This is a genomic window from Clavibacter sp. GW821-FHT01D01 (genome assembly GCF_059422605.1).
On record NZ_JBWKXC010000006.1, the window covers coordinates 113404 to 169931 of the forward strand.

The following is a 56528-nucleotide window of genomic DNA, read 5'->3' on the forward strand; positions in this document are numbered from 1 at the left end:
GGCGGCGCTGCAGAACATCCCCGACCAGCAGTACGAGGCGGCGGCCCTCGACGGCGCCGGCAAGTGGCGGCAGCTGTTCTCCATCACGATCCCGCAGCTCGCCCCGACCACCGCGCTCCTCGCGATCCTGCAGGTGCTCGCCAGCCTCAAGGTCTTCGACCAGATCTACCAGATGACCGCGGGCGGCCCCGGCGGCGCGACCCGGCCCATCGTGCAGTACGTCTTCGAGACCGGGTTCACCGGCTTCCGCTTCGGCTACTCGGCCGCCATCTCCTACATCTTCTTCGCCCTGATCGTGGTCATCTCGGTCATCCAGTTCACCGCGACCCGGAGGAAGTCATGACCACCACCACCCGACCCGCCTTCTCCTCCGGCACGTTGGCGCGGAAGCCCGCCACCAGCGCCACCGCCCGCCAGGGCCGCACCGGCACGCCCCGGTTCGCGCCGTCGCGCGTCGCGGCGCTCCTGATCCTCATCGTCCTCGCCGCCGCGTGGCTGCTGCCGTTCCTCTGGGCGGTGCTGACCTCGTTCAAGTCGGAGACCGACGCGGCCGCGTTCCCCGTGACGCTGTTCCCCGCGGGCGGCTTCACGCTCGACGCGTACGCCTCCGTGCTGAACGGCGGCACGATCCCGCTCTGGACCTGGAACAGCCTGCTCACCAGCACTGTGATCACGGTCGTCGCGGTCGTGTTCTCGGCGCTCGCCGGCTACGCGCTCAGCCGCATCGACTTCCGCGGCCGCAAGGTGCTGATGGGAGCGATCATCGCGTCGATCATCATCCCGCCGCAGATCCTCATCGTCCCGCTCTTCTACCAGATGCTGTCCTTCGACCTGGTGGACACCCTCTGGGCCGTGATCCTGCCGCAGATCGTGCAGCCGGCCATGGTGTTCATCCTGAAGGCCTTCTTCGACCAGATCCCGATCGAGCTGGAGGACGCCGCGCGCGTCGACGGGGCCGGACGCGTGCGCGTGTTCCTGCAGATCGTGATGCCGCTGTCGCGGCCCATCCTCTCCGCGGTCGCGATCTTCGTCTTCATCGGCGCGTGGAACAACTTCCTCTGGCCCTTCATCGCCACGAACGACGCGACGCTCATGACCCTGCCCGTGGGGCTGCAGACCGTGAAGAACGCCTACGGGATCCAGTACGCGCAGAACATGGCCTCGGCCGTGCTGGCCGCGCTGCCGCTGATCCTCGTGTTCCTCTTCTTCCAGCGCCAGATCATCAAGGGCATCTCGACCACCGGGTTCGGCGGGCAGTGATCCACCGTCCCGCGCCCACCACCGGTCCACCCATCCCGTCCGGGACGCACGCTCCCGGGCCCGACGTCCAGGAGGACGCCCCATGACCCGCGCCCGCATCACCATCGACCGCGACTTCACCATCGGCGACGTGCCCCGCCGGCTCTTCGGCTCGTTCGTCGAGCACATGGGACGCTGCGTCTACACCGGCATCTACGAGCCGGGCCACCCGACCGCCACGCCCGAGGGCTACCGCCAGGACGTGCTCGACCTCACCAAGGAGCTCGGCGCGACCGTCGTGCGCTACCCGGGCGGCAACTTCGTCTCCGGCTACGACTGGGAGGACGGCGTCGGGCCCGTCGAGGACCGGCCCCGCCGCCTCGACGGCGCCTGGCATACCGTCGAGACGAACGCCTTCGGCCTGCACGAGTTCATGGGCTGGTCGAAGGCCGCGGGCGTCGAGGTGATGGAGGCCATCAACCTCGGCACGCGCGGCGTCGACGCCGCCCGCTCGCTCGTCGAGTACGCGAACCACCCCGGCGGATCCAAGTACTCCGACATGCGCCGCCGCAACGGCGCCGAGGAGCCGTTCGACATCAAGCTCTGGTGCCTCGGCAACGAGCTCGACGGCCCGTGGCAGATCGGGCACAAGACGCCCGACGAGTACGGCCGCCTCGCGCAGGAGGCCGGCAAGGCCATGCGCCTCGTGGACCCGAGCATCGAGCTCGTCGCGTGCGGCAGCTCCAACTCGGGCATGCCGACCTTCGGGCAGTGGGAGCAGACCGTGCTCGGCCACACGTACGACGTCGTCGACTACATCTCGCTGCACGCCTACTACCAGGAGCACGAGGGCGACGTCCGCAGCTTCCTCGCCTCCTCGGTCGACATGGACTTCTTCATCGAGTCGGTCGTGGCCACGGCCGACGCCACCGGCGCGCGCCTGAAGAACCGCAAGCGGATCGACCTCTCGTTCGACGAGTGGAACGTCTGGTACCAGCGCGGCCTCGACACCGAGGACCAGCCGCACCGCATCGAGAAGTCCGGCTGGCGCGAGCACCCCCGCGTCATCGAGGACGAGTACAACGTGACCGACGCGGTCGTCGTCGGCACGCTGCTCAACTCGCTGCTGCGCCACGGCGACCGCGTGAAGATCGCCAACCAGGCGCAGCTCGTCAACGTGATCGCGCCGATCCGCAGCGAGGAGGCGGGACCCGCCTGGCGCCAGTCGATCTTCTGGCCGTTCGCGCGGATGGCGCAGCTCGCGACGGGCCGCATCCTCCAGGTGGAGGTCGACAGCGACCGCTACGACAACGACCGCTTCGGCACCGCCGACGTGGTCGACGTGAGCGCGACCTGGGACGACGAGGCGGGGACCGTGTCCCTGTTCCTCGCGAACCGCGACCTGGAGGAGTCGGCGGCGACCGAGGTGGCGCTCCGCGGGCTCGACGCCGGCCGGATCCTCCGCGCCGAGGTGCTGCGCGTCCCCGAGGGCGGGGACCGCTTCACGAGCAACACCGAGGAGTCGGGCGAGCAGGTCGGCCTCGTGCCGCTCGAGGGCGTGCACGCCGAGGGCGGGCGCCTGACGCTGACGCTGCCCGCGCTCTCGTGGGCGGTCGTGGTGCTGGACGTGACCCGGAGCTGATCCCGGACGCACGACGACGACGGCCCGCCCTGCATCGCGCAGGGCGGGCCGTCGTCATGGGGATGCGCGTCAGCTGGCGGGGCCCTCGGTGAGGGTCACGGTGCCGGTCTGCGTGGCACCGGCCGCGGTGGTCCAGCCGAGGGCCACCTGGTCGCCGGGCTCGTGCGCCGCGATGGCGGCGCTGAGCTCGGCGGCCGACGCCACGGCCTTGCCGTCGACCGAGGTCACGACGTCGCCCTGCGCGAGGCCGGCCTGGGCGGCGCCGGACCCCTCGACGACGCCCTGGACGGGAGCGCCCGCGACCGTGCCCGCGCCGTTCGCGAGCAGCACGCCGAGGAAGGCCGGGTAGCCGATCTGCACGGTGCCGGACTCGACGCCGCTCTCGATCTGCTTCGCGATGCTCAGGGCCGTGTCGATCGGGATGGCGAAGCCGGCGATCTGCGCGGACCCGGAGGAGGCGGCCGTGTCGATGCCCACGACCTCGTTCTCGGCGTCCACGAGGGGGCCGCCGGAGTCGCCGGAGACGATGGGCGCGTCCGTCTGGATGAGGTCGGTCAGCGTCTCGCCGGCCGCCGTGCCCTCGGACTGCGTGGTGATGGTCTGGCCGAGGGCGGTGACCTGGCCGTCCGCCGCCGTGAGCGTGCCCGTGCCGCCCGCGTTGCCGACGCCCGTGACGGCCTCGCCGACCGTGACGCCGTCGGTGTCGATCACGGCAGGGGTGAGGCCCGACGCACCCTCGAGCTGCAGCACCGCCACGTCGTTCGTGGCGTCGGTGCCCACCACCTCGGCGACGTAGGCCTTGCCGGTCGACTCGACCGTGACGCGGATGCTGGTGGCGCCGCTGACGACGTGGTTGTTGGTGAGGATCGTGCCGTCGGACGACAGGATGATGCCGGTGCCGGCACCGGCCGCGTTCTCGTACGTGAGCGCCGAGTCGATGGTGACGACGCCCGCCGTCTGCGCCGCGTCGGCGGCCGGGGAGGTGGCGGAGGTGCCGGTGCCGGTGCCGGTGCCCGACTGCTGGCCGGAGCCGGAGCCGGAGCCCTGCCCCGGCAGCGTCGTCGTGCCGCGGCCGAAGCCCTGGCCCGGGGTGAAGGCGCCGGGATCCTGGATGCGCGTGTCACCCGCGGTGGCGGTCGAGCGGCCGAGGTCGGCCATGTAGCCGAACGCGGTGCCGCCGCCGAAGGAGAGCAGGAGGGCGAGCGCGGACGCTCCCGCGATCAGGCCCGTGCGGACGCCCTTGCCCATGCGCTTGGGGGTCACGGGGTTCCCCGCCGCGTCGAACGTCAGGGAGCGGCCGAAGGCGTCGGTGGCGGGGGCGGGCCACGGGGAGCCGGCGACGGGACGGCCGTCGGCGGGCATCGCGGTCGCGTACGCGGCAGTCGGCTGCGGCGCGGTGGCCGCGGAAGGGACGGGGGCGCCGGCGCCGATGGGGACCGCCGGGCCGTCGATCGCGGGGCCCGCCGGGGCGGGCCAGGCGGCGGCCTCCGGTGCGGGCGCGGCGGATGCGGCAGGCGCGTCGGACGCGGCGGGCACGGCCTCGCGCGGCGCGTCGGCGGCGGGCGAGCGGGTGGGGTCGACGGGGGCCTCGTCCGGACGTCCGGTCGGCTCCTGGGGTGTCTCGTTCATGACGGGTCCTTCGTGTCTCGGGTGGCCAGGTGGGGGGCCATGGGGAGATCACACCGCGCGACCCTATGAGCACCCCATGACGCGCACGAGCGTTGCCCATGGATCCTGGGCCTCGCCCGGGCGTACCCTGAGCGGCATGACGCGGAGGTCGGACGACGAGGGCGCGGCGCCCGTGGATCCGCGGTTCGACCCGGCGTTCCAGCGCGCCGCCGCCCCCGCGCCGCACGCGCCGCACGCGACCGCCGCGGGGCGGGACGCCGCCGACCCCTCGCCCGCGGCCGACGCGGCACGCCGCGATGCGTCGACGCCGGGCGCCGCAGCGACGGGGGACCCCGTGCCCGTCCCTCCGTCCCGGCCGCTCGTGGCCGGCTGGCTGGCGCCCGCGCTCTGGGTCCTCGCGGTCGCCTTCCCGGCGGCGGGCCTCGGCCTCCGCGCGCTCGGCGCCTCGATCGCGAGCTCCATGCCGTACTCCAGCTTCGGGGATCCGCTCGGGCCGGCGTGGCTCCTCGATGCCGTGCCCCTGCTCGTGACCCTGGCGCCGGGCGTCGTGGCGGGCGGTCCCATGGCCGTCATCGCGGCGCTGGCCGTCCACGCGGTCCGGCGCCGACCCGCCTGACGCGCACCGGGCGGACACCGGGACGCCCGGACCCGGGGCCGGCCCGCCCCGCCCGCGTAGGCTCGACGCATGGAGCAGAGAAGCCTCGGCAGGACCCATCGGAACGTCTCGGTCATCGGACTCGGGACATGGCAGCTCGGCGGGGACTGGGGTGACGTCGCCGAGGACGACGCGCTCGCCGTGCTCGACGCGGCGGCCGACGCGGGCATCACCTTCTTCGACACCGCCGACGTCTACGGCGACGGGCGGAGCGAGACCATCATCGGCTCGTGGCTCCGCGCCCACCCGGACGCCGGCGTGACCGTCGCCACCAAGATGGGCCGCCGCGACGCGCAGGACCCCGCGAACTTCACGCTCGACCGCTTCCGCGAGTGGACCGACCGCTCGCGCCGGAACCTCGGCGTCGACACGCTCGACCTCGTGCAGCTGCACTGCCCGCCGACGCCCGTGTTCTCCAGCGACCGGGTCTACGACGCCCTCGACGAGCTCGTCGCCGACGGGGCCATCGCCTCCTACGGCGTGAGCGTGGAGACGACGGACGAGGCGCTCCTCGCCATCGCGCGCCCCGGCGTCGCGAGCGTGCAGATCATCCTCAACGCGTTCCGGCTGAAGCCGCTGGACCGCGTGCTGCCGGCCGCTCGGGAGGCCGGCGTCGGCATCATCGCGCGCGTGCCCCTCGCGTCGGGCCTGCTCAGCGGCCGCTACACGGCGGACACGACGTTCGCCGAGACCGACCACCGGAACTACAACCGGTCGGGCGAGGCGTTCGACGTGGGCGAGACCTTCTCGGGCGTCGACTACGAGAAGGGCGTGGCCGCCGCCCGGGAGTTCGCGGCCGCTGCGCACGAGGCCGCTCCCGATCTCACGCCCGCGCAGGTCGCGCTCGCGTGGATCGTGCAGCGCGACGGCGTGTCCACAGTGATCCCCGGTGCCCGGAACGCGGAGCAGGCGCAGGCGAACGCGCGGGCCGGCGACGCTCCCGCGCTGGGCGAGGTGTTCGAGCGGCAGGTGGCCGACATCTACGACCGCTCCTTCCGCGCGGCCGTGCACCCGCGCTGGTAGCCGCCCCCGGACGGACGACGGCCCCGGTCAGCGATGCTGACCGGGGCCGTCCCGCGTGCGGATCCGCTACTGGAGCGAGTCGCAGGCGCTCGACATCTGCGTCTTCAGCTCGTCGCTGATGGGCTGGCCGACGCCGGGCGCGATCTGGTCGGCGAGGGCGGTGATCTGCTGGCCGGCGGCCGCCGCGCCGCTCTCGGTGGAGGCGGAGATCTCGGTGCCGAGGTCGCGGAACGCCTGCACGTCCGACTCCTCGAGGGTGGACTTGTCCTTGAGGCCGCACGCGATGTCGCGGGTCTTGGCGGCGATCGCCTCGCGCGATCCGGTGGCGGCGGCGTCGCCGGAGCCGGCGTCGCCCTCGGTGGTCGCCTCGGGCGTGGGGCTCGCGGCCTCGGCGGAGGCGGACGCGGACGGGGTGGGGGTCGCGGAGTCGTCGGCGGCGGGGGAGCTGCACCCGGCGAGCGTGAGGCCGAGGACGAGCCCCAGTCCGGCGATGCCGGCGCGGAGGCGGCGCGTGGGAAGCGGGCGGATCGGAGAGGTCATGCCCTCACACTATCCAGCCGGACGGCGTCGGTTTCCGCGGGGGCGGGAACACGGGGGCGCGCTCCCCGGGCGCCGTCGTCGGCGGTGGGCGGGGCGTCGTGGCGGCCGGGCGGCCGGTGCGGGTCCGCGGGCGGACCCGCCGGTCACGTCATTACGGGGACGGGCTCCGTGTCCGGGATGGGGCCGGCGTCGCGGCCGCGGAGGTCCGGGCTGTGCCGGTGGAAGACGGCGGCGATGGCCGCGCCCACCGCGAGCAGCGCCGCCGCCACGACGAAGGCGCCCTGCGCGCCCTGCGCGTCGATGACGAAGCCGGCGGCGGCCGAGCCGAGCGCCGCGCCGATGAGCTGCCCGGTGCCGACCCAGCCGTAGGCCTCGGCCGTGTCGCTGAAGCGGACCGACGAGGAGACGACGGCGAACAGCACCGCCAGCGCGGGCGCGATGCCGACGCCCGCCAGGAAGAGGAAGACGGAGAGCCACGCGAACTGCATCCACACCGCGGCCAGCGCCGTGCCGACCAGGATGATGGTCATGCGGCGGGCCATGGCCCACGGGCTGATGGGGATGTGGCCGAGCGCGAGGCCGCCGATGAGCGAGCCGACCGCGAAGATCGCGAGGACGAAGCCGGCCTCCGGGCCGCCGTGGCCGTACACCGCCACGACGCCGGCCTCGATGGCGGCGCAGGCGGCGATGAGCAGGAAGCCGACCACGGTGCTGAGGAGCACGGGCGGGCGGCCGAGGACCACGCCGAAGCGGCGCTTGCTGCGCGGGATGCGGACGCGGCCGAGCTCGGGGGAGGAGATGAACCACGCGCCGCCGCCGACGAGGAACGCGGCCGCGACGAGGATGCCGGCGCTCGTGTCGACCTGGATGGCGAGGAACGTGGCGATGACGGGGCCGAGCACCCAGATGATCTCCTGCGCCGACGCGTCGAGGGAGAAGAGGGGCGTGAGCTGCTTGGAGTTGACCATCTTGGGGTAGATGGTGCGGACGGCCGGCTGCACGGGCGGGTTCGCGAGCCCCGCGAGGAGGCCGAGCCCCATGAAGGCGGGGACGGAGGTGCCCGCGTCGCCGAGCGCCACGGCGACGACGGCGACCGTGCACACCGCGGAGGTGAGGATGAGGACGGGGCGCATGCCCCACACGCCCATCCACCGGCTCGTGAGCGGGCCGGCGACGGCCTGGCCGATGCTCGTCGCGGCGAGCACGAGGCCGGCGGCGCCGTACGACTCGTGGATGCGCTCGACGTGCATGAGGAACGCCAGCGAGAGCATGCCGCCCGGGAAGCGCGCGACCAGCTGGGCGGTGATGATCCGGCCCACGCCGCGGGTCTTGAGGAGGCTTCCGTACGTGCTCACGAGGGTCAGATCCTACCGGCCGTGCGGGGTCCGCCCGTAGCCCGGGAGCCGGCGGGAGGCGATGTCAGGAGGTCTCCGTAGCCTGTGGAACATGTGCATAAGTCCGCGGAGTTGTCCACACCTGTGGACGACACGCCCACTACATATGGGGTTGGGCGTGGCCGGGTGCCCGCATATATAGTGATGGGGACGGCGACGGCCCCGGTTCATCCCCACTCCACGGAGCGGGGGACGCGGGCTGGCCGAGCATTTCCCCTGGTGAGGACCAGTGCTGCTGCAGCACGGGGCGCGGCGGGCACCACCCGCACCGCGTCCCCATCGACCGGAGGACCGTCCGCGCCCACCCGGGCGGACGACGAAGACGACAAGGAGCGAAGTGTCCATCACCGTAGTGAAGCGCGACGGCACGCGGGAGCCGTACGACGCGAACCGCATCAACCTGGCCATCGAGGACGCCACGCAGGGCCTCGACGAGAACATCGGCTGGGTCACGCAGATCGCGTCGGAGCTGGAGATCACCCTCTTCGACGGGATCACCACGCAGCAGCTGGATGAGGCCGTCATCCAGGTCGCGCTCCAGAACGTGAAGGACGACCCGGCGTTCGACACCGTCGCCGCGCGCCTGCTCCTCAAGACCATCTACAAGCGCGTGCTCGGCGACTACTCCTCGCCCGAGGAGCTCAAGCGCCTCCACGCGGAGCACTTCGCCCGCAACATCCAGCGCGGCGTCGACGAGATGCTCCTCGACTCCCGCCTCGTGCAGCTGTTCGACCTGGAGCGCCTCGCCCAGGCCCTCGAGCCGGCGCACGACGAGCTCCTGAAGTACATCGGCGTCGTGACGCTGAACAACCGCTACGGCATCAAGGGCCGCAACGGCGACGCCCTCGAGGTGCCCCAGTACTTCTGGATGCGCATCGCGATGGGCCTCACGCTCAACGAGCAGGACCCGACCTCCACCGCCATCGCCTTCTACGAGAAGATGTCGAAGCTCGAGTACCTCGCGGCCGGCTCCACCCTCGTCAACGCGGGCACCATCTACCCCCAGCTCGCGAACTGCTTCGTCATGGAGATGCAGGACGACATCGAGCACATCGCGAAGACCACGCGCGACGTCATGTGGCTCACCAAGGGCACGGGCGGCATCGGCCTCTCCGTCTCCAAGCTCCGTGCGCAGGGCTCGCCCATCCGCTCGAACAACACCACCTCCACGGGCCCGATCCCGTTCATGCACACCATCGACTCGGTGCTCCGCGCCGTCAGCCGCGGCGGCAAGAAGTTCGGCGCCCTGTGCTTCTACATGGAGAACTGGCACCTCGACTTCCCCGAGTTCCTCGACCTCCGCCAGAACTCGGGCGACCCGTACCGCCGCACCCGCACCGCCAACACGGCCGTGTGGATCAGCGACGAGTTCATGAAGCGCGTGCAGAACGACGAGGACTGGTTCCTCTTCGACCCGCTGGAGGTCTCCGACCTCAACGAGCTCTACGGCAAGGCCTTCTCGGAGCGCTACGCGTTCTACGTCGGCGAGGCCGAGGCCGGGCGCATCCGCATGTTCAAGCGCATCAAGGCGCGCGAGCAGTTCAAGTCGATCCTCATCTCGCTCCAGACCACCAGCCACCCGTGGCTGACCTGGAAGGACACGATCAACAACCGCGCCCTGAACAACAACACGGGCACCATCCACCTCTCGAACCTCTGCACCGAGATCACGCTGCCGCAGGACGAGGACAACGTCTCCGTCTGCAACCTGGCGTCGATCAACCTGTCGCAGCACCTGAAGGACGGCAAGGTCGACTTCGCCAAGATCGAGCAGAGCGCGCGCCTCGCGGTGCGCCAGCTCGACAACCTCATCGACATCACGCGCTCCAGCGTGAAGGAGGCGGACTTCTCCAACCAGCAGAACCGCGCGGTGGGCCTCGGCGTCATGGGCTTCACCGACATCGTCGAGAAGCTCGGCTTCTCGTACGAGTCGGAGGAGTCGTACGACCTCATCGACGAGATCATGGAGCACGTGTCCTACGCGGCCATCGACGAGTCGGCCGACCTCGCGCAGGTGCGCGGCGCCTACCCGAACTTCCAGGGCTCCCGCTGGTCGGAGGGCCTCGTGCCGCTCGACTCGATCGCGCTCATGGAGGCCGACCGCGGCGTCCCCGTGAAGGTCAACCGCACCACGCGCCTCGACTGGGACGCGCTGCGCGCCAAGGTCAAGGGCGGCATGCGCAACGCGACGCTCATGGCGATCGCGCCCACCGCGTCCATCGGCCTCGTCGCCGGCACGACGCCCGGCCTCGACCCGCAGTTCTCGCAGATCTTCAGCCGCTCCACGTCCTCGGGCAAGTTCCTCGAGGTCAACCGGAACCTGGTGAAGGACCTCCAGGAGCTCGGCCTCTGGGAGACGGTGCGCGAGAGCATCCTCCGCAGCCAGGGCGACATCCAGGGCATCGCGGCCATCCCGGACTCGGTCAAGGCCACGTACCGCACGAGCTTCCAGCTCTCGCCGTACGCGTTCCTCGAGGTCGCGGCCCGCGCGCAGAAGTGGATCGACCAGGCCATCAGCCGCAACATGTACCTCGAGACGCGCGACCTCGGCGACATGATGGACATCTACTTCGCCGGCTGGGAGCGCGGGGTCAAGACCACGTACTACCTGCACATGAAGCCGCGCCACACGGCCGAGCAGTCCACCGTGAAGGTCGACAAGTCGCAGGACGCCGACGGCACCAAGCGCAAGGGCTTCGGCGGCTTCGGCGGCGGCGCCCCCGCGTCCGCGCCCGCGTCGGCCCCCGCATCCACCGCGACCGCGGAGGCCCCGGCCCCGCAGGCCGCTCCCGCGCCCCGCAAGGGCTTCGGCTTCGGCGGAGTGGGAGGTGCACGCTGATGAACGACGACACGTTCGGCGACTACGTCGTCCCCATGGACCCCATGGACGAGCTCCAGTGCGACTCCTGCCAGTAGGCGGGACCCCCTAGCAGCATCGTCGCGGCGCACTCGGCCGCTCCCACCCGCACCACCACGCACGTCACCCGGAGAGAAGAAGCACATGTCGAAGATCCTCGGCACGGGAATCCAGGAGGGCCTCCTCCTCAAGCCCGTCAACTACCAGTGGGCCATGGACCTGTACGACCAGGCCGTCGCGAACACGTGGTTCCCCAACGAGATCCAGCTCGGTGAGGACATCGCGGACTTCAAGAAGATGACGGACGAGGAGCGCCACGCGATCACGTTCCTCATGAGCTACTTCAACCCGAACGAGCTCCTCGTCAACAAGGCGCTCGCGTTCGGCGTGTACCCGTACATCAATGCGCCGGAGTGCCACCTCTACCTGGCGAAGCAGATGTGGGAGGAGGCGAACCACTGCATGTCGTTCGAGTACGTCCTCGAGACGTTCCCGATCGACCGCGAGGCCGCCTACAACTCCCACGTCGACATCCCGTCGATGGCGCGCAAGGAGGAGTTCGAGGTCAAGTTCATCAAGCGCATGACCGAGCAGACCCTCGACATCACCACCACCGAGGGCAAGAAGGACTTCGTCCGGAACCTCGTCGCGTACAACGTCATCCTCGAGGGCATCTGGTTCTACTCGGGCTTCATGGTGTCGCTGTCGTTCCGCCAGCGGAACCTGCTGCGCAACTTCGGCTCGCTCATGGACTGGATCGTCCGCGACGAGTCGCTGCACCTCAAGTTCGGCATCAACCTCATCCTCACCGTGCTGGAGGAGAACCCCGACCTGCAGACGGAGGAGTTCGCCGCCGAGATCAAGCAGATGATCCTCGACGCCGTCGAGATGGAGGAGCAGTACAACCGCGACCTCCTGCCCAACGGCATCCTCGGCCTCAACGCGAACTACATCAACCAGTACGTGAAGTACCTGGCCGACCGCCGCCTGGAGGAGCTCGGCTTCGAGGCCGAGTACAAGGTCTCCAACCCGGCGAAGTGGATGGCGACGGCGAACGACACGCTGCAGCTCGTCAACTTCTTCGAGTCGACCAACACGTCGTACGAGTCGAACGCCTCGGCCACCGTCGGCGCCAAGTAGGGCCGACCGCCGCTGCGTCGCCGCAGCACCGCACGACCCGCCGCCGCCCGCCGGACGGCGGGGCCGCACGACGGCACCACGGCACCACGCACCAGCGCACGACCGCACCATCGAGAGGGCCCATGGACCAGCCGCACGACACAGCGAGCCGACACGTCGCCCGCGACGGACGCGCCTACGTCACCCGGGTCGTGGGGTGGGACGACGCGCGCGGCGCCCGCATCCGCCGCGCCATGGAGGACGAGATGGACGTCCGCTACGAGGGCCGGCACGCGGACGACCCGGACTGGCCGGCGAAGGCCGCCGTCGCGTTCGCGCTCGACCCGGCGGACGTCGAGGCGGTCGTGCTGCTCGTGCTCGAGGGCGACGACCGGGAGGCGGCGGCCCACGGCGTGATCCGGCGGCTCGGCGGCGAGCTGGAGCTGAAGAAGGTCGTCGTGGATCCGGCGCACCGCGGCACGGGCCTGGCGCGCGTCCTCATGGCGGAGCTGGAGCGCGTCGCCCGGGAGCGCGGCGCGCGGCGGCTGATCCTGCAGACGGGCGACCGGCAGCCCGACGCCGTGCGGCTCTACGAGACGGCCGGCTGGCTGCCGATCGACGTGTACCCGCCGTACCTGCCGGTCACGAACTCGATCTGCTTCGAGAAGCCGCTGGCCTAGCGGGGGAGCGCCCCTCGGAGCCGCCGCGGGCAGCCGGGAGGGCCTGGCGTCGGGACGGCCGCGCGCGCATGCTGGGGGAGGGCTCCCGGACGGCCCTGCCGGGAGGAGCGCGATGACCGCCGAGTGCACCTGGGACGTCCTCTCCACCGTGGACGGCTTCGGGTCGTACGCCCCCGGCGCCGACTGGGGCGCGTACTGGGGGAGGCAGGGTGCCGAGCTGCTGGCTCGACGGATCGACGTCCACGCGGTCGAGCAGCGCCTCGTCTTCGGCGCCACCACGTTCCGCGAGAACGCGCGGCTCCTCGCCGCCGCCCAGGCCGCCGGCGAGCTCGACGAGTGGAACGTCCTGTCGATGCGCATGCCCACGACGGTGATCTCCTCCACCCTCCGCGACACCCTCGCGTGGGCCGACGCCACCATCGTCGCGGGCGACGGGGTCGAGATCGTCCGGCGCCTCAAGGAGGAGTCCGAGCTGCCCCTCCGGTCGCCGGGCAGCCTCTCGCTCAACCGGGCGCTCGTCGCGGCCGGCCTCGTGGACCGGCTGCACCTCACGGTCTTCCCCGTGGTCTCGGGGCGCACGGGCACCAGTCCGATCCTCCGCGGCGTCGAGGACCTCCAGCTCGAGCTGAGGGAGAGCCGCGTGCTGGACGGCGGCACGCTCGACCTCGTCTACCGGCCCCGCCTCCGCTGACAGCCGCGGGCGGCGGGCGGCGGTGCGGCCGTGGCACGGGGAGCGCGGCCTGCGAGCATGGGCGGATGGACATCCTCATCACGCCCGCCGAGCTGGACCACGCCCTCCGCACCCGCGACGACGTCCGGGTGCTCGACGTGCGCTGGTCGCTCGGCGGCCCTCCCGGCTCGCCGCTGCACGAGGCCGGGCACATCCCGGGCGCGGTCTACGTCGACCTCGGCGCCGAGCTGTCCCGGCACGGAGCGCCCGAGGAGGGGCGCCACCCGCTGCCGGGCACCGCGGACCTGCAGGAGGCGGCCCGGCGCTGGGGCATCCGGACGGGTGACGTCGTCGTCGCGTACGACGGCGGCGGCGGACTCGCGGCGGCGCGGGCATGGTGGGTGCTGCGCGACGCGGGCATCGCGGACGTGCGGATCCTCGACGGTGCGCTGCCCGCCTGGACCGCCGCCGGCCTGCCGCTCGAGACCGGACCGGTGCTGCCCGCGCCCGGCGACGTGACGCTCTCGAGCGGGCTGCTCGCCGTCGTCGACGAGGCCGGCGCCGCCCGCGTCGCGGCGCACGGCGTCCTCCTCGACGCCCGCGCGGGGGAGCGGTACCGGGGCGAGGTCGAGCCGTGGGACCCGCGTCCCGGCCACATCCCGGGTGCCCGCAGCGCGCCGTCCTCGGACGCCCTCACGGAGGATGGCGCGTTCCGGTCGGCGGAGGAGCTGCGGGCGCGGTACGCGCGGCTCGGCGCGGGGGACGCCGAGGAGGTCGCCGTCTACTGCGGGTCCGGCGTCAGCGCGGCCCTCGAGGTCGCGGCGCTCCGCATCGCGGGGATCGACGCGGCGCTCTACCCCGGATCCTGGTCGGCCTGGTCGAACCGCCCCGAGCTGCCCGCGGCGACCGGCCCGGAGCCGGACGGCGGCCGCTGATCAGGCGGAGCGCCGCACCGCGATCACGGTGCAGTCGTCGGGCTGGCCCGACGGCGTGAGCTTCACGAGGGCGTCCACGAAGCGCTGCGCGTCGCCGTGCCGATCCATGAGGCCCGTGAGGTAGGTGTACGCGGCCTCCTCGTCGTCGAAGAAGTCGAGGAGGCCGTCGCTGAAGACGACGAGGGAGTCGCCCGGGTCCAGCCGCACGGTCTCCTCCTGCCAGGCGTCCTCCGCCTCGAGCCCGAGGGGGAGGTGCCGCCCGCGGAGGCGCTGCATGCCGCCGTCCGCGCGGATCACGAGCGAGAGCCCGTGCCCGGCGTCGACGTAGGTGAGGACCCCGGTCGCGAGGGCGAGCCGCGCGTGGAACATCGTCGAGAAGGAGCCCGCCGTCGAGAGGTCGTCCACGAGCGCCGCGGCGGTGCGCACCATGGTGCTGCGGACGCCGTGCGTGCGCGAGGCGAGCCGCACGGTGGCGCGGACGCCTGCCGCGAGGATCGCCGCGCCCACGCCCTTGCCCATCACGTCGGCCAGCGTGAGCCGCAGGTCGCCGCCCTCGAGGAACCAGTCGTGCACGTCGCCGCCGACGACCTGCGCGGGGATGCTCGTGCCGGCGACCTGGTAGCCCTCGAGGTGCGGCGCCGCCACCGGGGAGAGCGCGCGCGCCACCTCCACCGCCCGCTGGCTGTCGGTCTCCCGGGCGAGCTCCTCGGAGAAGAAGTCGCCGATGAGCGCGAGGCGGGCGCGGTCGACGGCGCCGAACTCCCGCGGTGCGGTGTCGGCGATGAGGAACACCCCGATCACATTGCCGTCGGGCGCGCGCAGGTGCTGCGCGGCGTAGAAGCGGACCCCGAGCGGCCCGGTGACGCTGGGGGAGTCGGCGAGCCGGGCATCGCGCAGGGCGTCCTCCACGACCAGCATGCCGCCCTCGGCCGCGAGCGCCGCGTCCGTGAAGGTGCCGTGGCGGGCCCAGCGCGCGGAGGGCAGGCCGACGCTCGACTTCATCCAGATGGACTGCGCGCCGATGACGCCGACCGCGGCCATCGGCACGCGGTAGAACTCGGCGATCATGACCGTGATGCGGTCGAACCGGGTCTCCGGCGCGGTGCCGAAGACGTGCAGGGACTCCAGCGACTCGAGCCGCTGCTGCTCCCGGAGGTCGGTGTCCACGCGGTCCCCCTGTGCCGTCACCCGCGGATCCCCCGATCCGCGCATCGCGCACGCGGCCGGTGCGTCCGGTCGTGCGGGATGGGTCGATCCTACGCGTCCGAGGAAATGCGGACCGGCGGGTCAGCTCGCGAGCACCTTGCGGATCCGCTGCAGCGACACCGGCTCCGCCGTCGGCAGGTGCTGCGCGAAGAGGCTGAGGCGCAGCTCCTCCAGCATCCACCGGGCGTGCACGAGCGACTCGGGCGCGTGCGGCGCCGACGGGATGACGCCGCCGGCCTCGCGGTAGAGGTCGGTGGCCTTCTGCACCTCGGTCATCCAGGCGCGGTCGCGGGCGGGCTGGTCGGGGAGGCGCTGGACGCGGTGCGTGAGACCCGACAGGTAGGCGGGCAGGCGCTGCAGCCGGGCGAGCCCGGTCGCCGAGACGAAGCCCGGGTGCACGAGGCCCGCGAGCTGCTCGCGCGCGTCGGTGAGCGCGCCGATGAGCTGCATGCTCGTCGCCTGCTTGATGGCGCGCTCGGCGTCCCGGTACCCCGTGAGGATCCGGTTCACGAGCGCCACCGTGTCGAACATCGAGTCCATGACGACCCCGGAGACGCGGTCGCGGGCCGTCTCGAACAGCTCCTTCGAGTAGATCGCGCCGCCGGGCGCGACGCGCTCGAGGACCTGGTCGATGCAGGCCAGCAGGCAGTCGTCGAACAGCGCCTGCACGTTCGCGTAGGGGCTCGTCGCGAGCATCAGCTTCTCCTGGCTCGTGAGGTGCTGCTTCACGTAGGCGCTGGGGTTCGCGATGGCGAGGACGAGGAGGCGCCGCACGCCGCCCGGCATCGCGCGGGCCTGGTCCTCCGCGGTTGCCATGAGGCGGATCGCGACGGTGGCGCCCTCGTCGACGAGCGCGGGGTAGGCGCGGATGACGTGCCGGCTGTCGCCCGTGCCGCCCTGCGCCGTGTCGACGAAGCGCGGCAGCTCGTCGAGGTCCCATGTGGTGAGGCCGGTGCGCTCCATGCCGCGCGCGGGGCCCTTCGCGCCCGCCACCCGCTCGACGGGTCGCGCGGTCGCGCGGGCCACGCTGTCGCGGGCGCGGCTGGACAGGCGCGCCTGCAGCTCGGTGAGGTCGCGGCCCGCGGCCACCTCGCGGCCGCGCTCGTCGACCACGCGGAAGGCCATGCGGAGGTGGGCGGGGATGCGGTCGAGGTCGAAGTCGTCGTCGGCGACGCGGACGTGCGCCTTCCGCATGATGAGGGACGCGATGGTGGTGGTGAAGGCGACCGGGTGCTGCGGATCGGGCTCCGGCAGCCCCTCGAGGAGCCGGTCGGCCCAGTCGGCGGCGGGCACGACGTTCTTCCGCAGCGCCTTGGGGAGCGCCTTGATCATAGCGGTCACGAGGTCGCGCCGCATGCCCGGGACCTGCCAGTCGAAGCCGGCGGGGCTCAGGCGCGCGAGGAGCGCGAGCGGGACCTGCACGGTCACGCCGTCGTCGGGCGCGCCCGGCTCGAAGCGGTAGGTGAGGGACAGGCGCTGGTCGCCCTGCTGCCAGGTCGGCGGGAACGCGGCCTCGTCGACGTCCACCGCGTCCTCGGCGAGGAGCTCCTCGGCGGTCATGGTGAGGAGGTCGGGCGTCTCCTGGCGCTGCTTCCTCCACCAGCCCTCGAAGGCGCGCGTGGAGGCGACGTCGCGGGGGATCCGCTTGTCGTAGAACTCGAAGACGGCCTCGTCGTCGTTGAGGATGTCGCGGCGGCGGGTGCGCTCCTCCACCTCGGCGAGCTCCTCGCGGAGCCTCCGGTTGGCGCGGTCGAACGCCTGCTGCGACTCCCAGTCGCCCTCGACGAGCGCGTGCCGGATGAAGAGCTCCCGCGCGTACGCCGGGTCGATGCGGGAGAACTGCACGCGGCGCTTGAGGACGATCGGCACGCCGTAGAGCGTCACGCGCTCCCAGGCGACGGTCGCGCCCTGCTTCTTCTCCCAGTGCGGCTCGGAGTGCGTGCGCTTCACGAGGCCGGCCGCGATGGGCTCGGCCCACGCCGGGTCGATGGCGGCGTTGGTGCGCGCGAACAGGCGGCTGGTCTCCACGAGCTCAGTGCTCATGATCGCGTCGGGCTGCTTCTTGGCGAGCGCGGATCCGGGGAACACGACGAACCGCGACTGCCGGGCGCCCACGTAGTCCTTCTTCTGCGCGTCCTTCAGCCCGATGTGGGAGAGGAGGCCCGCGAGGAGGGACTTGTGGATCCCGTCGGGATCCGCCTTCGGCTCGTTCATGGCGAGGTCGAGGGGCCGGGCGAGCTGGCGGAGCTGCCGGAACACGTCCTTCCACTCGCGGACCCGCACGTAGTTGAGGAACTCGGCCTTGCACATGCGCCGGAACGCGCTCGAGGAGAGCTCGTCCTCCTTGGCCTCGAGGTGGTTCCAGAGGTTGAGGAGCGTGATGAAGTCGCTGGTCGGGTCGACGAACCGCGCGTGCTGCTGGTCGGCCTGCGGGCGCTTCTCCAGGGGCCGCTCGCGGACGTCCTGGATGGTGAGGCCGGCCACGATGATCATGACCTCGCGGCTGACGCCGTGCTTGCGCGACTCGACGACCATGCGCGCGAACCGCGGGTCGATGGGCAGGCGCGACAGGTCGCGGCCCACCTTCGTGAGCGCGGGGGTGCCGTCGGGGGAGCGGACGACCGCGCCCAGCTCCGTGAGGAGGTCGACGCCGTCCTTGATGCCGCGCGAGTCCGGCGGCTGGAGGAACGGGAACGCGGCGATGTCGCCGAGGCCGAGCGACACCATCTGCAGGATCACCGCCGCGAGGTTCGTGCGGAGGATCTCGGGCTCGGTGAACTCGGGCCGGCGGAGGAAGTCCTCCTCCGAGTAGAGGCGGATCGCGATGCCGTCGCTCGTGCGACCCGAGCGGCCCGAGCGCTGGTTCGCGGACGCCTGCGACACGGCCTCGATGGGCAGGCGCTGCACCTTCGACCGCACGCTGTAGCGGGAGATGCGCGCGGTGCCGGCGTCGATCACGTACTTGATGCCGGGCACGGTGAGGCTCGTCTCGGCGACGTTGGTCGCGAGCACGATGCGGCGGCGCACGCCCGCCTGCGTCGACGGCTGGAAGACGCGGTGCTGGTCGGCGGAGGAGAGCCGCCCGTAGAGCGGCAGCACCTCGGTGTGCGGCAGGTTCCGGCTGCGGATCGCGTCCTCGGCGTCGCGGATCTCGTTCTCCCCGCTGAGGAACACGAGCACGTCGCCGGAGGACTCGCCGGCGAGCTCGTCGAGGGCCGCGTTGATGCCCTCCAGGTAGTCGCGGTCGTCGGCCGGGCGCTCCATCGGCGCGTCGGCGAGGTCGTCGTCCTCGCCCGCGACCGCCGCCTCCGCGACCAGCGGGCGGTAGCGGATCTCCACCGGGTACGTGCGCCCCGAGACCTCGACGATCGGCGCGTCGCCGAAGTGCCGCGAGAAGCTCTGCGGGTCGATGGTCGCCGACGTGATGATGAGCTTGAGGTCCGGACGGCGGGGGAGCAGCTGCTTGAGGTAGCCGAGCAGGAAGTCGATGTTGAGGCTGCGCTCGTGCGCCTCGTCGATGATGATCGTGTCGTACTTCCGGAGCAGCCGGTCGCGCTGCAGCTCGTTGAGGAGGATGCCGTCCGTCATGAGCTTGATCCGGGTGTCGGCGGAGACCTTGTCGGTGAAGCGCACCTGGTAGCCCACGAGCTGGCCGACCTCGCCGCCGAGCTCCTCCGCGATGCGCTCCGAGATGGTGCGCGCGGCCAGGCGCCGGGGCTGCGTGTGGCCGATGCTCTCCCGGCCGAGCTCGAGGCAGATCTTCGGCAGCTGGGTGGTCTTGCCGGAGCCCGTGGCGCCCGCGACGATGACCACCTGGTTGTCGCGGATCGCCTCGGCGATCTCGTCCCGCATCCGGCTGACGGGGAGCTCCGGCGGGTACGCGATGCTGAATTCCATGCTGGTCCCATCCTATCCGCGGGCCGTCGGGACCCCGGCGGGCCGGTCGCGGTGGCTATCGTCGGGGGAAGGCGCCGATCCGCTCGGCGCGCGGGGGGCTGTGCCGCCCGAGTCGACGACGACCGACGGGATCCGCCATGACCTCCGACACGCCCCTCCTCCCCGAGCACGACCGCGGTGACGCGGACACCGGGTTCGCCTCCGTGTCCGTCGCCGCGATCCTCGCCGAGTCCGCCGAACGGCACGCCGACCGGGTCGCCGTCGTCGTCGGCGACGTGTCGACCACCTACCGCGAGCTGTGGGACGAGACGCGCGCCTACGCCGGGGCGCTCGCCGAGCGGGGCGTGGGGGAGGGCACGCGCGTGGCCATGCTCATCCCGAACGTGGCCGACTTCCCGAGGGTCTACTACGCGGTCCTCGCGCTCGGCGGCGTGGTGGTGCCCGTGCACGCGCTGCTGAAGGCGGAGGAGATCGCCTACGTGCTGCGTGACTCCGGATCCGCCCTCCTCGTGTGCGCCGGACCCCTGCTCGAGCAGGGCGGGAAGGGCGCGGCGCTCGCCGGGGTGCCCGTCATCAGCGTGCTCGTGCCGGCGTCGACCGAGGGCGGACCCGACCGGCTCGAGGAGCTCGCGCAGGCCGCGACGCCCATCCGCACCTACGTGCCGCGCCGTCCGTCCGACACCGCGACGATCCTCTACACCTCGGGCACCACGGGCCAGCCGAAGGGCGCCGAGGGCTGCCACCTGGCGCTCGTCATGCAGGTCGACGTGCTGCTGCTCGACACGTTCGACCTCCGCACGGGGGACCGGATCCTCGGCTGCCTGCCGCTGTTCCACACGTTCGGGCAGACCTGCACCATGAACGCGTCGTTCCGCACGGGCGCCACCATCGTGATGGTGCCGCGCTTCGACGGCGACACCGCGCTCGCGCTCATGGTCGAGCACGACACGCAGGTGTTCATGGGCGTGCCGACGATGTACTTCGCGCTCCTCGCCGCCGCCGGCCGGAACCCCGCCCGCCCGTCGCTCCGGTACGCCATCTCGGGCGGCGCCGCCATCCCCGTCGCCGTCATCGACGCGTTCCGCGAGCAGTTCCAGGCCGAGATCCACGAGGGCTACGGCCTCACGGAGACCTCGCCCGTCGCGTCGTTCAACCACGTGGGCGTGACCGCGCGGCCGGGCACGGTCGGGAAGCCGATCTGGGGCGTGCAGGTCGAGATCGCCGACCCCGAGCACGAGGACCGCGTGGAGCTCCTCGAGCGCGGCACCCTGGGCGAGATCGTCATCCGCGGCCACAACCTCATGAACGGCTACCTGAACCGCCCGGAGGACACGGCGCGCGCGGTCGTGGACGGGTGGTTCCGCACGGGCGACCTCGGGACCATCGACGACGACGGGTACATCCGCGTCGTCGACCGGACGAAGGACATGATCCTGCGCAACGGCTACAACGTGTACCCGCGCGAGGTCGAGGAGGTCCTCGCCCGCCATCCCGCCGTGGCGCAGTGCGCGGTGTTCGGGGTGCCCCACGCGGAGCACGGTCAGGAGATCGTCGCCGCGGTCGTGGCGCAGGCGGACGTCGCGGTGGACGCCGAGGAGGTCGTCGCCTACGTGCGGGAGCGCATCGCGTCGTACAAGTACCCGCGCCGGGTCGAGGTGGTCGAGGCGCTGCCGCTCGGGCCGAGCGGGAAGGTCCTCAAGCGGGCGCTCGTCGACCGGTTCGGCGCGTGAGCGACGGGCACGGCGCTCCGGGCGCCGCCGTCCTCCGCACGCCGATCCCGTCGGTGCCGATGGGCGACGGCGTCCCCATCCCGCAGTTCGGCGTGGGCACCTACAAGGTCCCGGCGGACGACGCCGAGCGGGTCGTGTCGGAGGCGCTCGAGGTCGGGTACCGGCACATCGACACGGCCGCGATGTACGGCAACGAGGAGGGCGTCGGGCGGGCGATCCGCGCCTCCGGCATCGCCCGCGACGAGCTGTTCGTGACCACCAAGGTCTGGAACGACGACCACGGGCGGGAGCGCGCGCGCGACGCGATCCGCCGGAGCCTCGACCGGCTGGGCCTCGCCGCGGTGGACCTCCACCTCATCCACTGGCCGGCCGCCGAGCGCGGCCTCTACGTGGAGACCTGGGAGGCGCTCGCCGCCGCGCGCGACGCGGGGCTGACCCGCTCCATCGGCGTGTCCAACTTCCTCGTGCCGCACCTCGAGGCGCTCGCCGCGGCGGGCCTCCCGCTGCCGGCCGTCGACCAGATCGAGCTGCACCCGCGGCACCAGCAGCGCGCGACGACGGGCTACCTCGCGGAGCACGGCATCGCGGTGCAGGCGTGGAGCCCGCTGGCGCGCGGGGCCGTCGCCGACGCGCCCGTCGTGCGGGACGCCGCCCGTGCGCACGGGCGGACGGACGCGCAGGTCGTGCTGCGCTGGCACGTGCAGCGGGGCACGATCGTGTTCCCCAAGACCACGCGCCGCGCGCGGCTCGTGGAGAACGCCGACGTCTTCGACTTCGCGCTCACGGACGACGAGATGGACGGGATCACCGCCCTCGAGGCGGCCGGACGCGTCGGCAGCCACCCGGACGCGGTGTCCTAGGGGCGGACGCTCGCGTCCGGTCGGGGGGCGCCGCGGTCGCCGCGCAGCTCCCGGGCGATGGCGCCGAGGCCGGTGCGCAGCGCCTGCAGCTCTGCGAGCGTCAGGCGCGCGAGCACGTCCTCGCCCAGCTCGGGGCGGGCGGCCATGAGCTCGCGGACGACCGCGCGGCCGAGGTCGGTGGCGTGGATCCGGCGCACCCGCTGATCGACCGGATCCGGCGCGCGGGTCACCAGGCCCGACGCCGCCAGGCGGTCGACGAGCCTCGAGGTCGACGCCATCGACACCCCGAAGGACTGGGCGAGGGACGCGCCGGTCGCGCCCTCCTCGGTCGTCACGATCACGGTGAGGGACTTCAGCTGCGGGATGGTCAGGTCGGTGGTGAGCAGCGGCGCGAGCACGCGGGGGATGGAGCGGACCGTGATGGCGATGGTCAGGGCCTCGATGCCGGCGAGGGCGTCGGCGCGGGGATCCATGGCCCCACCGTAGGTCCCAGCCGATCCCCAGCGCAGATGCTTAGCTCCGGGCTAACCTTCTGACCCAGCACGTGAACCGATCCGCAGTCGTGTCGGCGCCCGCGGTCCGCCGCCGTCGCCCCACCCGGGTCGCCGTCCCGCGCCGGCCCACCCGACGAGAGCGAGACGCCATGACCGACACCATCCCCGCCGCCGACGCACGGCGCCTCGAGGCCGCGCGCGCCCGGTACCGCCACGAGCGCGACCGCCGCATCCGCCCCGACGGCGCGACGCAGTACCGGGGCGCCCGGGGCGAGTACGGCTACTACGCGAAGGACCCGTACACGCCGCGCGCGGAGCGGGAGCCCGTGACCGACCGGGTCGAGGCGCTCGTGATCGGCGCCGGCTTCGGCGGCCTGCTCACCGCCGCGCGCCTGCGCGAGGCGGGCGTGGAGTCGCTGCGCCTCATGGACGAGGCGGGCGACGTGGGCGGCACCTGGTACTGGAACCGCTACCCGGGCGTCCGCTGCGACATCGAGGCCTCCGTGTACCTGCCCCTGCTCGAGGAGGTCGGCGGGATGCCCCGCGAGCGGTACGCCCCCGGCGAGGAGATCCGGCAGCACGCCATCGCGATCGCCCGGCGCTTCGACCTGTACCGCGACGCGCTCCTGCAGACCCGGGCCACCGGACTCGCCTGGGACGAGGGGGCCGAGGAGTGGATCGTCGACACCGACCGCGGCGACCGCTTCCGGTCCCGGTTCGTGGTCACCTCCTCGGGCACCCTCACCCAGCCGAAGCTGCCCGGGATCCCCGGGATGGAGGACTTCCGCGGCCACACGTTCCACACCAGCCGCTGGGACTACGGCTACACCGGCGGCACCCCCGACGGCGGGCTCACCGGGCTCGCCGACAAGCGCGTCGCGGTCGTCGGCACCGGCGCCACGGGCCTGCAGGTCATCCCGCACGTCGGCGCGGACGCGCGCGAGCTCATCGTCTTCCAGCGCACGCCCTCCACGGTCGACGTGCGGGACAACCGGCCGACCGATCCCGCGTGGGTCGCGTCGCTCCGCCCCGGCTGGCAGCGCGAGCGGATGGACGACTTCCTCGCCGTGCTCGCCGGCGAGCCGACGGCGAGGGGCCTCGTGCAGGACGGCTGGACGAGGACCGTCGCGCTGCAGCGCCAGATCCTCTCCGGCGCCGTCGACACGAGCGTGCCGCCCGCGGAGCGCGAGCTGCGCGACGAGCTCGCCGACCTCGACACCATGGACCGCATCCGGGCCCGGGTCGACGAGGTCGTGGAGGACGCGGCGACGGCCGCGGCGCTGAAGCCCTGGTACCGCTACATGTGCAAGCGCCCGGGCTTCAGCGACACGTACCTCCCCACGTTCAACCGGCCGAACGTGCGGCTCGTGGACACGGCCGACACGGGCGGCATCACGCGCATGACCGAGACCGCGGTCGTGGTCGGCGACACGGCCCATGAGGTCGACTGCGTCATCTTCGCGACCGGCTTCGAGGTCGGGATCTCGGGCGTCCTCTCCGGCACGCTGCCCGTCGTCGGGCGGGGCGGCCGCACGCTCCTCGAGGCCTGGGCCCAGGGACCGCGCACGCTGCACGGCCTCTCGTCGCACGGCTTCCCGAACCTGTTCCACCTGAGCGGCATCCAGAACGCCAACTCGGTCAACTTCGTGCACGTCCTGCTGGAGCAGGCGGAGCACATCGCCGCGATGATCGCCCGGGGCCGCGAGGTCGGCGCGCGCCGCATCGAGCCCTCCGTGGAGGCGGAGGACGCGTGGGTGCGCACCATCCGGGAGACGGCCGCCGACCCCCGCGCGTTCCAGGAGGCCTGCACGCCCGGGTACTACAACGGCGAGGGCACGCGCTCCATCGGCGGCGCCTCCTACAGCCCCGGTCCGGTCGCGTTCCACCGCCTGCTGCGCGCGTGGCGCGAGGAGGGCATGGCCGACGTGCTCGTGGGCGCGGAGGAGGGCGCGGGCGCCGTGGCGGCGTCGCGCTAGCCCCGGGAACGCGACACCTCCGCCCGGTACGGTGTGGCCCATGTCCCCGCACCGCATCCGCACGCGCCTCAAGTCCGTGGTCTCCCGAGGCGTCGCGCCCCTCGGCGGCCTCGCGGGCGGCGGTGCGTCGCGGGCGCGGGCCGAGCGGGATCCCGAGCGCCGCGAGCCCGAGGACGGCCCGCGCCGCCCGAGCCTCGTCGACAACGGGGTCTACGTCGACGGGTGCCGCGTGGCGAGCCCCGCCACGCTCGCCGACACCTTCCGCGAGCTCGACGAGCGTCCCGAGGCGATGGCGTGGATCGGACTCTACCGCCCGACCGTCGAGGAGCTGCAGGCGCTCGCCGAGGAGTTCGACCTGCACGAGCTGGCCGTCGAGGACGCGGTGCAGGCGCACCAGCGCCCGAAGACCGAGCGCTACAGCTCCACCCTCTTCACGGTGCTGCGCGCCGCGCGCTACGTGGACGACCGCGAGGAGGTGGAGTTCGGCGAGCTGCACGTCTTCCTCGGCCGGAACTTCGTCATCACCGTCCGGCACGCCGAGTCGCCCGACCTCTCCGCCGTGCGCACGCGCATGCAGGAGCGGCCGGAGCTCCTGGCGGACGGGCCCGAGTCGGTGCTCTACGCGATCCTCGACGCCGTCGTCGACGGGTACGCGCCCGTGGTCACGGGCCTCGCCAACGACATCGACGAGATCGAGGACCAGGTCTTCGACGGGGATCCGGCCGTGTCCCGCCGCATCTACGAGCTGTCGCGCGAGGTCATCGACTTCCAGCGGGCCGTGCGCCCGCTCACCGGGATGCTGCAGCAGCTCCAGGCGGGATCGGGCAAGTACCGCGTGAGCGAGGACCTGCAGCAGGCGCTCCGGGACGTCGCCGACCACGTCATCGTCGTCAACGAGCGCGTCGAGGAGTTCCGGGTGCTGCTGCGCGACATCCTCACGGTGAACAGCACGCTCGTCGGGCAGCGCCAGAACGAGGAGATGCGGGAGCTGTCCGAGTCGAGCAACCGGCAGAGCGTGGAGACCCGCAAGATCTCCGGCTGGGCGGCCATCCTCTTCGCGCCCACGCTCGTCTCGAGCGTCTACGGCATGAACTTCGACCTCATGCCGGAGCTGCACTGGGACTGGGGCTACCCGGTCTCGCTCCTGCTCATGCTGGGCGTGAGCGGCGTGCTGTTCGCCATCTTCCGGAAGCGCGATTGGATCTGACCGGCCGCCGCCCGGAGGCCCGCGCGTAGCGTGGACGCATGACCAACCGCCTCGCCGACGCCGTCAGCCCGTACCTCCTGAGCCACGCCGACAACCCGGTCGACTGGCGGCCCTGGGGCCCCGAGGCGTTCGCCGAGGCCGCCCGGCGCGACGTGCCCGTGCTCGTCTCCGTCGGCTACTCGACCTGCCACTGGTGCCACGTCATGGCGCGCGAGACGTTCTCCGACCCGGCGCTCGCGGAGCGGCTGAACGCGGGCTTCGTCGCGATCAAGGTGGACCGCGAGGAGCACCCGGAGGTCGACGCCGCGCTCATCACCGCCGCGGGCGCCTTCACCGACCAGCTGGGCTGGCCGCTCAACGCGTTCACGACGCCCGAGGGGCGCACCTTCCACGCGGGCACGTACTCGCCGCCCGAGCCGCGCGCCGGCCACCCGTCGTTCCGGCAGGTGCTGGACGCGGTCGCCGAGGCGTGGACGACGCGGCGCGACCAGGTGGAGCAGGGCGCCGGGCAGCTGAGCGCGGCGATCCGCGAGGCGTCCGCGCGGGGATCCGCCGCCTCGCCCCTGCCGGACGCGGCGGCCCTCGACCGCGTCGCCGCCGAGCTCGCGGGCTTCGAGGACGCGGAGCACGGCGGGTTCGGGACCGCGCCCAAGTTCCCGGTCGCCCCCGTCGTGCTGCTCCTCGACACGCTCGCGACCTCCGGCGCGCTCGCGGACGACCGCGCCGAGGCGACGGCCGCGCTCGTCCGCCGCACCCTCGACGCGATGGCCCGCTCCGACCTGCGCGATCCGGTCGAGGGCGGCTTCTTCCGCTACTCCACGCGCCGCGACTGGTCGGAGCCGCACTACGAGCGGATGCTCTACGACAACGCGCTCCTCCTCGACGCGTACGCGCGCGCCGGCGACGAGGAGGTCGCGGCGGGGATCGTCGCGTTCCTCACGGGGACCCTGCGGCGCGCGTCGGGCGGGTTCGCGTCCGCGCAGGACTCGGAGAGCACGGTCGCCGGACGCCGCGTCGAGGGCGGCTACTACGCTCTCGACGCCGCGGGCCGCGCCGCCGAGGAGCCGCCCGCGGTCGACGGCAAGGTGCTCACGGGGTGGAACGGTCTCGCGATCGGCGCGCTCGCCAGGGCGGGCCGCGCGTTCGGCCGCCCCGCGTGGATCGAGGCCGCCCGCGCGGCCGCCGACATGCTCCTCGACCAGCACGTGCGGGAGGACGGGTCACTCGTGCGGGCGTCCATCGACGGGCGCGTGTCGCCCGCGGTCGCGACCCTCGAGGACCACGGCATGCTCGCGGACGGGCTGCTCGCCCTGGCCCTCGCGACGGGAGACCCGGCGTACGCCGCGCGGGCGCGGGACCTCGTGGACGCGCTGATCGCGGCGGCCGCGGACGCGGGCGGCGACGGGAGCGCCGCCGGGTTCCGGGTGCCGACGGGCGCGGATCCGGTGCTCGCCGGCTTCGGACTCGACCTCGCGTCGGATCCGTCCGAGGGCGCGTACCCCTCCGGGCTCACCGCGGCCGCCTCGGCCGCGCGCGTGCTGGGGCAGCTGACCGCGGATCCCCGCTACGACGCCGCGGCGCGCGCCGCGCTCGCGACCGTCGCGGCGGCCGGTGCGACGCGGCCGATCGCGTTCGGCGGCGCGCTCGAGCAGGCGGTGGCCGTCGATCGGGCCGCGCGCCAGCTCGTCGTGGTGCTGCCCGATGCGGCCGACGCGGCCCACGCGGCCGATGCCCCCGACGCGGCCCATGCCGCCGCCGGCGCCGGCGCCGACCAGATGGCCGCGGTCGCGCGCGGCCGCATCCGCCCGCCGGACGTGGCGCTCGTCGTGACGGACTCCGGCGCGCGCGCGTGGGCGGAGGCCGGCTTCGACCTGCTCGCCGACCGGACGGCCGCCGGCGGCCCCACCGCGTACCTCTGCGCCGCGTTCGTCTGCCGCCTCCCCGTCACCGACCCGGATGCGCTCCGCGCCCAGCTGGCGGGGGCGCTCCCCGGCTGACGCCCGTCGCCGCGACGCCCGGACGCCGCGACAGCGACCGGCTGCGCGTCGCGGCCTAGGGTCGGAGGGTGGCCGAGCACCCGGAGTACGCGATCTTCCTGAACGGCTCGTACGGCGTCGGCAAGACGTCCGTGCTCGACCACGTCGGGAACCTCCTCGCCGCCCGCGGGCGCCCCTTCAGCCTCATGGACGTCGACTGGTTCCACCGGTCGTGGCCGGTCGCCGACGACGACCCGGACAACACCCTCGTCGAGGCGCGGGCCATCGCCGCCGTCTGGGCGGCCTACCGCTCGGTCGGCCCGCGGCAGCTGGTCCTCAGCGGCGTCATCGCGAGCGCATCCGACGCCGCCCGCTACGCGCGCGCCGTCGGGATGCCGATCCGGTCGGTCCGCCTCGTGGCCGCGCCCCGGACCCTCGAGGCGCGGCTGCGGCGACGCTACGACCCGGACCGTGCGGCGGACCTGGCGTGGCACCGGGAACGGCACGCGGAGCTCGCGGACCGGCAGGCGCGGGCGGATCTCGACGAGGCGGTCATCGACGCGGACGACAGCACCCCGGCGGAGGTGGCCCGGCGCATCCTGCGGCACTTCGGCCTGGACGACGCCTCCCCGGCACCTCGCCGGTCAGCCGACGTGGCCGGCTCGTACGCGGCCCGGGCCGCGGAGTACGCGGAGCTGCTGGGGTCGATGGCGGCGGTGCATCCCTCCGACGTCGAGCTCGTGACGACGTGGGCGGCGGACGTCACCGGTCCCGTGCTCGACGCCGGCTGCGGTCCCGGGCACTGGACGGACCACCTCGCCCGGCGGGGGAGCGACGTCCGGGGCATCGACCAGGTGGCCGCCTTCGTCGACCACGCGCGCGCCGCCTACCCGGCGGTGCCCTTCGCGACGGGCAGCATCGACGCCCTGCCCGACGCGGACGGCGCCTACGGGGGAGTCCTGGCCTGGTACTCCCTGGTCCACCACGAGCCGTCGACCATCCGACGGGCCCTCGACGAGATCGCCCGCGTCCTCCGTCCGGACGGCCGGCTCCTCGTGGGCTTCTTCGTCGGCGCCCGTCTCGAGGCGTTCGACCATGCGGTGGTCGCCGCCTACCGGTGGCCGGCGGACCTGCTCGCCGACGAGCTGGTCGCGGCGGGCTTCGAGGTCGTCGAGACGCACACGCGGACCGGGGATGCCGCAGGACCCCGCCCGCATGGCGCGATCTCGGCTCGTCTCGCCGGCAGCCGCTAGGGCACTCGGCTCAGCGCTGCGGGATCGCCCGATCCGGCTCGTCCTCCGGTCGGCCCGCGTACCACTCGTGGAACTCGGAGCACCGCCCGTCGGCGTCGAATCGGAGGAACCAGATGTTGTCGTACGCCGTCACGACCTCGTCGCCCTCGTCCGCGAGGAAGACGGTGCGCCCGTGCGTGACGGCCGTGTCGCCGTCGACGACCACCGGGTGGTACCGCGCGTCGAACCGCTCCCCGACGAACGCGTCGCGCTCGGCCATCCACTCCGCGACGATCGCGTCGCGGCCGGTCGCGCGGATCCCGAACGGGTAGTGCCACACGGCGCCCGCGGACCACAGCGCGGCGATGTCGTCCGGCTCGTACGACTGCCACGCGGCCACGTACGCGTCGAGCCACCGCTGCACCTCCGGGCGTCCGATGGCGCGCTCGGACCTCGTGGTCGCGTGGTGCCAGGCGGGCTCGTCGAGGAGGGAGGTCATCGTGCGAGTGTACGGACGTGCCGCGGGACCCGCGCTCGCGGAGGCGGCCGATCCCGGCGATGCTGTCCCTGTGCCACGTCGGATGGAGGAGGCCATGACCGTGCCCCTGCCCGGGTTCCTGGAGGATCGCGTCCCGGTCCTCGCCGCGCCGATGGCGGGCGGGGCCTCGACCCCCGCGCTCGTGGTCGCGGCCGCGACGGCCGGGCACCTCGGCCAGCTGGCCGCCGGGTACCTCGCGCCCGACGCGCTGACGACGCAGATCGAGGCGGTGCGGGAGCGGACGGCGGTGTTCGGCGTGAACCTGTTCGTCCCCCACCCCTCCTCGGCTCCGGCGCAGGAGTACGCGCGGTACCGCGCGGCCCTGCAGCCGACGGCCGACCGGGTGGGGGCGCTCCCGCTCCCCGACCCGCACGAGGACGACGACCGCTGGGAGGAGGAGGTCCGGCTCCTCCTCGCGGATCCCGTGCCGCTCGTCAGCTTCACGTTCGGGTTCCCGCCCCCTGACGTGGTCCGCGCCCTGCGGGCTCGCGGCACGATCACGGTCCAGACCGTCACGTCCGCCGCGGAGGCGCGGGAGGCGGAGGAGCGCGGCGTCGACGTGCTCGTGGTGCAGTCCGCCGCCGCGGGAGGGCATTCCGGGGTCATCGACCCGCGAGGGGCGCCGTCCGCGCTGCCCCTCCCGGACCTCGTGGCGCAGGTCCGCCGATCGTCCCGGCTGCCCCTCATCGGCGCGGGCGGCATCGCGTCGTCGGCGGGAGCCCGGGCCGCCCTCCGAGCGGGCGCGTCGGCGGTCGCGGTCGGCACCCTGCTGCTGCGCAGCCCGGAGAGCGGAGCGTCACGCGTCCACCGGGACGCGCTGGCCGATCCGGCGTTCGATCGCACGGTGCTGACGCGGGCCTTCACGGGGCGCCTCGCGCGGGCGCTCGTCAACCGCTTCATCGAGGAGCACGACGCGGAGGCCCCGGCCGCGTACCCGGCCCTCCATCACCTCACCGCGCCGATCCGCACCGCGGCCGCCGCGCTCGGCGACCCGAGCGCGGTGCACCTGTGGGCGGGCACCGGATGGCGGCGGGCCGACGAGCGTCCGGTCGGCGAGGTGCTCGCCTCCCTCGCCGGCGACCTCTGACCGCACCCGGTCGTGTGCCGACCCGTCGCGGCGCCGTCACCACCAGAAGGGCGGCTGGGTCACGTAGGGGCTCTCGAGACGGGCGACCTCGTCGTCGGTGAGCTCCAGGTCGAGCGCGGCGACGGCGTCGGTGAGGTGGTGGGGCTTGGTGGCCCCGATCACCGGGGCGGCGACCGTCGGGTTCCGCAGCACCCAGGCGAGGGCGACGCGGGCCATGGGCACGTCGCGCTCGGCGGCGACCCGCTCGACCGCGTCGATGACCGGGCCGTCCGCGTCGGCGTCGAACGCCCGCGCGACGGCGTCCGTCTCCGCGCGGGCGGTGGTGGTGCCGCGCGGCCGGGTCAGCCGGCCCTTGCCGTTGGGGGAGTAGGGGGTGAGGCCGACGCCGGTGTCGGCGCACAGGGGGATCATCTCGCGCTCCTCCTCGCGCTTGATGAGGTTGTACTGGTCCTGCATCGCCGCGAAGCCCGTCCAGCCGTGGACGGCCGCGGCGCGCTGGAGCTTCGCGAACTGCCATGCGTGCATGGACGACGCGCCGAGGTACCGGACCTTGCCCGCGCGGACCACGTCGTCGAGCGCCTGCATCGTCTCCTCGACCGGGGTCTCCGGGTCGAAGCGGTGCAGGTGGTAGACGTCGATGTGGTCGGTGCCGAGCCGGCGGAGGGACGCGTCGACCTGTTCGAGGATCGCGGCCCGGGACAGGCCGGATCCGCCGGGCCCGCCGTGCATCCTCCCCGAGACCTTGGTGGCGAGGACGATGTCCTCGCGCCGGGTGAAGCGGCGGATGGCGCGGCCGACGTACTCCTCGCTGGTGCCCTGCTGGTAGACGTTCGCGGTGTCCCAGAACGTGATTCCGAGCTCGACCGCCTGGCGGAAGAAGGGCGCCGACGCCTCCTCGTCCATGGTCCAGGAGTGCATGCCGCGGGCGGGGTCGCCGTAGGTCATGCAGCCGAGGGCGAGGCGGCTCACCTCCAGGCCGGTGGTGCCGAGACGGGTGTGCTCCATGGTGGTGATCCTCCTCGATCGGCACCAGGCTACGGCGTGGCGGTCGACTCGACCACGGTGCGGGGCCGCTGGCCGCCGCGGCGCCTCCGCCCGTCCTCGTCCGCGACGACGTCACCGCCGAGGTCGATGCCGGATCCCGGTGGTGCGCATCCACTACTGGCATCGCGGCGGGGAAGATGAGTAGTGCCGCCGGTTCACGGCGCGTGGCCTGCGCGCTACCTTCGACCTGTGCGCCGCTCCTTCGGGTGGAGCGCGACACATGTCGGCTCGAGCTGCGGGTAACAGCTCGCCGGCGGCCCGGCCCCGTCACCGGGGTCGGGCGCACCTCCTCCCGGGGCTCCCGGCGCGCGCCCGGCCCGCCTGCTGCGCGCGCCTCCGGCCCGGCCCGCGTGGCAGGGCCGCGCGGCGGCACGGCCCCGTCCCGCTCAGGCGCGCAGCCGGCCGTCCACGCGGCGGGGGCCCGACCAGCCGTCCCGCAGCGGGGCCGGCAGGATCGCCTCCGGCGCGTCCTGGTAGGCGATGGGCCGCTGGAACCGCCGCATCGCCGTCACGCCCACCGACGTGTGCTGGGACGTCGTCGCGGGCCACGGCCCGCCGTGGTGCTGGGCCCAGGCGACGGCGACGCCCGTGGGCCAGCCCGCGAAGAGCAGGCGACCCGCGCGTGCGGCGAGGAGGTCGACGAGCCCGTCGACCTCGTCCTCCGGCTCGGCGTGCAGGGTCGCCGTGAGCGATCCCGGGAGCGCGGCGACCGCGAGGTCGCGCTCCTCGGCGTTCCGGTACCGCACCAGCAGGGTCGCGGGGCCGAACACCTCCGCGGTGAGCTCCTCGGCCGACGTGGCGAAGTCGGACGCGTCGACCGCGAGCAGCGCGGCGGCGCCCGCGACCGTCGGCGCGATCAGCTGCTCGACCCCCGGGATCCCCGCGAGCCGTCGGGCGCCCGTGACGAAGCCCTTCGCGATGGATCCGGTGAGCATGTCCGCCGTGCCGCCCGGCACCTGCCCGGGCAGCTCCCGTTCGAGCGCCGAGCCCGCGGGGACGAGCACGAGTCCGGGCTTGGTGCAGAACTGGCCCGCTCCGAGCGTGAACGACGCGGCGAGGCCCGCGGCGAGCTCGGCCCCGCGGGCGGCATCGGCCCGGGGGGTGACGACGACCGGGTTGAGGCTGCCGAGCTCGCCGAAGAACGGGATCGGCTCCTCGCGCGCGGCGGCGCGGTCGGCGAGCGCGCGTCCGCCGCCGAGCGAGCCCGTGAAGGCGGCCGCGCGCACGGGCGCCGCGTCGACGAGCGCGAGCCCGGCGTCGAAGCCCTCGACGAGCGCGAACGCGCCGTCGGGAGCCCCGGCCCGCCGGAGCGCGCCGGCGACGATCGCGGCGGTGGCCCGGGAGGTCTCCGCGTGCCCGGGGTGCGCCTTCACGACGACGGGGCAGCCGACGGCGAGCGCCGACGCCGTGTCGCCGCCGGCGACGGAGAACGCGAACGGGAAGTTCGAGGCCGCGTACACGGCGACGGGGCCGAGCGGGATCAGCATGCGCCGGAGGTCCGGACGCGGGGGAGCGCTCGCCGGGTCGGCGTGGTCGACGACCACCTCCAGGTGGCTGCCCTCCTCGATCGCGTCGGCGAACAGCCGCAGCTGGCCGGTGGTGCGGGCGACCTCGCCCGTGAGGCGCGGCACGGCGAGGCCGGTCTCGCGGGCGGCGAGCGGCACGAGCGCGTCGCGCGCGGCGTCGAGGTCGTCGGCGATCGCGCGGAGCCAGCCGGCGCGCTCCGCCTCGGTGGCCCGGGCGGCGGCGGGGGCGGCCGCGGCGGCGCGCGCCACGATCTCCTGGACGGCCTCCGCCGTGGTGTCCGCGCCGCTCACGAGACCACCTCGTCGCCGTGCGCGAGGATCCGCTCGAGCTCCGCGAGCTGGTGCGGGCTCGGATCCACGAGCGGCGCCCGGACGGACCCGACCGGCATCCCCCGGAGCCGCAGGCCCGCCTTGATGAGCGACACGGCGAAGCCCGGCGTCTGGTCGCGCAGGCGCACGAGCGGCGTGTAGAACCCGTCGAGGAGCCGGCGCTGCGCCTCCCGGTCGTCGGCCTCGTAGGCGGCGAAGAACGCCTTCGCGATCCGCGGCGCCATCGCGAAGACGGCGGACGAGTACAGCGGCACGCCGATGGCGCGGTAGGCCGCCTGGCTCGCCTCGGCCGTCAGCAGGCCGTTGAAGAACTGCACGTCCTCCCGTCCGGCCCGGCGCGCGGCCAGCACGAAGCGCTGCATGAGGGCGATGTCGCCGGCCCCGTCCTTGATGCCGGCGAGGGTGGGCAGGGCGAGGAGCCGCTCCACCGTCGACTCGCTGAACTGCGCGGTGCCCCGGTGGTACGCGATGAGCGGCAGCGGCGATGCGGCGGCGATGGCCTCCACGTAGGCGGCGACGCCGGCCTGGGGGCCCTGCACGAGGTAGGGCGGCATCACGAGGATCCCGTCCGCGCCCAGCTCGGCGGCGATGCGGGCGCACCGGCGGGCATGCCCGAGCGGCCCGCCGACTCCCGCGACGACGACGTGACGCCCCGCGGCGGCCGCGACCCCGACGCGCACGGCCTGCGCGTACTCCTCGATGTCGAGCGCGTGGAACTCGCCCGTGCCGCACGCGACGAAGGCGGCGCCGGCGCCCTGGCCGAGCCCGTCGGCCACGTGCGCGGCGAGCAGGTCCTCGTCGACGCGGTCGTGGGCGTCGAACGGGGTCACGGGGAAGAAGAGCACGCCCTCGAGCGGGGCGAGCCCGCCGGACGCGGCGGTGGCGGGGGCGGCGGTGGTGTCGGTGATGGTCATCAGAACCTCGGGAGCGTGGGGTCGTAGGCGGGATGGATGCTGCGCATGTAGCCGGTGTCGTCGCGCACGGTGCGGCCGGACTCCCGGTACACGCGGTGCTGCCGGGCGAGAGCCTCGCGGTCGAGCTCGACGCCGAGGCCGGGGCCGGTCGGCACGGCGACGGCGCCGTCCACGATCTCGAGGACGCCGGGGACGATGACGTCGTCGTCGCGGTTCCACGGGTAGTGGGTGTCGCAGGCGTAGCCGAGCTCGGGGCTCGCGGCGGCGACGTGCGTCATCGCGGCGAGGGAGATCCCGAGGTGCGAGTTCGAGTGCATGGACAGGCCCACTCCCCAGGTGGCGCAGATCGCCGCCAGCTCGCGGGTGTGCGCGAGCCCGCCCCAGTAGTGGTGGTCGGAGAGCACGATCTGCACGGCGTCCTTCGCGAAGCCCTCCGCGATCTGCTCGAAGGTCACGACGCACATGTTCGTGGCGAGCGGCTGGGACACCTCGGCGGCCACGGCGGCCATCCCGTCGATCCCGAGCACCGGGTCCTCCAGGTACTCGAGCACGCCGTCCAGCTCGCGCGCGACGCGGAGGGCCGTCTCGTGCGTCCACGCGCCGTTGGGGTCGATGCGCAGCGGGTGGTCGGGGAACGCCTCGGCGAGGGCGCGGATCGCGGCGATCTCCTCGTCGGGCGGGAGCACGCCCGCCTTCAGCTTGATGGAGCCGAACCCGTACCGGCCGATGAGGAGGCGGGCCTGCGCGACGATGCCCGCGGGATCGAGCGCCGCGCCGAAGTCGTCGGGCTCCTGACCGGGGTGCGCCGCCCACTTGTAGAAGAGGTACGCGCTGTACGGGACGGCGTCGCGGACCCGGCCGCCCAGCAGCTCGCTGACCGGCAAACCCGTGATGCGGCCCTGGGCGTCGTGCGCGGCGACGTCGATCATCGAGTAGACGACGCGGCGGGCGCGGCGGTCGAGCGGGCCGTCGTCGCCCCCGAGGGCCCCGCCGACCGCCGCCTCGATGCCGTGGAGGTCGAACACGCTGAGCCCGATGACGGCGTCCCGGACGGAGGCGACGGCATCGGCCGCAGCGGCACCGCCCTGGCCCTCGCCGAGGCCGATGACGCCGCCGTCGACGACGAGCTCGACGATGGTGCGCAGCGCCAGGGGCTCGTGCACGCCGTCGGCGTTCAGCAGGGGAGGGTCGCGGAACGCGATGGGCGTGACGACGAGGTCGCGGATGATCATCGAGCCGCCTTCATTCGCATATGCGCATGCCTTCCATCAGCGTGAACGTGCCTGCTAACGTAGGCGGCATCGGGCACGTCGTCAACGCGGACGGGCCGGGAAGGGGACGCCGGCGTGGCCGACGCGCGCAGCATCGTCATCACCGGGGCCGCCGGCCTCGTCGCCCGCGGGGTGCGTCCGCTCCTGCGCGCCGCCGGCCACCGGCTGACCCTCATCGACCTGGTCGACCCGGAGGCGGTCGCGGGCGAGACGGCGATCACGGCCTCCGTCACCGACACGGCCGCCGTCCGCGCGGCCGTCGACGGGGCGGACCTCGTCGTGCACCTCGGCGGCCTCAGCCGGGAGCGGTCGTGGCCCGCGCTGGCGGAGGCGAACGTCGAGGGCACCCGCAGCGTGCTCGAGGCCGCCCGCGACACGGGCGTGCGGCGGGTCCTGCTGGCGAGCAGCACGCACGCCGTCGGCTTCCACCCCGTGCCGGCGCAGCCCGTCGATCGGCTCGAACCGCGGCCCGACGGCCTGTACGGCGCGAGCAAGGCCGCCATGGAGGCGCTCGGCTCCGTGTACGCCGACCGCCACGGGCTCGCCGTCGTGAGCGTCCGCATCGGGACGGCCCTCGCGCGGCCCACCACCTCGCGCATGCTCTCCACCTGGCTCTCCTTCCCCGACCTCGCGCGGCTCGTCGAGGCGGTCGCCGTGCTCGACGAGCCCGGCGCGCGCATCGTGTGGGGCGTCTCCCGCAACACCCGCGCCTGGTTCGCGCACGACGCCGGGCACGCCATCGGCTACCACCCGCAGGACGACGCCGAGGCGCACGCGGCGGACGTCGTGCCGCGGGACGTGGACGGCGTCGATCCCGACGCGAACGGCCTCATCGGCGGCGAGTTCGCGTCGGCGGCGCATCCGCTGGGGGAGCCGTGGTGACCCGCGTCGCCGGGGAGCCGGCACCGGCATCGTCACCCGCGGCGGCGACGGCCGCGGCCGAGGGCGGCGCCCGACCCGTCAAGTCGGCGGAGCGCACCCTGGCCCTCCTCGAGCGGCTGGCGGCGTCGGACGAGCCCGTCTCCGTCGTCGATCTGCACCGCGCGTCCGGATACCCGCGCTCCAGCCTCCACCAGCTGCTGCACACCATGGCCGCCAGCGGCTGGATCGAGATGCTGCAGGACGGCACGCACGTCGCCATCGGATCCCGCGCCCTCGTCGTCGGCACCGCGTACCTCGACCGTGACCGGGCGCTCCCGCACGCCGTGCGGGCGCTCGAGCGCATCCGCGACGACACCGGCTACACCGCCCACTACGCCCGCCGCGAGGGCGACCAGGTGCTCTACCTGGCCACGCGCGAGACCACCGAGTCCCGCCGCGCCACCTCGCGCGTCGGCCGCCAGCTGCCCGCGCACGCCACCTCGCTCGGCAAGGCGCTGCTCGCGGAGCTCAGCCCCGCCGAGCGGCGCGACGCGCTCGGCGACGGCCCGCTGGCCGCCCTCACCCCGCGCACCGTCACGGACCGCGCCGCGCTCGACGCCCAGCTCGACGGGTTCCACGAGCGCGGCTACGCGCACGAGCGCGAGGAGAACCTCGCGGGCGTCAGCTGCGTGAGCGTCAGCGTGGGGTACCGGATCCCCGCGACCGACGCGATCAGCTGCTCCATGCCCGTCGCCCGGGCCGACGACGCGGAGGTCGCGCGGGTCGCCGGCGTCATCGGGACGCACGCGCAGCGGCTCGCCCAGGAGCTGCGCTCGGCGGGCGTCCGATGAGCCGGGCGTTCTGCGTGTACCCCTGGGACCTCATCGACGATCCCGCGGCGACCGCGCGCGTGCGGGATGCCGGTGCCGACTCCGTCGCGATCGCCGCGGCCTACCACTCCGTCCGCGCCGCAACGCCCCTGCACCCGCGGCACCGCGTGGTGGACGCCCGCGACGCCGCGCTCTACGTGCCCGTGCGCCCGGAGGCGTGGGGGGAGATCCGGCCGAGCGACGACGCGCCCTGGGTCGGACCGCGGGCCTTCGAGCGCGCCGCCGCCGTCGCGCGGGAGGCGGGGCTCCGCGTCGAGGCCTGGATCGTGCTCACCCACGCGTGCGGGATCGGCGAGCGCCACCCCGGGCGGTCCGTGGTCGACGCGTGGGGGCACGTGCACGTCCACGCGCTCTGCCCGTCGCACCCCGAGGTGCGCGAGTACGCCGCGACCCTCGTCGCCGAGGTCGCCGCCGCGGCACCGCTCGACGGCGTGATGCTGGAGGCCTGCGGTCCGCTCGGCCTCGCGCACCTCAGCGCCCACGAGAAGACGTCGGGCGCCGACTGGTCGAGCGACGTGGAGGCGCTCCTCTCCATCTGCTTCTGCACCGCCTGCGTCGCGGCGCTCGCCGCGGACGGGGTCGATCCGGACGCCCTCCGCGCCGAGGTGCGGGCCCGCGTCGACGCGGACGGCTCCACCGACGGCCTGGAGGCGGTGCTCGCCGTGCGCGCGCGGGCGCGCCGCCTCCTGCTCGAGGCGTGCGTCGGCGCGGCGCGGGCGGCGGGCGTGGCGCGCGTCGTCGTGCACGCGGATCCCGACCCGTGGGCCACGGGCCCCTTCGCGGCCCTCCTCGACGACGTCGACCTCGTCGACGGCGTCATCCTCGCGGACGCCGTCGTGCACGACCCGGACGCCGTCCGCGACCTGCGCGCCCGGCTCCCCGGCACCCGGCTGGGCGGCTGGATGTGGGCGATGCCGCCGACCACGGCCGCGGGGATCCGGGCGGGCTGGCCCCGCGCGATCGCCGGCATCGACGACGCGTACGCGTACCACCTGGGCCTCGTCGGGCCGGAGCGGCTGGCGGCGGTGGGCGACGCCCTGCGCGCGGGCGCGGGCGCGGGTGCGGATGCCTCCGAGGCCGCGTCGCCCGCGTCCTAGCCGCGCTGCTCCCGGCGCCCGCCCGGCCGCTCAGCGCGCGACGGGCCGCCGCGGCGCCTCGGCCTCGCGGCGGATGACGGCCTTCGCGGCGCGTCCCGCGCGGAAGGTGCTCCAGGCGATGCCGCCGACGAGCAGCAGGGCGCCCCAGCTGGCGACGCTGTTCATGCCGGCGCCCGCCGCGATGCCGCCGACGACGCCGCCGATCGCGACGGGGAGGCACGTGCCGCGCAGCGCCGGGAGCGCTGCCCGGTGGCCCGCGCGCCACGCGGCGTCGCTCGTCATGAGCGGGCGCGTGCGGATGCCGATCCAGCCGTTGCGCTTGAGGACGCCCCAGGCGGCCAGCTGGCTGGTGCCGAGGATCAGCAGCGCCGCGACGGCGAGCAGCAGCGCGGGGACACCCATGCCCTCAGCCTGACACGGGAACGCCCGCCGTGCGCCCTCAGCACTCGATGACGTTGACCGCGAGTCCGCCCGTGGACGTCTCCTTGTACTTGGTGGACATGTCGAGGCCCGTCTGCCGCATCGTCTCGATCACGGTGTCGAGGGAGACGAGGTGCGTGCCGTCGCCGTGCAGCGCCATGCGGGCGGCGTTCACGGCGGTCGAGGCGGCGATCGCGTTGCGCTCGATGCACGGGATCTGCACGAGCCCGCCGACGGGATCGCACGTGAGGCCGAGGTGGTGCTCCATCGCGATCTCGGCGGCGTTCTCGACCTGGCGCGGGGTCCCGCCGAGCACCGCGCAGAGCGCGCCGGCCGCCATCGCGCACGCCGTGCCGACCTCGCCCTGGCAGCCGGCCTCGGCGCCCGAGATGGACGCGTTGGCCTTCACGAGCGACCCGATCGCGGTCGCCGTGAGCAGGAAGTCGCGGATCCCGTCGCGGTCCGCGCCGGGCACGAACCGCAGGTAGTAGGACCCGACGGCGGGGATGATGCCCGCGGCGCCGTTGGTGGGCGCGGTCACCACGCGCCCGCCGGACGCGTTCTCCTCGTTGACCGCGAGGGCGAACGCGTGCAGCCACTCGTGCGAGGTGTCGCGCGCGCCCTCGGCATCGATGGCGGCGAGCTGGGAGGCGACGCGGGCCGCGCGGCGTCGCACGTCGAGGCCCCCGGGCAGCGTGCCCTGGCCATCCAGGCCGGAGGAGACGCACGCGGCCATGGCGTCCCAGATCGCGTCGAGGCCGGCGACCGCGCGGCGCGACCCGTGGATCGACTCCTCGGTGTCGCGCGCGACGTCGGCGATGGAGCGCCCCGTCGACTCGGCGAGGGCGATGAGCTCGTCCGCGTTGGAGAAGGAGTGGGGGAGCCCCGTGGGCAGCACGGCCGAGGGCGCCTGGTCCTCGCGCAGCACGAACCCGCCGCCGACCGAGAACCACGTGCTCTCGAGCACGGTGCCGCCGTCGGCGTCGAGGGCGGCGAGGTGCATCGCGTTCGGGTGCCGGGGGAGGCGCGTGAAGGGCTCGAACGTGAGGTCGCGCCCCACCATGCGCACCGGGTGGACGCCCGCGAGCGGCACGTCGACGCCCTCGCCGAGCCCGGACCATCGGCCGCGCACCTCGTCGGGGTCGCAGGTCTCCGGCGCGAGGCCGGCGAGTCCCGCGACGACCGCGTCGGGCGTGCCGTGGCCGAGCCCGGTGGCGCCGAGCGAGCCGAACAGCCGCACCGTCACCCGGGTGATCGCCGTCAGCCGCGGTGACGCCGCGCACTCCTCGGCGAAGAGCAGGGCGGCGCGCATGGGGCCGACGGTGTGCGAGCTCGACGGCCCGATCCCGATGGAGAAGAGGTCGAGTGCCGAGACGTACGCTGTCATTCCGTCAGACTATGCCGCCGCCTCCGCGCGGTCGGCCGGGCGGGTCGCGGCGGGCCCGACGGGGGCGCGGCCGCGGCGGGCGGCTCCCCGCGAGGCGAGCGCAAGCCACGTCCAGCCGACGGCGAGGCCGAGCATGGTGACGACGCCCCGCGGGAAGAAGATGTGGCTGTCGACGAACGAGACGGCGGCGACCACCGCGATCAGCGCACCGGGCAGCGCCCGGAGGCCCGCGTGCCGGATCACGAGCGCGCTCGCGAGCACGGTCACCGCGACGTAGGACCACACCCCGGTGACGACGATGCCGTCGGCGAGCGCGTACATGGTGGTCACGCCCTGGCCGCCCTCGAGCTTCAGGGCGCCGGCGGCGATGCCGGCGAGGATGTCGAGGGCCTGGTAGCAGACGGCGTACGCGAAGCCGAGGACGATCGCGACGACGCCGAGGCGGCGGTCGTGACGGCGGGTCAGGAGGATCGGCGCGATGGCGAGCAGCGGGAAGACCGGGAGCAGCGCGATGTGCAGGTCGCGCCAGTGCACGGCGGTCGCGTCGGTCAGCTGGGTCGGGTGGCTGAGGCCCGCCGCGGCGAGGGCGAGCGGGGGCAGGGCCACGGCCACGAGGACGGCGGCCGTGCGCGAGAGGGTGGGGGCGGCGACGTCGGGCATGCGGTCATCGTAGGCACGCGCCGCGCACCGCCCCGGCCGGATCAGCGGCCCGACAGGAAAGCGGTCCCAGTCGGACAGGGGCGGGGATGCAGGGAGCCCCCGCCGCCGGACCATGCGGTCGGGCGACGGGGGCTCCGTGGTGCAGGAAGACTAGGCCTTCTTGCGGCCGACGATCGCGCCGTAGACCAGCAGGACGATGATCGCGCCGACGATGGCGAGCGCGAGCGAGCCGAGGTCGAAGCTGTCGACGCCCTTCCCGAAGAGGGCGCTGCCGATGAAGCCGCCGAGGAATGCGCCGACGACGCCCAGGATCAGCGTGACGATGATTCCGCCACCCTGCTTGCCCGGGAGGATCAGCTTGGCGAGCGCTCCGGCGATCAGACCCAGAACCAGAAAACCGATGATGCCCATGTGTTGCTCCTCAAAGATGTCGTGCTGTGTGACACCCGAATGCGGGTGGACGTGCCCCAGTCAAGCACCCGGGGGACTATTTGTGCAAAAACGTTTAGTGGATACGTCTTTACGCGGCGATGTCCTCCGGGCTGTCCGGGCGCGGGATCCGGGGCGCTCAGGAGCCCGCGGTACCGTCGGCGCATGCGCATCCCCCCTGTCCGCCGTCCCCGCGAGATCCCCGGCGAGGGGCAGGAGTCGGTCTGGGACTACCCCCGCCCGCCGCGCGTCGACCCGAGCGGCGAGCACGTCGTGATCGAGCTCGGCGGCCGGGTCGTCGCCGACACCCGGGCCGCGGTCCGGGTGCTCGAGACGAGCCACCCGCCCGTCTACTACATCCCCTCCGGCGACTTCGCCGCGGGGGTGCTCTCCTCCGCGGCAGGTCGCTCGTGGTGCGAGTACAAGGGCGAGGCGTCGTACCTCACCCTCGCGGCCGGCGGGGTCACGGCGGAGCGGTCGGCGTGGTGGTACCCGTCCCCGACCCGCGGCTTCGAGCGGCTCGTCGACATGATCGCGGTGTACCCCTCCGCGATGGACCGATGCACCGTCGACGGCGTGACCGTCCAGGCGCAGGAGGGCGACTTCTACGGCGGCTGGATCACGCCGCGCGTGGTGGGCCCGTTCAAGGGCGCACCCGGCACGCTCGGCTGGTGACCGCCGGGTCCCGGACCGCGGGTGACGGCGCCGCGCGCCATCGCGCCGCGCGGACCCGCGCCGCCCGGACCCGCCGTTAGACCGCGGCCTTCCGCGAGCTGATGACGCCGGTGTCGAAGCCGAGCAGGTGCAGCCCGCCGTGGAAGCGCGCGTGCTCGACCTTGATGCAGCGGTCCATGACGACGGTGAGGCCGCGGGCCTCGGCGTCCTCGGCCGCCTCCTGGTTCCAGATGCCGAGCTGCACCCAGATGACGGGCGCGCCCACGGCGACCACGTCGTCCACCACGGACGGGATGTCGCTCGCCTTGCGGAACACGTCGACGATGTCGGGCACCTCGGGGAGCGACGCCAGGTCGGGGTACGCCCTCTGGCCGAGGATCTCGGTCGCGTTCGGGTTCACGAAGTAGACGCGGTAGCCGCTCGACTGCTGCAGGTACGTGCCGACGAAGTAGCTGGACCGCGCCGGGTTCGGGGAGGCGCCGACGATGGCGACGCTCTTCGCGCGGCGGAGGATCGCGAGGCGCTCCTTGGCGCTCGGGCCCGTCCAGGTGCGCTCCGACCGGAGCAGCGCCGCGAGCGGGCTGGAGCGGGGGATGGCGCAGGTGAGGCCGTTCTGGAGCTGCGTCGTCTGGATGCCGTCGGCGCCCGGGTCCTGCACGGGCTCGACGACCTCGGCCGGAGCGGCCGCGGGGACCCGCGCCTCCGCGGCGTCGCCGGCCGCGCGGTCGGCGGACTCCTCGGCGGGGTCGAGCGGCGCGAGGCCGGCGGCGTCCGCGGCCGGGTGGGGCGTGGATCCGGTGCGCTCGGGCGGCACCCCGCCGGTGTCGAAGCTCACTTCGCTCCCTCCGTGGCGGCGTCGAGCGCCTGGTCCAGGTCGTGGATGATGTCGTCGACGTCCTCGATGCCGACGCTGATGCGGACGATGCCGGGCAGCACGCCCGCGTCGACGAGCTGCGCCTCGCTGAGCTGCGCGTGGGTCGTGGAGGCCGGGTGGATGACGAGCGTCTTCGCGTCGCCGATGTTGGCGAGGTGGCTCGCGAGCTCGACCGACTCGATGAAGCGCTGGCCGACCGCGCGGCCGCCCGCGACCTCGAAGGTGAAGACGGACCCGGGTCCGGTCGGAAGGTACTTGCGCGCCCGCTCGTGGTGCGGGTGCGCGGGGAGGCCGGCCCAGTTGACGGCGGTGATGCGCGGATCCCCGTCCAGCCACTCGGCGACGCGGCGCGCGTTGTCGACGTGCGCCTGCATCCGGTACGGGAGGGTCTCGACGCCCTGCGCGAGGAGGAACGCGGAGTGCGGCGCGAGCGCCGGCCCGATGTCGCGCAGCTGCTCGGCGCGGAGGCGGGTGAGGAACGCGTACTCGCCGAAGTTGCCGGTCCAGTTGAGGCCGCCGTAGCTCGGCACGGGCTGGTCGAGCAGCGGGAAGCGCGCGCTCTCCCAGTCGAAGAGGCCGGACTCGACGACCACGCCGCCGAGCGTCGTGCCGTGCCCGCCGAGGAACTTCGTGGCCGAGTGGATGACGATGTCGGCGCCCCACTCGATGGGCCGGTTGAGGTACGGCGTGGCGATGGTGGAGTCGATGACGAGCGGGACGCCGGCCGCGTGCGCGACCGCGGCGAGGCCCTCGATGTCGGCGATCTCGCCGGACGGGTTCGCGACCGTCTCCGCGAAGACGAGCTTCGTGCGGTCGGTGATGGCGGCGGCGTAGTCGGCCGGGTCGCTCGACTGCACGAACGTGGTCTCGACGCCGAAGCGGCGGAGGGTCACGTCGAGCTGCGTGATGGATCCGCCGTAGAGGTTCGCGGAGGCGACGATGTGGTCGCCGGCGCCTGCGAGCGACGCGAAGGTGATGTACTGCGCGCTCAGCCCGCTGGCCGTGGCGACCGCGCCCAGGCCGCCCTCGAGGCTCGCGACGCGCTCCTCGAACGACGCGACCGTGGGGTTCGACAGGCGCGAGTAGACGTTGCCGTACTTCTGCAGCGCGAAGCGCGCGGCGGCGTCGGCCGTGTCGTCGAAGACGAACGCGCTCGACTGGTAGATGGGGAGGGCGCGCGCACCCGTGGTGGCGTCGGGGATGTTGCCTGCGTGGATCGCCCTCGTCCTGAACCCGTACTCGCGATCGACCATGGGGTCACGCTAGCCCGGGCTCCCGACGGTTCCCCGGCCGCGGCGTAATGCGGCGACATGCGGGCCCGGCCCCGGTCAGGACAGGCGCACGGCCGCGAGCGCGAGGCCCGCCACGAGCGCCCAGGAGAGGAGGCCCGCGGCCAGCGCGGAGCCGCCCTGGCCGACGAGCTCGCGGAGGCGCACCGCGGATCCGAGGGCCACGAGCGCCACGGCGAGGAGCGCGGTCTGCGCGACCTGCGCCGCCTCGAGCACGCCGTCCGGCAGGGGCACGAAGGTGCGCACCAGCACGGCGGCGAGGAAGCCGACGACGAACAGCGGCACGATCGGCGGGCGCGCGGCGCCCTCGACCCGGCCCTCGCGGCGGCGCATGACGACGCCGGCGACGGCGACCACGGGCGCCAGCAGGAGCACGCGGGTGAGCTTCACGGCGATGGCGATGGTGAGGGCCGCGGATCCGGCGATCTGCGCCGTCGCCACGACCTGGCCCACGTCGTGCACGCCCGCGCCCACCCAGTGCCCGAAGGCCACGTCGTCGAGGCCGAGCGGCCCCGCGAGGGGCGGCAGGACGGCGATCGCGAGCGTGCCGCACAGGGTCACGAGCGCGACGGGCGCGCCCTGGTCGGCCGGCTTCGCGCGCGTGACGCCCGCCATCGCGCCGATCGCGCTCGCGCCGCAGATGGAGAAGCCGGTGGCGAGGAGGAGCGGCTGCTGCCCCGGCATGCGCAGCGCGCGGGCGATGGCCCAGGTGCCGGCGAACGACAGCACCACCACGGCGACCACGAGCAGCACCGCGCGCCAGCCGAGGCCGACGATGTCGGAGAGGCCGAGCTGCAGGCCGAGGAGCACCACGCCGATCCGCATGAGCCGCTTCGACGCCAGGGTGAGCCCCGGCTTCAGCGGGCCCGTGAGGGCGGGACGCGCGGCCGGCACCTGCGCCGCGACGATGCCGAGCGCCACCGCGACCGTGAGCAGCGGGATCGCCGGGACGAGGGCGTGCACCCCCCACGCCGCGAGCGCGGCGGCCGCCGCGGCGGCGAGGCCGGGCAGCGTTGGGTGGAGGCGGGAGGCGGTGGCGGGCATCAGATCCAGCCCGAGGGGATCCAGGCGTGCAGGCGCCAGAACCAGGTGGGGATGAGCTGCCCGGTCCACAGCGGGTAGAAGAAGGCGCTCACGAGGACGCATGCGACGAGCACCGAGGCCACGATCACGACGCCGCGCGTGCGCCGCGGCCGCGGATCCGTCCGGTCGCCGAGGACCATGCCGAGCACCATCGCGAGGCAGAGCAGGAGGTACGGCTCGAAGGCGATCGAGTAGAACTGGAAGACCGTGCGGTTCACGTACAGCAGCCACGGCAGGTAGCCCACGACCATGCCCATGAGCACGAGGCCCACGCGCCACTCGCGCCGCGCGGCGAGGCGGTAGAGCAGGTACAGCATCGCGGCCACGGAGAGCCACCAGATGAGCGGGTTCGCGATCGACGTGATCGACGCCGAGCACGCGTCGATCGTGCAGCCGGCCTCGCCGGGGCCGTAGGCCTCGTAGTAGAACTGCGTCGGCCGGTAGAGCAGCAGCCAGAGGCGCGGGTCCGCCCGGTACGGGTGCGTCACGTCGAGCCCCACGTTGAACTCGTACTGCTGCGACAGGTAGTGCCAGAGGCTCTGCACGGGCAGCGGCACCCATCCGAGGCCGCCCTCCCAGGCGTTCCGCCCCTCCGCCGCCCAGCCGCGGAAGTACCCGTTCGAGGTCGCGAACCACCCCGCGTACGACGCGAGGAACGCGGCGACGGCGGGCGGCACGAGGAGGAGCGCCGAGACGGGGCCCTGCATCACGGCGCCGGCCGTGAACCAGGCGGCGAGGCCGTGGCGGCGGCGCAGCAGCATGTCGGTGAGCACGGCGTAGAGGCCGAAGCCCGCGAGGAAGAAGATCCCCGACCACTTCACCGAGCTGGTCGCGCCGAACGCGATGCCGGCGGCGACCAGCCACGGCCGCCAGAGGACGACGGGGCCCCACTCGAGCGGACGCGCGCTCTCGGGCCGGGCGTCGCGCCGGAGGGCGAGGAGCCGCTCGAAGCGCCGCTCGTGCCAGGTGCGGTCGAGGAGCATCGCCCCGAAGCCGAGCAGGCCGAAGAACATGACGTGCGTGTCGAGGAGCGCGACGCGGCTCATCACGATGGCGTGGCCGTCGATCGCGAAGAGGAGCCCGGCCATCGCGGCGACGACCGCGGAGCCGGTGAGGCGGCGGGCGATGAGCATGAGGAGGGGGACCGCGAGGGTGCCGACGACAGCCGTGGCGATGCGCCAGCCCACCGGGTCGCCCGCGCCGAAGACCGCGAGGCCGAGCGCGATGACCCACTTGCCGAGCGGCGGATGCGCGACGAACGCGGGCGCGATGAGGTACTCGTCGGTCCTGCCGGCGATGAAGTCCGGGTTCGGCTCGTTCGGCCACGAGCCCTCGTAGCCGAGGTGCAGCAGCGTCCACGCGTCCTTGACGTAGAAGGTCTCGTCGAACACGAGGGTCGCCGGGTGGCCGAGGCTCTGGATGCGGAGGACGGCCGCGAGCAGCGTGATGAGGATCGGGGCGCCCCAGCGCCAGGCGCGGCGGCGGCCGGGCGTCGAGACGAGGCGCGCCCAGGCGTCGTCGAGGCGGGATCCGCGGGCGGTGAGCGCGCGCTCGTCGGCGCGGCGCGACACGCGCGTGGGGGCGTCGAGGGCCACGGCGGATCCGTCCGCGGGCATGCGCTCGTCGGCTGCGTGCTCGGCAGGGCGGTGGGGCATGTCGGGCACGGCTCATCATCGCACGCGGGTGCGCGGCGTCCGGGGCGCCGGGGCCTTCCGCGGCTGGCGCCGGACCGCGGCGGCACGACGGGCCCGGTCCGCGTCCGCCTCCCCGTCGACACGGCGGACGCCCGGCGCTACGGTCGGCATGTCCACCGGCCGCGCACGAAGGGGGATCCCGTGCTCATCGCCCTCTGGGCCGTCTCCGCCATGCTCGCCGTCGCCATGCTCGGCGCTGGGATCCTGAAGCTCGTCCGCTCGCGGGAGGCGCTCGTCGACGGCGGGATGCCGTGGGCCGAGGGCTTCCCCGCGGCCGCCGTGAAGGCGATCGCCGCCCTCGAGGTCGTCGGGGCGATCGGCCTGGTCCTGCCCCTCGCAACCGGCATCGCGCCGGTGCTCAGCCCCGTCGCGGCGGTCGGCCTCGCGGTGCTGATGACCGGAGCCGTCGTCGTGCACGCCCGCCGCCGCGAGCCCGTCGTGCCGCCGCTCGCGCTCCTCGTGCTCGCGCTCGCGGCGGCCGTGCTGGGGTTCGTCGTCCTGGGCTGACGATCGGCGGCCGTGCTGGGGTTCGTCGTCCTGGGCTGACGCGCGGCCGCGCCTACCGCGCGGCGTCGTCCTCGTCGGGCTCCTGCTCCTCGTCGAGCAGCAGGAACAGGCCCGCGTAGGGCTCCAGCTGCACGGGGAAGCTGGACAGGTCGTCGACCTGGCCGATGACCTCGTCGGTGGTGGCGTCCCGCACCGCGCGGCGGCTCGGGAGGTGCTCGGAGCGCACCGTCGCGAGGATCGACTCGCCCGTGAAGTTCAGCACCGTGAGCTGCAGGCGGGCGTCGCCCGACGGGTCGCCGTTGTCGAGGCGGTGCACCATCACGAGCATGCCGGGGTGCCCGACGTCCGGCACGTCGAGCTGGGTGCCGACGGCCACGTCGAAGCGCTCGCGCACCTCGAGCACGCTGCGGAGCCCGGACGCGAACGACGCCGGGTCCTCGATCTGCGCGGGGAGGGATCCGTACAGCGAGCGGCCGCGCGGCATGCCGGCACCGGACGCGGTCGCCTCGGGCGCCGCGTCGAGCAGGTCGTGGCCGCCCCGGTGGACCCAGCGCGTGTCGCCGCCCTCGATGAGGTCGGCCACCTGGGACGCCTGCAGCGGCAGCACGCCGAGCAGGTCCCACGCGGAGAGGGCGAAGACGCCCGGCTGCCACGCGTTGAACTTCGCCAGCAGGAGGTGCGCGGCGCGGATCCCGTCCACGTCGTCGTCCCCGATCGCGTCGAGGGTCGTGAAGCCCTGCGCGGCCGCGATGACCGAGGTCGTGGTGCAGGCGATGCCGTTGGTCGTGAACACGTGGTTGTAGTCGGCGCTGTCGCCCGTGAGCTCCTCGAGGAGGTCCCCGCGGATCGTCTCGGCGAGGTCGGCGCCCGTCATCTCGTCGCCCCGGAAGGGGAAGACGTCGGCGCAGTGCTCGGTCGCCCAGTGCACGAGCTCGTACGTGAGCTCGTCGTGGTTCTGCAGCGCGTGCACGAGGGTGACGGGCTCGACGCCCACCTCGAGCGAGGTGCGGAGCGTGAGCCGCAGGAACTCCGTGTCGCCGGTCGCGAGGGCGTGCTGGTACGCGGGCCGGTTGATGAAGTCGTAGGAGAGGTCGGCGCCGACGCGGCCGGTGTCGCGGATGTCCTCCATCGTCAGGTTCAGCTCCTGGAAGGAGAAGCCGCCGACCTTGCGCACCATGCTCGCGATGAGGTGGTTCGCCGCCTCGGAGAGCGGGTGGCCCTCGGACCACGCCGGCCCCTCGACGCTCTTCTCCACGCCGAGGAAGCCGTTCGCGTCGAGCCGCAGCGCGCTCGCGCCGAGGTCGCCGAGGGAGTGCAGGGCGTCGCCGATGACCATGCGCATGCCGGCGAACGTGGGGTCCAGCCAGTTGATGGAGGGCTGGCCCTGCTTGAAGTAGTGCAGGTACACCCAGCGGCGGGTCCGGCCGTCGACGCCGAGCACGGGCGCGGTGGCGCTCCAGTTGGTCTCCTTGACGCCCGGTGCGTAGAAGATGACGCGCTGCAGGCGGCCGATGATGTAGCCCTGGTCGGCGAGCGCCTGCTCGGCGGCCACGTCGAGGTTCACGGCGTCGCGGCCGGGGAGCACGTCCGGCAGCAGGTGCCAGTCCTCCTCGGGGATCTCGACCATGTGGTAGATCCCGGGGAAGTCCTTGTAGCCCATCTCGGCGAGGCGGAAGTCGGCGCCCTTGCCGGTGTGGCCGGGCACGATGTCGTCGATGACGCTGCCGCCGTGCTGGTCGGCGACCTCGGTGAGGCGGCGGAACTCGTCCTCCGTGCCGAAGGCCGCGTCGATCTGGGTGCTGATGCGGTCGAAGTGGCCGTCGACGCTCGCGGTCTGCGACCACTCGGTGATGCCGCCGGCGAGCTTCACGGGGCCGGTGTGCACGGCCTCGATGCCGATGCGCTGGAAGATCTCCCACAGCTGCGGGTCGCCGAGGGCGGCCAGGTACGACTCGCCGCCCTTCGTGATGAGCGAGATCGGGTAGGCGGTGAACCAGACCGACGCCGTGTCGATGGCGCGGCGCGCGTCCGGCCGGGCGTAGGGGTTCGACCACATGCTGGGCAAGCCGGAGAGCCCGCGGCTCAGCACGTCGGCGTCGCCGAGCATCGACTGGCGGCGGAGCCACTCCACGTAGGAGGGGTTCGACGCGTCGGCGGCGCGCGGGTCCGACGACGAGCGGCGGATCCCGCTGGCCCGCATCTGCGGCCGGGAGCGCAGCCGTGCGGGGCGCGCCGGGAAGCGGTTGTCGTCGTACGTGATCTCCGTGGGCTCCGGCTCGGGGACGGCGTGCGTCTCGATGGCGTCCGTCGGGATGGCGTCGTCCACGTGGTGCTCCTCGCAGGTGGTGGTGGTGCGTCGCGCCCGGTCCGGGCGCCGTCGGCCCCGCGGGGCCGCTGCTCCGAGCGTACGCAGGATGGGGAGCGCCGTGCGCCCGCCGCGGTGCGCCGGTCGCGGCCGGGCGGTCGGGTCGCCCGGATGCCGGAGCCCGGAGCGGCGTCGCGGCCGGGTGGACGCGGGGGCGCGGGGAGGCCGCCGCGCCGACGCGCGTGCCAGCATGGGGCCGTGCCCGTCGTCGAGTCCCGCCGCATCGTCCCCGTCGCGCCCGAGGTCGCGTTCGCCGTCTCCCAGACGCAGGGCGCCGTCCGGAAGCGGTGGGATCCGTTCATCGCCCACCAGCACCTCATGGGCGGCGCGACCGAGCCGGCGAAGGGCGTCCGCACGTTCACGGTCTCGCGCCTGGGGCTCAGCATGGTGAGCGAGTACGTCTCGCACCAGCCGCCCACGAACGTCGGCATGCGCATGACCCAGGGGTCGTGGTTCTTCGCCCGCATGGGCGGCGGCTGGCGCTTCGCGGCCGCCGAGGGCGAGCCGGGCCGCACGCTCGCGACCTGGCGCTACAACTTCGCCTGCCGGCCCGCCTGGCTCGCGCCGGTCGCCGAGCGGATCGGCGCGTGGATCCTGCAGCGCGACATGGACCGGCGCATCGACGGGTTCGCGCGCGGGTGCGCCGACCCGGTGGTGCTCGCCGCCGTCGGTGCGGATGCGCCCGCCGCGGACGCGCCCGCCGCGGACGCGCCCGCCGCGGGCTGACGCGTGTTCCTGCGGCGGGAGCGGCGGTGGCCGGACACCTGGGGCCTCATCGCCCTCGGCGTCGTGCTGTGCGCGGTCTCGATGCTCGGTCTCACGGGCGCGTTCGGGGAGATCCGGAGCGGCGGAAAGCTGGACACCGTCGTGCTGTTCGGCGTGCCCCTGGGGCTCCTCGCGATCGGGGCCGGCATCGTGAACGGGCTCCGCGGCCGGAGCGGCCCCGGAGGCCCCGGGATCGACGACCCCGCGGTCGAGGGCGACGCCGAGGCGACCGGCCGGGATCGCCCCGCCCCGGATGGGATGATCGAGCGGTGATCATCCTCGGCGCGACCCCCATCGGCAACCTGGGCGACGCGTCGCGGCGGCTCGTGGAGGCGCTCGGCTCCGCCACCGTCGTCGCCGCGGAGGACACCCGCACGACCATCCGCCTGCTCGGCGCGCTCGGCGTCGAGAACCGGCCGCGCCTCATCGCGCTGCACGACCACAACGAGCAGGAGCGCTCCGCCGACCTCGTCGAGCTCGCGCGCGAGACCGACGTGCTCGTGCTCTCGGACGCCGGCATGCCGGCCATCTCCGACCCCGGCTTCCACCTCGTGGAGGCCGCGGCCGCGGCGGGCGTCCGCGTGACCGCGCTGCCCGGGCCGAGCGCCGTGATCACCGCGCTCGCCGTCTCCGGCCTCCCCACCGACCGCTTCGCGTTCGAGGGCTTCCTGCCGCGGAAGGGCGGCGACCGCCGCCGCGTGCTCCGCGAGCTGGTGCGCGAGCGCCGCACGATGGTGTTCTTCGAGTCGCCGAACCGGCTGCACGCGTCGCTCGAGGACGTCGTCGCCGAGTGGGGCCCCGACCGCCGGCTGGTCGTCTGCCGCGAGCTCACGAAGCTGTACGAGGAGGTGCGCCGCGGCACCGCCGCCGAGCTCGCCGCCTGGGCGGCCGAGGGCGTGCGCGGGGAGATCGTGGTGGTCGCGGAGGGGGCCGCGGCCCTCGAGGTCGACCTCGCCACGGGCGTCGCGCAGGTGCTGGAGCTCGTGGCCGACGGCGCCCGCCTCAAGGACGCCGCGGGCACCATCGCGGAGGCGACCGGCCTCGGCAAGCGCGACCTGTACCAGGCGGCGCTGCAGGCCCGGTGATCCCGGCGGCCCCGGCCGCCGCGGGCGTCGTCGCCTAGCCGGTCGGATCCTGCGCGCGGCGCTCGCGGAACGCCACCATGTTCATGCGGTTGCCGCAGCGCACGCTGCAGAACCGCTTCGAGCCGTTGCGCGACAGGTCGACGAGCACGCCGTCGCAGTCGTCGGCGGCGCACACCCGGAGGCGGTCGGTCGCGTCGGAGCGCACCACGTCGACGAGCGCCATCGCGGCCTCCACGAGCACGCGGTCGGCGAGCGGGGCGTCGTCGGGCGTCGCGTGCAGGTGCCAGTCGAGGGCGTCGTGCCGGACGAGCCGGGGGGAGGCCCGGTGGCGGGCGAGCAGCTCGTTGACGGGGTCCACCATGGCGTCGCGGTCGAGGGTCCAGATGGCGCGCAGCCGGGCGCGGGCGTCGTGCACCTCGCGGAGCTCGCGCTCATCGCGGTCGAAGCGGCCGGAGAAGCCGTTGCGGGTCATCAGGTCGGCGAGCTGTTCCGGGGTGGCCAGCAGGTCGAGCCCGGTCCGGGTGGCGCGCGGGGCCGTGTTGAGGATGACGGCGTCGAACGTGAGCACGTCCTCCGTGTCAGAGGCGAAAAGCAATTTGACTCCTTATCCACGACGAGTCTAGCGTCAGGAGCGTAGGCCGCATGGCCCCTGACGAGACGAGTGCACCATGGAACGCCGCCACCTCACCACCGGACTGGTCCTCGCGGTCGTGGCCGCCGCGTCCTTCGGGCTGTCGGGCGCCTTCGTGAAGCCGCTGCTCGCCGCCGGATGGAGCCCGGTCGCCGCCGTGACGCTGCGGGCGCTCATCGGCGGGCTGATCCTCGCCCCCGTCGCGCTCGTCCAGCTGCGCGGCGACCTGCGGCCCGTGCTGCGGGCGTGGCGCCGCGTGCTCGGCATGGCGCTCGTGGGCGTCGCGGGCGCGCAGGTCATGTACTTCGCGGCCATCGAGCGGATCCCGGTCGGCACGGCCATCCTCATCGAGTTCATGGCGCCGCTGCTCCTCGTCGCGGTCGCGTGGGTCGTGAGCCGGCGGCGGCCCGCGCTGCCGGTGCTCCTCGGATCCGTCGCGGCCGCCGGCGGGCTCGCGCTCGTGGTGTCGCCCTCCGGCGGCGGGGCGCTGGATCCCGTCGGGCTCCTCTTCGCCGTCGGCGCGATGGTCGGCTGCGCGGGCTACTTCGCCATCGCGGCCCGCGGCGCGGACGGGCTGCCCCCTGTGGCGCTCGCCGCAGCGGGCCTGCTCGTCGCGGCGGTGCTGCTGGCGCTCGTGGGCGTGACCGGGATCCTGCCCTTCACCGGATCCGTCGCCGACGTCGTGATGCTCGGCAGCGTCGTCCCGTGGTGGGTGCCGATGCTCGTGGTCGGCGTCGTCGCGACGGCGCTCGCCTACGGGGCGGGGATCACCGCGGGCGGCATGCTCGGATCCCGCCTCGCGTCGTTCACGGGCCTCCTCGAGGTGGCGGCGGCCGGCGCCTGGGCGTGGCTGCTGCTCGGCGAGGCGCTCACGGCGCTCCAGCTGGTCGGCGGGCTGCTCATCGTGGCGGGCATCGTCGCGGTGCGCTTCGACGCGCGGGTGGAGGCGCTGCCCGGCGGCGGGGAGACCGGGACCGCGGCGGCCGCGGTCGCGGGGGCCGGGTCGGCGGCCGGATCCGGGCCCGCGCTAGGGAGCCGGTGACTCCGCCGCGTCCACGGGCTCGAGGTGCCGCAGCACGCGCTTGAGGTGCATCGCGGTGAGCACCCCGGGGCCCATCGCGCGGCCGAGCTCCTGCGACCGGCGGTCCACCGCCTCCACGAGCAGGCGCACCCGCCGGGCGGCCTCGCCCATCGCGCGGTGCCGCTCGGGGGAGTCCGGGTCGTCGAGGTCGAGCACGTCGGCCACCGCGTGGCAGGCGTCGCGGACGGGAGCGGCGACGTCGCGGTCCAGGGCGGACGCCCCGCGCTGCTGCCAGATGGTGTCGGCGAGCGCCGCGGAGACGTCGCGCACGTGCCAGACGATCTGGTCCATCGCCTCGAGCCGGGCGTGGTCGATGCGCACGTCCCGTTTGTTCACGAGCGCCCGCGGGTTGCCCTTCCGGCTCTCGTCGGCCTCCCGCAGGTCGGCGCGCACGGCCCGCGCGGTGTCGGCGAGGCCCTCGCTCGCGCGGATCCAGTCGGCGTGCGCGGGCGGGGCCTCGGACTCCACCGCGTCGCCGACCTCCCGGAGGCGCTGGGCGACCTCGTGCTGGAAGGCGCTGATGCGGGCGCTCGCCGCCCCGCTCGACAGCCGGGGGACGACGAGCACGTTGACGAGGAGCCCGGTCACGACGCCCACGGCCATCTGCGCGACGTAGCCGAGCGAGTACTGGTCGGCGTCCTGCCCGCCGATGATGAGCACGAACAGCGCCGCCATCGGCACGTACTCGCGGCCGGCGCCGAACCAGCCGGAGCCCGAGAGGATCACGCCGATGCCGACGATCACGGGGATCGACCACCACGACGGGCCCGTGGTCATGATGACCCCGGTCGCGAGCAGGATCCCCGCGGCGAGCCCCAGGAGCGTCTGCAGCCCCGTCCGCGCCGATCCCATGAGCGTCGGGTACATGCTCACCAGCGCGCCGAGCGGCGCGTAGTAGGGGTACTCGCTCGCGACGCCGGGCACGTAGGGCGCCACGGCCCAGGCGATGCCGACCGCGAGCGCGGTCTTCGCGGCGAGGATGAGGCGGCCGGGGGAGGTGGCCGCGCGCCACGCGGCGACGACGGCGTCCCGGACGCGATGGGTGACCATGTCCCGAGGCTATCGACGCGGGGAGGGCACGACCGGGCCGGCGGTCGTGCCGCGACCGGGCGCCACGAGCCACGCGTCCACCGGGTCCTCGCGCTCCACCCGGAAGCCGGCCCGCTCGTACAGCCGCCGGGCCGGGCTGCCCTGCAGCACGTCGAGGCGGAACGGCCGACCGTCGTCGTGCCGGTCCATGAGGTCGGCGAGCACCTCGCCGCCGATGCCGCGGCCCTGCGCGGCGGGATCCAGGTAGAGGTGCTCCACCCACCACGCGTCCGGCTCCTCGCGGCAGGCCACCAGTCCCGCGTCGCGGCCGTCCACCCGGATGACGGAGGTGCGCTCGGCGGCCCATCCGTCGAGGAGGCGGCGCCGGACCCGCATCGGATCGAAGCGCCCGAGCCGCTCGAGGTCGGGGCGGAGCACGACGGCGCGGAGCTCGGCCATCCAGCCGGCGTCGTCGGGGAGCGCGGGGCGGAGGATCCAGCGGGGGAGGGGTCCCGCCGCCCGCCGGAGGTCCCGCTCCATGCAGACGCTCGTCGGATCGGCCGCGTACGGGCCGAAGCGGGGCACGTGCCGGTAGCCGGCGCGCTCGTAGAGGGCGATCGCGGCGGTCTGCGGGAGGCCCGTCTCGAGCCGCATGAGCGTCGCACCCGCGTCCCGGGCGGAGGCCTCCGCCGCCGCGAGGAGCGCCCGCCCGACGCCGAGGCCACGCGCGGCGTCGGTGACGAACACCCGCTTCAGCTCCGCGGACCCGTCGCCGCCGTCCACGACCGCCGCCGTGCCGAGCGCGCGGCCGTCGTCGCGCGCCACGAGGAGGACCACGCCCGGACGCTCCAGCGCGGCGACGTCGAGCGAGTGGTAGCTCTCCGCGGGGTACAGCGCGAGCGCGTACTCGTCGGCCTGCCGCAGCAGCGGCAGCACGTCGTCGCGGCGGGGGGACTCCGGGGAGACGGTGAGCACACGCCAGCGTAGGACGCCCCCGGCGGTGGATACGCTGGACCGGTGCCGCGCGGACGAGGTCACGAGCCCTCCGCGTCCGGCGCCCGACCGTGAGGAACAGCATGCAGATCCACCGCGTCCGCGTCCACCGCAGCGACGAGGCCCTGCCTCCCGGGGAGCAGCTGGCGGGGCGCATCGCCGCCGTCGCCGCGGATCCCGTCGAGGTCGACGCCGACGTCACCGAGATGATCGTGAACCGCATCATCGACAACGCCGCCGTGGCGACCGCGTCGCTCACCCGCGCGCCCGTCGTCGCGTCCCGCGCGCAGGCCCTCGCGCACGGACCGTCCACGGGCGGTGCCGGCGCGACGGTCGTGGGAGCGGATCCCGCCACCCGCGTCAGCGCCGAGTGGGCCGCGTGGGCCAACGGCGTGGCCGTGCGCGAGCTCGACTACCACGACACGTTCCTCGCCGCGGAGTACTCGCACCCGGGCGACAACATCCCGCCGATCCTCGCCGCCGCGCAGCACGCCGCCGCGGCCGGCCGTCCCGACGGACGCCCGATCACCGGCGCGGACGTCGTGCGCGGCATAGCGACCGGCTACGAGATCCAGGTGGACCTCGTGAAGGCCATCAGCCTGCACGCGCACAAGATCGACCACGTCGCGCACCTCGGCCCGTCGGCCGCCGCCGGCATCGGCACGCTCCTCGGCCTCGACGCGGAGACGGTGTTCCAGGCCGTCGGCCAGGCCCTGCACACCACCACCGCGACCCGGCAGTCCCGCAAGGGCGCCATCAGCACCTGGAAGGCGCACGCGCCCGCCTTCGCCGGGAAGATGGCCGTCGAGGCGATCGACCGCGCCATGCGCGGGCAGACCAGCCCCACCCCCATCTACGAGGGCGAGGACGGCGTGATCGCGTGGCTCCTCGACGGCCCCGGCGCCGGCTACGACGTGCCGCTGCCCGGGCCCGGCGAGGCCAAGCGGGCGATCCTCGACACGTACACGAAGGAGCACTCGGCGGAGTACCAGGCGCAGGCGTGGATCGACCTCGCCCGTCGCCTGCACCACGCGCACCCGGT

General features: G+C 74.2%; 50 protein-coding genes (2 of these 50 only partly in view). 27 read left to right on the forward strand and 23 right to left on the reverse strand.

Translation table 11 applies throughout. From position 1 onward, the window contains the following. The 3 genes from AC07VC_RS09920 to arfA form a co-directional block, all read left to right on the forward strand. Positions 1–343, forward strand: partial view of a carbohydrate ABC transporter permease gene (locus tag AC07VC_RS09920; protein ID WP_317230021.1) — the final stretch only. The gene continues 602 nt to the left of window position 1, outside the view; 343 of the gene's 945 nt are visible here — the last part of the coding sequence; its start codon lies off the left edge, out of view; its stop codon occupies positions 341–343. Next, complete coding sequence (locus AC07VC_RS09925) at positions 340–1260, forward strand: carbohydrate ABC transporter permease (protein ID WP_317230022.1); 921 nt, start codon at positions 340–342, stop codon at positions 1258–1260. The genes AC07VC_RS09920 and AC07VC_RS09925 overlap by 4 nt, the downstream gene beginning before the upstream one ends. A gap of 82 nt (positions 1261–1342) precedes the next feature. Continuing rightward, on the forward strand, positions 1343–2881 hold the full coding sequence (gene arfA / locus AC07VC_RS09930; RefSeq protein WP_317230023.1) for an arabinosylfuranosidase ArfA: 1539 nt from the start codon (positions 1343–1345) through the stop codon (positions 2879–2881). 69 nt (positions 2882–2950) lie between these two features. Here the strand turns inward: arfA and AC07VC_RS09935 are convergent, their stop codons facing one another. Next, the gene (locus AC07VC_RS09935; protein WP_494676474.1) at positions 2951–4510 is read right to left on the reverse strand and encodes a S1C family serine protease; all 1560 of its coding nucleotides are present in this window, start codon (positions 4508–4510) and stop codon (positions 2951–2953) included. Positions 4511–4646: 136 nt separating this feature from the next. Between AC07VC_RS09935 and AC07VC_RS09940 the strand changes: the two genes are divergently transcribed. Further along, entirely contained in the window at positions 4647–5126 is a 480-nt protein-coding gene (locus AC07VC_RS09940) for a hypothetical protein (RefSeq protein WP_494676473.1), read from the forward strand. Positions 5127–5195: 69 nt separating this feature from the next. After that, the gene (locus AC07VC_RS09945) at positions 5196–6188 is read left to right on the forward strand and encodes an aldo/keto reductase (RefSeq protein WP_317229293.1); all 993 of its coding nucleotides are present in this window, start codon (positions 5196–5198) and stop codon (positions 6186–6188) included. Between the two features lie 66 nt (positions 6189–6254). Here AC07VC_RS09945 and AC07VC_RS09950 read toward each other — a convergent pair whose 3' ends face one another. Both AC07VC_RS09950 and AC07VC_RS09955 read right to left on the reverse strand, forming a co-directional pair. Continuing rightward, a complete protein-coding gene (locus tag AC07VC_RS09950; RefSeq protein WP_317229294.1) occupies positions 6255–6728 on the reverse strand; it encodes a hypothetical protein in 474 nt (157 codons plus the stop codon). A gap of 143 nt (positions 6729–6871) precedes the next feature. After that, positions 6872–8083: an MFS transporter gene (locus AC07VC_RS09955; RefSeq protein WP_094116476.1), complete on the reverse strand. Its 1212-nt coding sequence runs from the start codon at positions 8081–8083 to the stop codon at positions 6872–6874. 376 nt (positions 8084–8459) lie between these two features. Between AC07VC_RS09955 and AC07VC_RS09960 the strand changes: the two genes are divergently transcribed. The 5 genes from AC07VC_RS09960 to AC07VC_RS09980 all read left to right on the forward strand — a co-directional run bounded on the left by AC07VC_RS09960 (position 8460) and on the right by AC07VC_RS09980 (position 14383). Further along, on the forward strand, positions 8460–10961 hold the full coding sequence (locus AC07VC_RS09960) for a ribonucleoside-diphosphate reductase subunit alpha (protein WP_494676472.1): 2502 nt from the start codon (positions 8460–8462) through the stop codon (positions 10959–10961). 162 nt (positions 10962–11123) lie between these two features. After that, positions 11124–12119 (forward strand): ribonucleotide-diphosphate reductase subunit beta, encoded by a 996-nt coding sequence (locus tag AC07VC_RS09965; RefSeq protein ID WP_012039117.1) that lies wholly within the window; start codon positions 11124–11126, stop codon positions 12117–12119. A gap of 122 nt (positions 12120–12241) precedes the next feature. After that, positions 12242–12778: a GNAT family N-acetyltransferase gene (locus AC07VC_RS09970; RefSeq protein ID WP_317229296.1), complete on the forward strand. Its 537-nt coding sequence runs from the start codon at positions 12242–12244 to the stop codon at positions 12776–12778. Between the two features lie 112 nt (positions 12779–12890). Continuing rightward, on the forward strand, positions 12891–13469 hold the full coding sequence (locus AC07VC_RS09975; RefSeq protein ID WP_494676471.1) for a dihydrofolate reductase family protein: 579 nt from the start codon (positions 12891–12893) through the stop codon (positions 13467–13469). A 65-nt stretch (positions 13470–13534) separates the two neighbouring features. Next, positions 13535–14383, forward strand: a complete 849-nt coding sequence (locus AC07VC_RS09980; protein WP_494676470.1) for a sulfurtransferase — start codon at positions 13535–13537, stop codon at positions 14381–14383. Here the strand turns inward: AC07VC_RS09980 and AC07VC_RS09985 are convergent, their stop codons facing one another. Together AC07VC_RS09985 and hrpA are read right to left on the reverse strand one after the other, a co-directional pair. After that, on the reverse strand, positions 14384–15550 hold the full coding sequence (locus AC07VC_RS09985; RefSeq protein ID WP_494676469.1) for a PP2C family protein-serine/threonine phosphatase: 1167 nt from the start codon (positions 15548–15550) through the stop codon (positions 14384–14386). 120 nt (positions 15551–15670) lie between these two features. Further along, on the reverse strand, positions 15671–19486 hold the full coding sequence (gene hrpA, locus AC07VC_RS09990) for an ATP-dependent RNA helicase HrpA (RefSeq protein WP_494676468.1): 3816 nt from the start codon (positions 19484–19486) through the stop codon (positions 15671–15673). A gap of 137 nt (positions 19487–19623) precedes the next feature. Here hrpA and AC07VC_RS09995 point away from each other — a divergent pair, with 137 nt between their 5' ends. Beyond that, complete coding sequence (locus AC07VC_RS09995) at positions 19624–21216, forward strand: long-chain-fatty-acid--CoA ligase (RefSeq protein ID WP_494676467.1); 1593 nt, start codon at positions 19624–19626, stop codon at positions 21214–21216. A 59-nt stretch (positions 21217–21275) separates the two neighbouring features. Beyond that, positions 21276–22076, forward strand: coding sequence for an aldo/keto reductase (locus AC07VC_RS10000; RefSeq protein ID WP_494676587.1), 801 nt, complete (start codon positions 21276–21278; stop codon positions 22074–22076). On the opposite strand, the gene AC07VC_RS10005 is transcribed toward AC07VC_RS10000, so the two are convergent. Continuing rightward, positions 22073–22549, reverse strand: coding sequence for a MarR family winged helix-turn-helix transcriptional regulator (locus AC07VC_RS10005; protein WP_494676466.1), 477 nt, complete (start codon positions 22547–22549; stop codon positions 22073–22075). The genes AC07VC_RS10000 and AC07VC_RS10005 overlap by 4 nt on opposite strands. Before the next feature lie 170 nt (positions 22550–22719). On the opposite strand from AC07VC_RS10005, the gene AC07VC_RS10010 reads away from it, so the two are divergent. The 4 genes from AC07VC_RS10010 to AC07VC_RS10025 all read left to right on the forward strand — a co-directional run bounded on the left by AC07VC_RS10010 (position 22720) and on the right by AC07VC_RS10025 (position 28982). Next, on the forward strand, positions 22720–24546 hold the full coding sequence (locus AC07VC_RS10010; RefSeq protein WP_494676465.1) for a flavin-containing monooxygenase: 1827 nt from the start codon (positions 22720–22722) through the stop codon (positions 24544–24546). 40 nt (positions 24547–24586) lie between these two features. Further along, positions 24587–25753 (forward strand): magnesium and cobalt transport protein CorA, encoded by a 1167-nt coding sequence (locus AC07VC_RS10015; protein ID WP_494676464.1) that lies wholly within the window; start codon positions 24587–24589, stop codon positions 25751–25753. 38 nt (positions 25754–25791) lie between these two features. After that, positions 25792–27750: a thioredoxin domain-containing protein gene (locus tag AC07VC_RS10020; RefSeq protein ID WP_494676463.1), complete on the forward strand. Its 1959-nt coding sequence runs from the start codon at positions 25792–25794 to the stop codon at positions 27748–27750. A 68-nt stretch (positions 27751–27818) separates the two neighbouring features. Next, a complete protein-coding gene (locus tag AC07VC_RS10025; RefSeq protein ID WP_494676462.1) occupies positions 27819–28982 on the forward strand; it encodes a methyltransferase domain-containing protein in 1164 nt (387 codons plus the stop codon). Positions 28983–28992: 10 nt separating this feature from the next. On the opposite strand, the gene AC07VC_RS10030 is transcribed toward AC07VC_RS10025, so the two are convergent. Next, positions 28993–29460, reverse strand: a complete 468-nt coding sequence (locus AC07VC_RS10030; RefSeq protein WP_494676461.1) for a YybH family protein — start codon at positions 29458–29460, stop codon at positions 28993–28995. A gap of 94 nt (positions 29461–29554) precedes the next feature. Between AC07VC_RS10030 and AC07VC_RS10035 the strand changes: the two genes are divergently transcribed. Further along, entirely contained in the window at positions 29555–30586 is a 1032-nt protein-coding gene (locus AC07VC_RS10035; protein WP_494676460.1) for a nitronate monooxygenase, read from the forward strand. Between the two features lie 36 nt (positions 30587–30622). On the opposite strand, the gene AC07VC_RS10040 is transcribed toward AC07VC_RS10035, so the two are convergent. The 4 genes from AC07VC_RS10040 to AC07VC_RS10055 form a co-directional block, all read right to left on the reverse strand. Next, positions 30623–31591: an aldo/keto reductase gene (locus tag AC07VC_RS10040; protein WP_494676459.1), complete on the reverse strand. Its 969-nt coding sequence runs from the start codon at positions 31589–31591 to the stop codon at positions 30623–30625. A 425-nt stretch (positions 31592–32016) separates the two neighbouring features. Beyond that, positions 32017–33447: an aldehyde dehydrogenase family protein gene (locus tag AC07VC_RS10045; protein ID WP_494676458.1), complete on the reverse strand. Its 1431-nt coding sequence runs from the start codon at positions 33445–33447 to the stop codon at positions 32017–32019. Then, the gene (locus tag AC07VC_RS10050) at positions 33444–34400 is read right to left on the reverse strand and encodes a 5-dehydro-4-deoxyglucarate dehydratase (protein ID WP_494676457.1); all 957 of its coding nucleotides are present in this window, start codon (positions 34398–34400) and stop codon (positions 33444–33446) included. Before AC07VC_RS10050 ends, AC07VC_RS10045 begins: the two co-directional genes overlap by 4 nt. Then, positions 34400–35632 carry an enolase C-terminal domain-like protein gene (locus tag AC07VC_RS10055; RefSeq protein WP_494676456.1) on the reverse strand — a complete coding sequence of 411 codons (1233 nt, stop codon included), beginning with the start codon at positions 35630–35632 and terminating at the stop codon, positions 34400–34402. The genes AC07VC_RS10050 and AC07VC_RS10055 overlap by 1 nt, the downstream gene beginning before the upstream one ends. Positions 35633–35746: 114 nt before the next feature. On the opposite strand from AC07VC_RS10055, the gene AC07VC_RS10060 reads away from it, so the two are divergent. The 3 genes from AC07VC_RS10060 to AC07VC_RS10070 are packed head-to-tail and all read left to right on the forward strand — an operon-like array spanning position 35747 to position 38519. After that, entirely contained in the window at positions 35747–36553 is an 807-nt protein-coding gene (locus AC07VC_RS10060; RefSeq protein ID WP_494676455.1) for an NAD-dependent epimerase/dehydratase family protein, read from the forward strand. Further along, positions 36550–37383, forward strand: coding sequence for an IclR family transcriptional regulator (locus tag AC07VC_RS10065; RefSeq protein WP_494676454.1), 834 nt, complete (start codon positions 36550–36552; stop codon positions 37381–37383). Before AC07VC_RS10060 ends, AC07VC_RS10065 begins: the two co-directional genes overlap by 4 nt. Next, the gene (locus tag AC07VC_RS10070) at positions 37380–38519 is read left to right on the forward strand and encodes a hypothetical protein (RefSeq protein ID WP_494676453.1); all 1140 of its coding nucleotides are present in this window, start codon (positions 37380–37382) and stop codon (positions 38517–38519) included. Before AC07VC_RS10065 ends, AC07VC_RS10070 begins: the two co-directional genes overlap by 4 nt. A 30-nt stretch (positions 38520–38549) precedes the next feature. Here AC07VC_RS10070 and AC07VC_RS10075 read toward each other — a convergent pair whose 3' ends face one another. The 4 genes from AC07VC_RS10075 to AC07VC_RS10090 form a co-directional block, all read right to left on the reverse strand. Next, entirely contained in the window at positions 38550–38921 is a 372-nt protein-coding gene (locus AC07VC_RS10075) for an SdpI family protein (protein ID WP_494676452.1), read from the reverse strand. A 37-nt stretch (positions 38922–38958) separates the two neighbouring features. Continuing rightward, complete coding sequence (locus tag AC07VC_RS10080) at positions 38959–40326, reverse strand: L-serine ammonia-lyase (protein ID WP_317231222.1); 1368 nt, start codon at positions 40324–40326, stop codon at positions 38959–38961. Positions 40327–40335: 9 nt separating this feature from the next. Further along, a complete protein-coding gene (locus AC07VC_RS10085; protein ID WP_494676451.1) occupies positions 40336–40986 on the reverse strand; it encodes a hypothetical protein in 651 nt (216 codons plus the stop codon). 150 nt (positions 40987–41136) lie between these two features. Further along, positions 41137–41397: a GlsB/YeaQ/YmgE family stress response membrane protein gene (locus AC07VC_RS10090; protein WP_015491009.1), complete on the reverse strand. Its 261-nt coding sequence runs from the start codon at positions 41395–41397 to the stop codon at positions 41137–41139. A gap of 183 nt (positions 41398–41580) precedes the next feature. Here AC07VC_RS10090 and AC07VC_RS10095 point away from each other — a divergent pair, with 183 nt between their 5' ends. Further along, on the forward strand, positions 41581–42090 hold the full coding sequence (locus tag AC07VC_RS10095; protein WP_494676450.1) for a DUF427 domain-containing protein: 510 nt from the start codon (positions 41581–41583) through the stop codon (positions 42088–42090). A 76-nt stretch (positions 42091–42166) separates the two neighbouring features. Here the strand turns inward: AC07VC_RS10095 and AC07VC_RS10100 are convergent, their stop codons facing one another. From AC07VC_RS10100 to AC07VC_RS10115, 4 genes are all read right to left on the reverse strand, one after another. Continuing rightward, positions 42167–42685, reverse strand: coding sequence for a CoA-binding protein (locus tag AC07VC_RS10100; RefSeq protein WP_181034776.1), 519 nt, complete (start codon positions 42683–42685; stop codon positions 42167–42169). A gap of 236 nt (positions 42686–42921) precedes the next feature. After that, positions 42922–44217, reverse strand: coding sequence for an O-acetylhomoserine aminocarboxypropyltransferase/cysteine synthase family protein (locus tag AC07VC_RS10105; protein ID WP_317229376.1), 1296 nt, complete (start codon positions 44215–44217; stop codon positions 42922–42924). 75 nt (positions 44218–44292) lie between these two features. Beyond that, positions 44293–45297, reverse strand: a complete 1005-nt coding sequence (locus AC07VC_RS10110) for a YeiH family protein (protein ID WP_494676449.1) — start codon at positions 45295–45297, stop codon at positions 44293–44295. Further along, positions 45297–46991, reverse strand: a complete 1695-nt coding sequence (locus AC07VC_RS10115) for a dolichyl-phosphate-mannose--protein mannosyltransferase (protein WP_494676586.1) — start codon at positions 46989–46991, stop codon at positions 45297–45299. Before AC07VC_RS10115 ends, AC07VC_RS10110 begins: the two co-directional genes overlap by 1 nt. A 180-nt stretch (positions 46992–47171) precedes the next feature. Between AC07VC_RS10115 and AC07VC_RS10120 the strand changes: the two genes are divergently transcribed. Then, entirely contained in the window at positions 47172–47537 is a 366-nt protein-coding gene (locus AC07VC_RS10120) for a DoxX family protein (protein WP_494676448.1), read from the forward strand. Between the two features lie 52 nt (positions 47538–47589). On the opposite strand, the gene treS is transcribed toward AC07VC_RS10120, so the two are convergent. Continuing rightward, complete coding sequence (gene treS, locus AC07VC_RS10125) at positions 47590–49863, reverse strand: maltose alpha-D-glucosyltransferase (RefSeq protein ID WP_494676447.1); 2274 nt, start codon at positions 49861–49863, stop codon at positions 47590–47592. A gap of 237 nt (positions 49864–50100) precedes the next feature. Here treS and AC07VC_RS10130 point away from each other — a divergent pair, with 237 nt between their 5' ends. Genes AC07VC_RS10130 through rsmI form a run of 3 tightly spaced genes read left to right on the forward strand, consistent with a single transcriptional unit; the run spans position 50101 to position 51752 of the window. Next, a complete protein-coding gene (locus tag AC07VC_RS10130; RefSeq protein WP_494676446.1) occupies positions 50101–50628 on the forward strand; it encodes an SRPBCC family protein in 528 nt (175 codons plus the stop codon). 3 nt (positions 50629–50631) lie between these two features. Continuing rightward, the gene (locus AC07VC_RS10135) at positions 50632–50940 is read left to right on the forward strand and encodes a hypothetical protein (RefSeq protein ID WP_494676445.1); all 309 of its coding nucleotides are present in this window, start codon (positions 50632–50634) and stop codon (positions 50938–50940) included. After that, complete coding sequence (gene rsmI / locus AC07VC_RS10140; protein ID WP_317229381.1) at positions 50937–51752, forward strand: 16S rRNA (cytidine(1402)-2'-O)-methyltransferase; 816 nt, start codon at positions 50937–50939, stop codon at positions 51750–51752. Before AC07VC_RS10135 ends, rsmI begins: the two co-directional genes overlap by 4 nt. Before the next feature lie 34 nt (positions 51753–51786). Here rsmI and AC07VC_RS10145 read toward each other — a convergent pair whose 3' ends face one another. Continuing rightward, positions 51787–52347: a CGNR zinc finger domain-containing protein gene (locus tag AC07VC_RS10145; protein WP_494676444.1), complete on the reverse strand. Its 561-nt coding sequence runs from the start codon at positions 52345–52347 to the stop codon at positions 51787–51789. Between the two features lie 73 nt (positions 52348–52420). On the opposite strand from AC07VC_RS10145, the gene AC07VC_RS10150 reads away from it, so the two are divergent. Next, positions 52421–53425: an EamA family transporter gene (locus AC07VC_RS10150; RefSeq protein WP_494676443.1), complete on the forward strand. Its 1005-nt coding sequence runs from the start codon at positions 52421–52423 to the stop codon at positions 53423–53425. Here AC07VC_RS10150 and AC07VC_RS10155 read toward each other — a convergent pair. Together AC07VC_RS10155 and AC07VC_RS10160 are read right to left on the reverse strand one after the other, a co-directional pair. Beyond that, entirely contained in the window at positions 53411–54514 is a 1104-nt protein-coding gene (locus AC07VC_RS10155; RefSeq protein ID WP_494676442.1) for an FUSC family protein, read from the reverse strand. The two genes, AC07VC_RS10150 and AC07VC_RS10155, sit on opposite strands and share 15 nt — an antisense overlap. A gap of 9 nt (positions 54515–54523) precedes the next feature. Then, positions 54524–55468: a GNAT family N-acetyltransferase gene (locus AC07VC_RS10160; RefSeq protein ID WP_494676441.1), complete on the reverse strand. Its 945-nt coding sequence runs from the start codon at positions 55466–55468 to the stop codon at positions 54524–54526. Between the two features lie 101 nt (positions 55469–55569). On the opposite strand from AC07VC_RS10160, the gene AC07VC_RS10165 reads away from it, so the two are divergent. Further along, on the forward strand, positions 55570–56528 hold the 5' portion of the coding sequence (locus AC07VC_RS10165; protein WP_494676440.1) for an MmgE/PrpD family protein. It continues 592 nt past the right edge of the window; the window shows 959 of its 1551 coding nt (coding positions 1–959); it begins with the start codon at positions 55570–55572; the stop codon falls past the right edge of the window.

What these genes read in the sequence shown, in the direction of transcription:
- AC07VC_RS09925 (WP_317230022.1), top strand. Translation starts at nt 340, where the DNA reads ATGACCACCACCACCCGACCCGCCTTCTCCTCCGGCACGTTGGCGCGG.
- arfA (WP_317230023.1), top strand. Translation starts at nt 1,343, where the DNA reads ATGACCCGCGCCCGCATCACCATCGACCGCGACTTCACCATCGGCGAC.
- AC07VC_RS09935 (WP_494676474.1), bottom strand. Translation starts at nt 4,510, where the DNA reads ATGAACGAGACACCCCAGGAGCCGACCGGACGTCCGGACGAGGCCCCC.
- AC07VC_RS09940 (WP_494676473.1), top strand. Translation starts at nt 4,647, where the DNA reads ATGACGCGGAGGTCGGACGACGAGGGCGCGGCGCCCGTGGATCCGCGG.
- AC07VC_RS09945 (WP_317229293.1), top strand. Translation starts at nt 5,196, where the DNA reads ATGGAGCAGAGAAGCCTCGGCAGGACCCATCGGAACGTCTCGGTCATC.
- AC07VC_RS09950 (WP_317229294.1), bottom strand. Translation starts at nt 6,728, where the DNA reads ATGACCTCTCCGATCCGCCCGCTTCCCACGCGCCGCCTCCGCGCCGGC.
- AC07VC_RS09965 (WP_012039117.1), top strand. Translation starts at nt 11,124, where the DNA reads ATGTCGAAGATCCTCGGCACGGGAATCCAGGAGGGCCTCCTCCTCAAG.
- AC07VC_RS09970 (WP_317229296.1), top strand. Translation starts at nt 12,242, where the DNA reads ATGGACCAGCCGCACGACACAGCGAGCCGACACGTCGCCCGCGACGGA.
- AC07VC_RS09975 (WP_494676471.1), top strand. Translation starts at nt 12,891, where the DNA reads ATGACCGCCGAGTGCACCTGGGACGTCCTCTCCACCGTGGACGGCTTC.
- AC07VC_RS09980 (WP_494676470.1), top strand. Translation starts at nt 13,535, where the DNA reads ATGGACATCCTCATCACGCCCGCCGAGCTGGACCACGCCCTCCGCACC.
- hrpA (WP_494676468.1), bottom strand. Translation starts at nt 19,486, where the DNA reads ATGGAATTCAGCATCGCGTACCCGCCGGAGCTCCCCGTCAGCCGGATG.
- AC07VC_RS09995 (WP_494676467.1), top strand. Translation starts at nt 19,624, where the DNA reads ATGACCTCCGACACGCCCCTCCTCCCCGAGCACGACCGCGGTGACGCG.
- AC07VC_RS10000 (WP_494676587.1), top strand. Translation starts at nt 21,276, where the DNA reads ATGGGCGACGGCGTCCCCATCCCGCAGTTCGGCGTGGGCACCTACAAG.
- AC07VC_RS10005 (WP_494676466.1), bottom strand. Translation starts at nt 22,549, where the DNA reads ATGGATCCCCGCGCCGACGCCCTCGCCGGCATCGAGGCCCTGACCATC.
- AC07VC_RS10010 (WP_494676465.1), top strand. Translation starts at nt 22,720, where the DNA reads ATGACCGACACCATCCCCGCCGCCGACGCACGGCGCCTCGAGGCCGCG.
- AC07VC_RS10015 (WP_494676464.1), top strand. Translation starts at nt 24,587, where the DNA reads ATGTCCCCGCACCGCATCCGCACGCGCCTCAAGTCCGTGGTCTCCCGA.
- AC07VC_RS10020 (WP_494676463.1), top strand. Translation starts at nt 25,792, where the DNA reads ATGACCAACCGCCTCGCCGACGCCGTCAGCCCGTACCTCCTGAGCCAC.
- AC07VC_RS10030 (WP_494676461.1), bottom strand. Translation starts at nt 29,460, where the DNA reads ATGACCTCCCTCCTCGACGAGCCCGCCTGGCACCACGCGACCACGAGG.
- AC07VC_RS10035 (WP_494676460.1), top strand. Translation starts at nt 29,555, where the DNA reads ATGACCGTGCCCCTGCCCGGGTTCCTGGAGGATCGCGTCCCGGTCCTC.
- AC07VC_RS10040 (WP_494676459.1), bottom strand. Translation starts at nt 31,591, where the DNA reads ATGGAGCACACCCGTCTCGGCACCACCGGCCTGGAGGTGAGCCGCCTC.
- AC07VC_RS10050 (WP_494676457.1), bottom strand. Translation starts at nt 34,400, where the DNA reads ATGACCATCACCGACACCACCGCCGCCCCCGCCACCGCCGCGTCCGGC.
- AC07VC_RS10055 (WP_494676456.1), bottom strand. Translation starts at nt 35,632, where the DNA reads ATGATCATCCGCGACCTCGTCGTCACGCCCATCGCGTTCCGCGACCCT.
- AC07VC_RS10070 (WP_494676453.1), top strand. Translation starts at nt 37,380, where the DNA reads ATGAGCCGGGCGTTCTGCGTGTACCCCTGGGACCTCATCGACGATCCC.
- AC07VC_RS10075 (WP_494676452.1), bottom strand. Translation starts at nt 38,921, where the DNA reads ATGGGTGTCCCCGCGCTGCTGCTCGCCGTCGCGGCGCTGCTGATCCTC.
- AC07VC_RS10080 (WP_317231222.1), bottom strand. Translation starts at nt 40,326, where the DNA reads ATGACAGCGTACGTCTCGGCACTCGACCTCTTCTCCATCGGGATCGGG.
- AC07VC_RS10085 (WP_494676451.1), bottom strand. Translation starts at nt 40,986, where the DNA reads ATGCCCGACGTCGCCGCCCCCACCCTCTCGCGCACGGCCGCCGTCCTC.
- AC07VC_RS10090 (WP_015491009.1), bottom strand. Translation starts at nt 41,397, where the DNA reads ATGGGCATCATCGGTTTTCTGGTTCTGGGTCTGATCGCCGGAGCGCTC.
- AC07VC_RS10095 (WP_494676450.1), top strand. Translation starts at nt 41,581, where the DNA reads ATGCGCATCCCCCCTGTCCGCCGTCCCCGCGAGATCCCCGGCGAGGGG.
- AC07VC_RS10105 (WP_317229376.1), bottom strand. Translation starts at nt 44,217, where the DNA reads ATGGTCGATCGCGAGTACGGGTTCAGGACGAGGGCGATCCACGCAGGC.
- AC07VC_RS10110 (WP_494676449.1), bottom strand. Translation starts at nt 45,297, where the DNA reads ATGCCCGCCACCGCCTCCCGCCTCCACCCAACGCTGCCCGGCCTCGCC.
- AC07VC_RS10115 (WP_494676586.1), bottom strand. Translation starts at nt 46,991, where the DNA reads ATGCCCCACCGCCCTGCCGAGCACGCAGCCGACGAGCGCATGCCCGCG.
- AC07VC_RS10150 (WP_494676443.1), top strand. Translation starts at nt 52,421, where the DNA reads ATGGAACGCCGCCACCTCACCACCGGACTGGTCCTCGCGGTCGTGGCC.
- AC07VC_RS10155 (WP_494676442.1), bottom strand. Translation starts at nt 54,514, where the DNA reads ATGGTCACCCATCGCGTCCGGGACGCCGTCGTCGCCGCGTGGCGCGCG.